The organism is Candidatus Clostridium helianthi (genome assembly GCF_045310795.1).
Taxonomy (GTDB): domain Bacteria; phylum Bacillota; class Clostridia; order Clostridiales; family Clostridiaceae; genus Clostridium; species Clostridium helianthi.
In genome coordinates, this window is the sequence record NZ_JBJIAB010000043.1 from 1 (window position 1) to 46,418 (window position 46,418).

The window sequence follows — 46,418 nt, forward strand, 5'->3', positions numbered from 1 at the left end:
GTTTTGAATTTGTTAAGAACAGCTTAACGAGCCATGCAAAGCATGTTTCATATAATTTTATGAATAATTCAGGTTATTAATTACAATTTACTATTTATATTCAATAGACCTTAATAAAACTATTTTTTAACTGATGTATTATTATATTTTGCTCCTATAAAAAATTCATATTCAGATATTTTATAGACTTCTTTATCATAAACTTTATTTTCAACATAAACTATTTCATAAATCGATCATATAAATAGTTAACCTAATAATTTCACAAGGTTGACAAACTGTTTTTATATGCTATATACTGGAAGAAAAATCAGATGGAGTTATAAAAATGTTATTACTTAGACCACATCATATAAATTGCTTATTTTTTTATCAGGGATTAGGATATAGTAAGAATTTTACAAGAGGCATGGATAAATTAGTAACTTTAATTAAGGAAAATCCTTATTCCAAGGTTATGTTTATTGTAGGATGTGATGCCATATGTAATGATTGTCCTAATAGACAAGTTAACAATTGCTGTACAACTCAGGATAAAGTCAATGAATTGGATTATAGTACTTTACAAACATACAATATCAAAGAAAATAAAGTATATACGTTTCATGAACTTATAGATACTATTTACAAAAATTTTAGTGAAGCTAAATTTAATAAAATATGTAGATCATGTAACTGGTACAAAAGAAGAATATGTACCGAAAGTATAATTAGTTGTCAAATTGAAAAATGGGGCTTGTAAAACAAATATCCTATTTATACTTTGTTCTCTTTCAGCCTATTTAACATCAGAGTAAGAAATCCACTTTATCTTCACGATAAGGTGGATTTAACTGAAAATATAATAATAATAAATATAATATTTTTTATAGCTCATATTAGAATATACGTTATATTATTTAAAACCATCACTTAAATCTTTCACGAAATCTATTACGGCTTCTTTGCCTTCTGCCATTCTCTTAACTATTGCACTACCTACAATTACTCCATCGCAATGGTCTTTAACTTCTTTTACCACTTCTTTTGACGAAATTCCAAAACCAATGCACATTGGTATATCTACATTTTTTCTAACTTCCGATAAATATTCATGAGTTCCAGAATCTAAAGTTTTTCTTTCTCCTGTAGTTCCATTCGTAGATACACAATACACAAAACCTTTTGCCCCTTTTGTTATTGCTGCTATTCTATCTTTTGAAGTTCTAGCCACTAGAGGAATTAAGTATATGCCATTATCTTCACAAATTTTATCAAGATCTCCCCTTTCCTCAAGAGGAACATCTGGAACTATAAGCCCATCTACACCGCTTTTTGCCGCTGTTTTCAGAAACATTTCTACTCCAGTAAAGTATACAACATTAAAATATACCATTAATACAATCGGAACTTCTGATTTTTCCCTTATTAATTCTACACACCTAAATACATCTTTTACTTTTGTTCCATTTTGAAGCGCTTTAGTATATGCATTTTGTATTACTGGGCCATCAGCAAGAGGATCTCTAAAAGGCACTCCAATTTCAACTATAGTTGCTCCTTCTTTTTCTAAAGACACTATCAAATCAGCTGTTTCTTCAACCGTGAAATCTGCCCCACATGTTACAAAAGGTATTAAAGCTTTTCTATTTTCTTCTTTTAATTTAATAAATGATAAATCTATTCTATTCATTATTTTTCACCTAGATATGCAAGCACAGCATCCATATCTTTATCTCCTCTCCCTGAAATATTAACAATTATGATTTTATCGCTGCTAAGTGTTTGTGCTAATTTTTTAGCATATGCTACAGCATGAGACGATTCAAGTGCTGGTACTATTCCTTCTATTCTTGTTAAATACATAAATCCATCTCTTACAGCTTCTTCATCTGTTATGCTTTCATATTCAGCTCTATTAGTTTCAGCTAAATATGCATGTTCAGGTCCAACTCCTGGATAATCAAGACCAGCTGATATTGAATATGCTTCAAGTACTCCACCATCATTATCCTGAAGTACATAACTCAACATTCCATGTAATATTCCTTTTTCCTTTTTTGTAATGGTTGCTGCATGTTCTCCAGTTTCAATACCTTTACCTGCAGCTTCAACTCCAATAAGATTAACTTCCTTGTCGTTAATAAATGGGTAAAATATTCCTATTGCATTGCTTCCACCACCAACTGGAGCTAAGATATAATCCGGCAGCCTTCCTTCAAGCTCTAATATTTGCTTTCTAGCTTCATCACCTATTACTCTTTGGAAATTCCTAACCATCGTTGGATATGGGTGAGGACCAGCAGCTGTTCCTAAAACGTAGTATGTATCTTCTACATTTGAGGCCCAATATCTAATTGCTTCAGTTACTGCATCATTTAATGTTCTTACTCCATTTAATACTGGAACAACTTCAGCACCCAAAAGTTCCATCTTCTTAACATTCATAGCTTGTCTCTTTATATCCTCTTCTCCCATAAATATCTTACATTCCAAGCCAAATTTTGCTGCCACTGTAGCTGTTGCAACGCCATGTTGTCCAGCACCTGTTTCTGCTATGACCTTCTTCTTACCCATTCTTTTAGCTAAGAGTACTTGTCCTAACGCATTATTAATTTTATGAGCACCAGTATGATTTAAATCTTCTCTCTTTAAATAAATTTTTGCCCCACCTAAATCTTTTGTCATATTTTCAGCATAATAAAGTGGACTTGGTCTTCCTGTATAATAATTTAAATAATACATGTACTCATCCATAAATTCTTTATCATCTATCACCTTATTGTAAGCATCTTCAAGTTCGATAAGTGCATTCATTACAGTTTCAGGAACATATTGCCCCCCAAATTCGTTAAATCTACCTTTCATTACTTTTTCCCCTTTCTTGATTCAATTAATATTAATTGCTCTCACTTTTTCAATTAAACTTCTCATCTTTTCAAAAGATTTTGTTCTAGTTCCATCTTCATTTGTTATTTCTACCCCTGATGAGACATCAATTCCATAAGGACTTACTTTCTCTATTCTTTCAACTACATTTTCTGGGGTTATACCACCTGCCAAAAAGAAACTACAGGTATTATTAGTTGTATTGTAATTATTTTCCTTATTAGAATCTACTTTTAATAATTCACATATATCTTCTAATGGGAAAGTTTCTCCACTACCTGGTTTATCTCCATCTATAAGGATATTATCAATTAAATCTATATACTTATGATCTACATATTTTTTTATATTTTCAGCATCGCTTATTGATAATGCTTTCCATATACTTACTGATTTCTCCACACTTGCCTTTAACGATGATATAAAGTTTTCATCTTCTTTTCCATGAAGCTGAATAATATTTAAAGGTAGTGCATTAGTAACATCTAAAATTTCATCTATAGAATTATCTTTAAATACTCCAACGATTTTTATTTCTTTATCTAAATTATTAGATAACTGTTTAGCTTCTCTTAATGTTACCTGTCTTTTACTTTTTGTAAAAACAAATCCCATATATTCTGGCTTTAATATATTTAAATATTTAATCTCACTCTTATTAGTTATCCCACAAATTTTAACTTGAATCATATCAAATCCTCACATAATCTAATATTATTTTAGATTTATAAATTACTTACTATTTCTAAATTCTTTATATTTAGCTTTAAATTCAGAATCATTTATTTTTCTCATAAATAATTCTCCAATTAAAACTCCATCTACTCCATATTCATTAATTACATTCAAATCTTCTATACTCATGATTCCACTTTCAGCTATTATTATCTTATCTTTTGGAATACACCGAATTAATTCTTTAGTTATATCTAACGAAACATTGAAATTTTTCAAATCTCTATTATTAACTCCAATAATTTCACAATCATGCTTAAGTGCTAAATCTAGTTCTGCCTTATTATGAATTTCTACTAATGGTTCTAAATTAAATCTCTTTGCTTCTTTGTAAAACTCCCCCAACCTTTCACCTAAAACACTAGCAATAAGCAAGATTCCATTCGCACCCAAAACTTTCGACTCATAAATCTGGTAGAAGTCAATTATAAAATCTTTACGTAATATTGGAGTATGCGAAATTTTTCTAATTTCTTTTAAATAATCATCACATCCTAAAAAGAAATCTTCTTCAGTTAGAATCGAAAATACATCTATTCCAATATACGTATAATAGTTTAATATTTCTTTTATATTAAAGTCCTCTACAATAACACCTTTAGATGGTGATGCCTTTTTAAATTCTCCTATTACTGATAACCCATCTTTTCTTAATTCCTGTATAAAAGGATTTCTAAAACTTGCTTCTACTTCATTTTCAACTCTACATAATGCTTGTTTTTCTAATTCTTTCATAGGAATTTCTTTTTTTCTCTTCTCTACCCTTATTTTTTTCATTTCAATAATATCATCTAAAATCAAAAGCATTGCCCCCTTTATTATTATTTAAACTATCACTTGCAAACTAGAAAGTTCCTCATACTTTTTATAAGCTGCTCTCGAATCAATGAGCTCTGATGCTTTTTTAATACCATCTTCTATGGAATCAACTAAGTTCGCTACGTATAACGCGGCCCCCGAGTTCAAAACTACAATGTCTCTTTTAGGACCTCTTTCCCCCTTAAGAATTTTCATTATTATTTCTGCGTTTTCTTTTGCTTCCCCACCCTTAATATCATCTAAAGTAGCTTTCTTAAAACCTAGCTTTTCTGGATCTAGTTTATAATTTTTAATTTTTCCATCCTTAACCTCACATATACTTGTTGATGTAGTAATCGTAATTTCATCTAACCCATCATCACCATGAACAATCATTGCTCTTTTTAATCCCAGATTTAGCAATACTTCCCCAATATCCTCTAGTAAAGCTCCATCATATACTCCCATTAGTTGCCCAGTAATTGGCGCTGGATTTGCTAATGGTCCCAGTAAATTAAAAATTGTTCTTATTCCAAGTTCTTTTCTTTCTTTTGATACATTCTTCATGGCACCATTGTATTTTGGTGCAAATAGAAATGCCATTCCATTTTCTTCAATGATTTTTTTACTTTGAATTTCATCAAAATCAATATTTATTCCAAGTTCGACTAGTACATCTGCACAACCACTTTTACTTGAAACTGCGCGATTCCCATGTTTTGCAACCTTAGCGCCACCACTTGCTGCAACTATTGCTACTGCTGTAGAAATATTAAAAGTTTTTGAACCATCTCCACCTGTACCGCAGGTATCAATCAAATGTTCTGTGTTTTCTATTTCAACTTTTACCCCATTATCTCTAATTGCTTTAACTGCACCTAATATTTGCCTTGGAGTTTCCCCATTTACTCTAAGTCCAACTAAGAAACCTCCAATTTGTGCCGAAGTTGCTTCCCCTTTCATAATCTGATTAATTACACCTCTTACTTCATCTTCTGTTAATTCTTCCCTTAAAGCCAACTTCTTGATTGCATCATTTATAATCATTTTAATGCCCCCTTAAAATTTATAAAATTGCTTATTTCAGCGCTTTCACATTTAATATTACATTCTTTAATATTTAATTTTAATCGCCTAATGTGTCCCCACAAATATTAATCACAAAATTTCCAATAATATGCTTACCTTTTGCTGTGTATATTGATTCTGGGTGGAATTGAAGTCCAAAAACGTTGTATTCCTTATGCTTAAGTGCCATTATATAATTGCCTTCAACAGTTAAAGCTAGTACTTCAAGACAGCTAGGAAGTGAACTATTCTCAACTATAAGCGAATGATATCTCATAACTTCTAATTTTCTTGGTATTCCTTCAAATATATCCTTTCCTTTTACTTGAACTTTTGATGTTTTGCCATTAAAAATTTCACTTGCTCTAATTACTTTTCCTCCATAAGCTTCTGCAATGCTTTGATGTCCAAGACATATACCCAAGATGGGAATCTTATTTCCTAATTCTTTTACAACCTCTATTGATATACCTGCATTCTCTGGAATGCCTGGTCCTGGGGATATTACTATACCTTTTGGGTTTAGTTCTCTCAACTTCTCTACAGTTATTTCATCATTTCTAAAAACCACTGTTTCTGCAAATTCACTTAAGTATTGATATAAATTAAATGTAAATGAATCATAATTATCTATTAAAGCAATCATCTTAAAGCCTCCTTTAAAGCCATTAGTTTACTTTGAACTTCTTCAAATTCTTTTTCTGGAACTGAATCATATACTATTCCAGCTCCTGCTTGAAGATAAGCCGTTTTATCCTTTAATATTAACGTCCTTATAGAAATTGCTGTATCCATATTTCCTCCATAAGAAAAATATCCAACGGCTCCTGAATAAATTCCTCTTTTGAAATCTTCAAGATCTTCTATAATCTCCATAGCTCTGATTTTAGGGGCACCAGATACTGTTCCTGCTGGAAGACATGCTGCTAATGCATCAAATCCGTCCAAGTCATCTTTTATATCCCCAACAACCTTAGTAGTAATATGCATAACATGCGAAAACCTCTCAATTTTCATAAAATCGCTCACATTAACTGTTCCTATCTTGCTTACTTTACCTATATCATTTCTTCCTAGATCAACAAGCATAACATGTTCTGCAAGCTCCTTTTTATCTTCAATTAATTCTTTTTCAAGTGCATTATCAATTTCTGGAGTTTCACCTCTTTTTCTAGTTCCTGCTATAGGATTTGTAATAACTTTACCTTCTCTCACCGATACTAAACTTTCTGGTGATGATCCTATAACTTGATAGCTATCATAATCTATTAGATACATATACGGTGAAGGGTTCTCTTCTCTAAGCTTTCTATATATCTCAAAATAGTTTTTTTCAGTTTCACAAGTCATTCTCTGTGATAATACAACTTGGAATATATCTCCTGCCAATATATGTTCTTTTGCTTTTCTAACTTTTTCTTCAAAATCTTCTTTAGATGTATGAAATCTGAAAGAAACATCTTTCTTTCCTTTCGATGGCTCCGTTAGTATAGGCTTATAAAGTAGACTATTTATATATTTATATTGTGATTCGATTATTTCATCATACTCTCGAGCATCGTTATTTAATATGTTGTCTATAATATAAACTTTATGGGTAAAATGATCGTAGCAAATATACCTGTTATAAAAATTAAATCTTATTATAGGAAGCTTTAAATCATCTTTGTTATTAAAATTAAGTTTCTTCTCATAAAACTGTATGGAATCATATCCCATATATCCTATAGCCCCGCCTTTAAATGAAAAAATATTAGTACTATTATCAAACTTTAATCTACTCTCTTTTTTGAGTTCATCTATTTCTTCTTTTCCATCCCCACAAATTTCTTTATAAGGATTTTCTCCTAAAAATGAATACCTACCGAAATAATTTTCTTTACTTCCACTTTCGAAAATAAATTTTCTTTTGCCTTTGAATCCACCAAAAATTTTAATAGGAGTAATTTCATCTCCTCTAAATTCACTTATTAATGAAAAAATACATTCACCCTTCTTTTTTTGATTAAAAGTTTCCTTTGAAATATTAATCATGATTCTCCCCCCCAATTTTCGTTAAATTATATAAAAAAAGCCACTTCATCCCGAATATTGGGACGAAGTGACTCGTTATGCCACCCAAAATCAAATACAATCTAAACGGTATTTCTCATAGCTAATTTAATCTTTAAATAATAGTTAAATTTAATATGGAAAATAGTAAATACTTTTACTTCTAACTCTCTATTTATTAGAATTAAAAATATTTTATAAGAACAAATAACATATTAAACTTATTAAAAATAAAAAACATCCCGTCCTAAATAGGACGAAATGTATAAATTTCGCTATGCCACCTAATGTATATATGCTATCAGATACTATTATGAAATTCAGTCAAACACAAAATTCCCATAATTATATCCTGTCATTTTAACGGCTGACTTCCCGTACATTCCTACTCTTAAGATTTCAAAATGTCACCTCAAAGACCCATTCAATAATATCTTCAGTACTCGACTCTCACCAAACATCGAACTCTCTTTACACTAAGTTTTATTATCTACTATTCTTATCAAAGGTTTTAATTTATTGAAATTATAATAACATAGTCTTAAAAATAATACAAGCCCTTTTAACGTAGATATTTATCTATAATATTAACTAAAAGCATTATAGAAATATATAATTCACAATAATTATTTAGATTGAATATACTACCTAGTAATTAATTATCATCTACACTTAATGGATTATTTATATTTTAATGAAAGGAGTTTTCATATGGAAACAGCATATGATTTATTTAAAAAATTATTAGTAGTTATGGCCGATATAGATAGAATTTTAGATGAAAAATCTAAGGTAATTGACTCTAAACGTAATGAAATCTTAGATAAAAAAATAGATTCCTTGGAATTAGAAATGTTTGAATTAAAAAACAAATTAAAAAGCATTAAGCTAAAATAAAATAAGCCTACAGTAATGGTAGGCAATACATATTTAGTAGCAGTAAATATATATCTACTGCTACTAAATCATGATTAAATATAATACATATCTTCTCTATTGTATTTTTTATAATCGTTAACCAAATCCTCTAAAGTTATTGAATTGAAAAAATTAATTATTTTATTATTTATAACATTCCACAAATTTTCGCTCATAAAATTTTCTATTTCATTTTCATCATTCTCTATATCAATTAGAAGTAAATCACCTTCTAGAACATTTAATATATCTCCAACTGTAAATTCTCTAGAACTTTTAGCCAAAAAATAACCTCCTTGGGCTCCCTTTTTAGCATTTATAATACCTCCTTTTCTTAAAGAAGAAAATATTTGTTCCAAATATCTCTCAGATATTCCTTGTCTTTCAGAAATACTTTTTACAGTAACCATCTCTGAAACCGAGAATATACAAATATCAATTAATGCTCTTAATCCATATCTACCTTTTGTTGAAATCTTCATAAAATCACCGTATCTTGCCTTTCTTCTATATTTAATTATATTAAGACATATTTAGAAAATCAACTATTAAAAGTTTTGCTTTACATACGATTTTCTTCAAATCTTTCTTTACCAATATATTAAATAATATCTTTTTTCCCATAATTGTAAATACATTTTCTTCTTCCTATTATAATTTAACACATTTTATTATTTTGTAAAACTCTTTTATATAGTAGATTGACTTTTAATGCTAGATAATTATATTATAAAGAATAGTGTCTAACATAAAAAGAAATACTTAAATTGATACTTTATTTGTAAATTATGAAAGGTATGAAAATAATGAATTTTAAACAATTAGGTCTTAGTGACGATTTAATCAAAATACTAAATAAATCAGGGATTGCTGATCCCACACCAATACAGAAGCAAAGTATCCCCCAAATAATAGACGGTAAAGACGTCATTGCAGAAGCAGCTACTGGAACTGGGAAAACCCTTGCATTTTTACTTCCTCTTTTAGAAAATATAAATCCAAAATCTAATGAAATTCAAGCTCTCATATTGACTCCAACTCGAGAGCTTGCAATACAAATAACTAATGAAGCTAACAAACTCAAAGAATTTAATGATATAAGTATATTGCCTGTTTACGGAGGTAAAGATATTGCTTCTCAGTTAAAAAAACTAAATAATAATATTCACTTAATTATTGCAACTCCAGGCAGACTATTAGATCATCTAGAAAGGAAAACAATCGACTTAAGTAAGTTAAAAACTTTTATTTTAGATGAAGCAGATCAAATGTTACTAATGGGATTTAAAAACGAAGTTGAATCAATTATAAGCAAGATGCCTAGAAAGAAACAAATTCTTTGCTTTTCAGCTACAATTGACTCTTCTGTAAAAAAACTAGCTTATAGATATATGAAAAATCCTATTGAAGTATTCATAAAACAAAATGATATAGCTCTAGATGCTATAGAACAAGACATTGTTGAAACTACTGATAGAAAAAAACGAGATGCTTTATGCAAAGTTCTAGATGAAGATAATCCATTTATGGCTATTATATTTTGTAGAACAAAAAGAAGAGTTGATGAACTTGAAGCAGTCCTGCATACTCGTAAATATAATTGCGAAAAATTACATAGTGATATTCCTCAAAATAAAAGAGAAAGAATAATGAAATCTTTTAGAAATGCAGAAATTCAATACTTAATTGCTACCGATGTTGCCGCAAGAGGACTAGATATAAACGGAATAACACATATCTACAATTATGATATTCCTGAAAGCGTTGAAAGTTATATACATCGTATTGGTAGAACTGGAAGAGCTGGCGAAAGCGGCTATACATGTATGTTTATAGATCCAAAGAACATAAAAGACGTCAACGAAATTGAGGATGTAATTGGATTTAAAATAAGAAGACGAAATGTAGAAATATAAAATTTAGACCACTAGCAGTTTTGAAAATACTAAATCAAAATTTTGTATGAATAAAAGTCCTCTACTAAAATTAATTTTAAACTTAGTAGAGGACATTTTTTAATACCATTCTTAATATATAATTGAATTCATATTTATCTAAATAAGCTTTTTCATCAATCTATGCTAATTATATATCTGGTGAATCCTAAAAATAAGTAAATACACCAATCTGTTATTTATATAAATCTCCTGCTAAATACAATAATTTATCATAATCTTGAATAAAATATTCCTTATTATCTCTTTTCAAAATTCCTTCTAAGCAAAGCTTATTCAATGTTCTACTTAAATGTCTATAACTTGTTCCTAGCAATTCTGCTATTTCAATATAATTTTCTCTAAATACAATTTTTCTAGTATTAGAATTTTCAATTTCAGAAAATGCTATTATATAACTAGCAAGCCTATTCTCAAGGGGATATAATAAGTTTATTGACGTATTAGTACTTCCATTTGTTAATTTCTCACTCAAATAGCTACATAAATTCACCAAAAACTTACAATCATTTATTAGAATCCTTCTCACAATATCAAACCTAATTCCTATGCAGTAAGTGTCCTTAATCGCTTGAACACTGCAATCAGTTGGATTATTTCTTACAAATTCAGCATCTCCAATTATTGTAATCGGGCTATAAAATGATATTAATAATGATTTACCATTTTCTAGATGTTTAGATACTTTGGCTTTTCCTTCAACCAAAAAATACATATTTTCTAAAATCTCTTCTTCCCTACAGATATATTCATTTTTATTGAACATATATAGTTCCATATATCTTTCCATATCTTCTGAAAATAGGTTTTCTAATTTATTTTTATTTATATATTCTGAAAGCCTGATATTATCTTCTATCTTTATCAATGAAGTCAACTCCTAATAAATATTGAATAAAAAATTAATTTTAAACATGACATTTGTCCTATATAAATCTCATTATAGTAATTTACAATATAAAGAGCAACTTTCCTTTCGAAATAACTCTTAAAACTATTTATAAACAAAATAATAAATTTATTTAAGGAGATAGCACTTATGTATAATATTTTATCATTACTAATAGGCGTACTTATAACTATTATGATTGCTTTCAACGCTAAATTATCTGACGGACTTGGCAACTATTCTTCCTTAATTGTAATTCACTTTGTGGGATTGATAATTGTTATAGGAATAGTTATCTTTAAAAAGACTAAAATTACTTTTAAGAATAACTTACCATTATATCTTTATATTGCTGGGGCTATTAGTGTTTTCACCGTTATGTTTAATAACTTAAGCTATGCAGCTCTTGGAGTTTCTCTTCCTGTTGCATTAGGACTTCTAGGCCAACTATTAACTTCATTAGCTTTTGATCACTATGGATTCTTAGATGTACCAAAGTCTAACTTTAATAAGAAAAAATTTATAGGACTCTTAGTTATAATAGCTGGAATTTTTATCATGTCATTTTTTTAAAAGAAAGGAGCAATTATTAATATGTTTTTTGTTTTAATTTCGATAGCAGCCGGTGCTATTGTAGTAATTTCAAGAATTCTAAATACTAGACTTTCTGAGAAGGTAGGGTTGGTACAATCAAGCTTTTTTAATTATATTACTGGTTTAGTTGCATCAATATTATTATTTCTTATTATAAAAGATAAATTTTTACTTGAAGAATTTCACACTCTTCCACTTTATGCTTATCTAGGTGGTCTATTAGGAGTAATTGTTGTCATCTTATCTAGTGTTATAACACCAAAGATGTCCTCATTTTATGCTACTTTATTAATATTTATTGGACAACTTTTTACTGGAATCATTTTGGATTGTGTGATACAAAACACTATTCCATTAGCCAAAATCATCGGGGGACTTTTAGTTGTCTTAGGTTTAGCGTACAATTTGCATATAGATGCATCTACACAAAGACTGACACAATTAGACGAAAATGTTATATAGGCTAATCTAGAAGTATGTGATTATAAAAAGAGGTAACATACAAAAACAAAGCGTTACCTCCAAATCCACATATTATATTTTACAGTGTTATATCTTATAAATACATATTTAATCCATTTAATTTGAGCCATTCATGTTTTTCTTTATAATCCGGCATTATTTTATGAACTCTATTCCAGAAATCCTTTGAATGATTCCTGTGGTCCATATGGCACATTTCATGTACGACAATATAATCTAAAACATCAGGTCTTGCCATACTACATCTCCAATTAAATAGAATAACATTTTTCCATGTGCAGCTTGCCCACCTTCTTTTTTGTTCCTTCACTCTTATATCTGTAACCTTATCTCTAAAATTCTTTGAATAATAATCTATTCTTCGTGTAACTATTTCTAAAGTTTCTTTCCTATACCACTTTTCAAATTCTGCCCTTAATTTTTCCATTTCCATTGTATTTGTGTGTATAATAAAACTTTTCTCCTCATTACTGATATCTATATCTCCTAATAGCTCTTCACCATTTCTATATACATTATTCGAATTTCCACTAAGTTGAATAGATATGTTTTTTATTTTTTCATCAAAAATTAATTTAAAAGAATACTCTTTTCCTAAATATATAAATGTGCTTCCTGGTGTAAAATCTCTCTTAGTCTTTTTTGAATTTCTTTGAATCATTTCTTTCTGCTTTTCAAAAATCCAATCTGACCTTTTTCTCACAACTAACATAATATAATCTTTGCTAGTTTTTAAAGGAGCACTAACAACAACTTTTCCACTTTCTTCAATTTTAATACATATAGTTTTTCTTTTCCTCCGAATCAACTTAAATTCTATAATCTTCTTTTCAATCTCCAATTTATACTTCATTTTATCTCCAAATTATTAAATTTGCATTATAATTATTAAAATGAGTAATTACCTAAATGCAAATTTACTATAGTAACTTATTTATTTATGCATCAAATTCAATATGCATTTCCTCATCAGCTCTATCCCATGTGACCAAATAGCCTTGACCATGCGAACAAAATACTGATGTTGACGTATATTCAATATCAGCGTTTTTATTGTATGCTTTAGTTTCTATTACTTCTTCACTATTATGGCATAAATCATATCCATCATATATCAAATTTATGCTGCCTTTCCCTCTTGTAAAAGCTATAACTTCCATACTGTAATCCATAAATGTTGAGACTGGTCCCCTCCCATTTACTATCACTTTGCTTTCTAGCATTTCTATAGGTTCAAAAGTTCCACTTAGTTTTTGAATATCTGCCAAAATTCTTCCTACATGTTCATTAGAGGCTTCTATTACAAATTTATAATATGGTTCCAATAGTATATTGTAAGCTTTCTCTAATCCTTGCCTTAATGCCCTAAATGTTGCCTCCCTAAAATCCCCTCCACAAGTATGCTTATTATGGGCTCTTCCAGTTAATAGTGTTAACTTTATATCTGTTATAGACGATCCTGTTAATATACCATGATGCTCTCTCTCAAAAATATGTGTTCTAATTAAATTCTGATTTCCTTGAGTCAAATCATCGTCATGACATTTATTTTCAAAAACAATTCCACTATTCCTTGGCAATGGTTCAAGTTTAAGATGCACTTCTGCGTAGTGTCTTAATGGCTCAAAGTGTCCACGACCTATAGATTCTTCTGCTATAGTCTCCTTATAAATAATTTGACACTTATCAAAATCAACTACTAAACCAAACCTTTCTTTAACTAACTCCTTCAATACCTCTAGCTGAATTTTCCCCATTACATGTACATGGATTTCTTGAAGAATTTCATTCCATGTAACATTTAGTGATGGGTCTTCTGACTCTAGCACTTTGAAATACCTTAAAACTTCACGAGCATTGCAATTTTTATCAAAAATCACTTTAGACATTAAGGTTGGAGTCATTTCGTATTGTGTTTTTTCTTTTAGATCCCCAATACCATCTCCTGCTACTGCCTTTGAAATACCTGTCACAGCAAATAAATCTCCAGCTTCTACAACATCTACTGCTTTAAATTTTTTCCCATTATATATTCTTATACTGCTTATTTTTTCAGTAATTTCGTTAGAATTATTTTGTACATGATCGAATTCTTTTACGAATTCACCACCATAGCTTACTTCCTCTCTAATCTTTAACTTTCCTTTTAAAGCTTTAATAAAAGTTACGCGATTTCCATTTTCATCATGACGAATTTTATATACACGCCCAGAAAATTTTTCATTACTTTTATACTCTGTATATGTTAATTTGTCAATAATATTTAGAAATTCTATTATTCCATCATCTTGAAGTGCAGATCCCCCAAAACATGGAAATGCTTTGTTTTCTTTTATGAGTGATATAAACGTTTTTATCCAAAGATCATAATCATAGTTTCCTTCAATATATTTTTCTAAAAGTTCATCATTATGCTCACTTATAAATTCTATTAAATACTCATTTAAATTGAACTCATCAAATTTGTTTATATCATCTATTTCTTCTTTGCTGTCATAAATAAAATTATTATCTATATAACACGCATCACTAGATAAATCTCTTTTTATTTCTCTTACAACTCTATCTTTGTCTGCTCCAGTTCTGTCTAATTTATTAATGAAAAATATAGTCGGAATCTTATATTTTCTTAATAAATTCCACACTGTTTTTGTATGACCCTGTACTCCCTCAACTCCGCTTATAATGATTATCGCATAATCCATAATTTCTATAGACCTTTCCATCTCTGCGCTAAAATCAATATGTCCTGGAGTGTCAATTAAGTAGTACGTAGAACCATTCAGTTCAAAAGTCCCTTGATCAGAAAATACAGTTATTCCTCTTTCTTTTTCAATATTATGACTATCTAAAAATGAGTCTTTATGATCTACTCTTCCTCTATTTGCTATACTTTTTGTATGATAAAGCACTTGTTCTGAAAATGTAGTCTTCCCTGCATCAACATGTGCTAAAATCCCTATTGTCTTTTTCATCAAATCATCCTTATAGTTTATTTATAAAATAATTATTTATCTTTAATCTTCTACTAGTATTTACTTAAAGTATATCACATAAATTATTTGGAAGTAATATAAAACAAATGCACAATATTCAACTAAGTAATCTCAAAGAAAAAACATAATTTAAATTATATCTATAATTATGATAATTATTATATAAAATAAATTTCTTCTTCCCATAAAATTATTTGCTGAAAATTGCGCATTAGTATTAATACGAATAATTTGGTTCTAAAAATTATTAACTATTCTTTATTTTAAGTTATCTATAATTGTATTTCTTATATTCTCTGCTAAATTATACTCTTCTTCTTTTGATAAGTTTTTAGTATCAATAGCTTTCCCAAATACCACTTTTATTTTTGTAGGTTTAAATTTTCTAGTATCTTCAAATGCTCTAGAAGCCCTATCTATACCTACTGGCACTATTATAGCTTGAGATTTAGTTGCTAATTTCAAACTTCCTTTTTTGAATTGCCCTACTTTTCCCTCTTTATTTCTAGTTCCCTCAGGAAATATAACCATTGAACTTCCATTCTTAATATTTTCGATTGCTTCATTAATTGATGCTATAGCAGCTCTTGTATTACTTCTGTCTAAAGGTACACATTTGCTCTTTTTTAACCAATAACCTAGTATCGGAGTTTTTAACAATTCCTTCTTGGCGATAAATCCCATCTTCTTATTTACAGTATAAAGCAATATTATTATATCTAATATACTTGAATGATTACCTACAAACACGCATTGCTCTTCAGGTATATTTTCCGTGCCCGTCACATCTAATTCTATTCCTATTATTTTTAAAGTGAATTTACTCCAAAGATATGCAGTTTTTCTTACATATTCCTCAGCAGATTCATCACCTTGAGTTCTCAAAATAAATGTATGCTTAACTCCTTTTATCCTTACCCACAGCATATAAAAAACATAATATATTTTTTTAAAAAACATTTCTTGATTTCTCCTTTTTCTTTTGTCTCCAATTATTATATAATTTCTACCATATTATACTCTTTTTTTATTACATTGGCTATTTATATATGTAAGAATTATATAATTTCATCTTTCAGATTCACACCCAACTCAAATTTATGTTAATTTTCTTACTATCAAGTATAACTTCAAAACCATATAAATATTTAGATTGATTTAATCTAATATTAAAAGTAAAAAAACATAAAACTAATATTCAAAATTGGTTTTATGTTCTCCTGGATTAGTCTTCATTAAAATTTAAAGTTGTTTTATACCTATCAAAACCAATTATAGTTTTATCGAAAACTTCATTTGCATTATTTAAGTATTCTTCTGGTTCGTTCATCGCCGTTCCAAAATGGGTTAATAAAAGTTTTTTAACATTGCCTTTGAGTGCTAAATCAGCCGCTTCTCTAAAAGTCATATGTTTATTTTTAATAGCTTTAGGTAAATCTTTATCATCTCCATAAGTACCCTCACAAATGAAATAATCACTATCACTAATAAATTCTATTATATTTTTAATTGGTCTTGTATCTGTAATTATACTGACTTTTATTCCTTTCCTCTCTTCTCCCATTACCATATCATTAGTATATAAAACACCATCTAACACAATATTTTCTTCATTTCTTTGCAACCTATTCCACAGAGTTTTAGGAACTTTATTTTTTTCAGCTTTCTCCACATCAAATTTTGGCTGCCGCTTAAAATAAAAACAATAACCTATACATGGTGAAGAATGATCTAACTCTAGAACTGATATATCTACATCTAAATTTATACTACCATCAAATAATTTAAAGGTTTCTTTAGGATTTTCTATTATATTAATTTCATAAGGCAACCAATTTGCTATTACTCTTAATTTTTCTACTGTTTCTCTTATTCCTTCTGGTCCTATAATTGTTATGGGTTCAGTTCTTCCACTATTACCTATCGTTCCAAGAAGTCCTGGAAGTCCTACAATATGATCGCCGTGGGTATGAGTAATGCAAATAATATCTATAGACTTAAATCCTGTATTTGATATTCTCATTGATACTTGAGTACCTTCACCGCAGTCAACCAGGATTTTCCTACCTTTATAATTTATCAGTGTGGCTGATAAAAATCTATTGGGCATAGGCATTCCACCTCCGCAACCTAATAAAAGTATATCAATCATCTAATTTCACCTCCTTTATATAAAATACATTAAATTAGCTTGTCTAAAAGCAAGTAAATCCAAAATTATCTAGTATCTATTATGTATATCTCTAGTAAATACCAAGTCCGCTTCATTAGATAACTCTTCATTAAATTCATAACCATCGTGATTGAATTCTTTTAATTCTTCTAAATCTTCTATCTTATTTCTTACAATAAAAGAGGTCATCAGCCCTCTTGCTCTTTTCGCCATTATAGTTATTATTTTATATTCTCCATTTCTATATTCCTTAAATATTGGTGTTATAACCCTTATGTCGCCTATTGTTTTAATATTTTCTATTGCTTTGAAATATTCATAAGAAGCTAAATTAACAATGGTCTTATTTTCACGTATTTCTACATCTTTCAAAATGTTATCTATTAATTTATTTCCCCAATAATCATATAAATTTTTAAACTCGCCAATACTCAGCTTCGTTGCCATTTCTAACCTATATAAGTTTATTCCATCAAAAGGCTTTAAAACTCCATAAAGTCCGGATAATATCCTTAAGTTATCATTTGCATAAAAATAATCTTCCATCGTATAGCTTCCTACATCAAGTCCCTTAAAAACCTCACCTTTAAATGCAACTAGACATTGTCTTGCAGATTCTAAAGACTCTGACCAATTTTGAAATCTTTGAGTATTTAATTTAGCTAGCTTAGGACTTATTTTCATAAGCTTTTCCAAAGATAGATTATCATATTTTTTCAACTCCTCAACTAATTCTCTAGCCTCATTTAAGAAATATGGCTTAGTCATTGGTAATGTTTCATTAAATTTAGAAAAATCTAAAGTTTTAGCTGGGGAAATTATTATCATCATTAAGTTTCTCCGCCTTTCATTTATAATATACTTCTTCTAGTTAATATAAATTTATTATTAAATACTTACTTTGTGCTGTTCAGGTTACTTATCAAATAAACCTCCACCGTTACCAACTTTTACACCTTTAGAATGTTTTCCTATAACTTTTTTTGCCCTTTGATTATTCTTAATATTATTATTTTTTTGTTTCTTTTCCTCAATTATTTTTTTCATAATTTCTATGCTTTTATCGTTCATGTAAAATTCCTCCGTTTATAACATATTTATTTCTGCATTTAATCTTAATAGAATAATTTTCAGCTTATTAAATCTTTAAACATAGATTTATTATTGTAACATATATAATTTAGTTTAATAGTTACCAAATTATTTTACAATATAGAAAATGTATTAAAGTTTATGATTACTACCTAAAAAGATTTGTTTATATAGATACCCCAACTAAGACCTGAATTTATTCATATAACTCTCCGAAATGAATAATATACTTTTCTTCCAGTTGGAATATATCTCATAGTCTAAGTATAGTTTATGATTGTGTTATCTATAATTTATGAAAGTTTTCCAACATTTGTATCTAGAAATAACCGGATAGATAAAATTAATCATTATTAACTAGTTAATTTAATAGTTAATAATGATTAATAAATAATATTATTAAATTTAGAAGTTCTTTGCAGTTTCCTTTGCTTTATCTATAGCTTCTTCTAGTATTTTATCAACATTTTCTCCTTGTACATCTAATTTCTCCGCTGAAATAGTTGTAATATCTTTTATTCCAAAAAAGCCTAGTATACTTCTTAAATAGATACCATCAAGCTCATATGGTGTTTCAGCATATGAGCCACCTCTTGCCGCAATATATACAGCCTTTTTATTTTCTAAAAGTCCTACAGCTCCTTCTTGTGTGTATTTAAACGAAATTCCTACTACACTTATATAATCAACATATGCCTTTAATATCGCTGGGACACTTAAATTCCACATTGGTGCTGCTATAACATATTTATCAGCTTCTGCAAATTGATATGCATATTTAAGTACTGGATGACTTTTACTCTCATCGTTTTTAGGTCCGAATACTGTATCTAGATCCTTACTTCTTAAGAAATCTATATCTGTTTTATACAAATCTAATGTAATAATTTCATCATCGGGATTATTTTTTTTATATTCATCTATGAAGTTATCTGAAATTTTAAAAGTTCTTGATTGACCTTCCGGTTTTGCATTTGCTTTAACATATAATACTTTGTTCATGTATCTATCTCCCTTACTATATTATTCATATATAAGTTTGCACAGCTTTTTCATTTCTATTACTAAAAGTGATAGTTTTCTTTTACCTTAATTTCTCCCTATAAGCTGCTACACAATATTTCAGAAAAAGTGCTTTTATATTATATGTTACTTAGTTTAATGACAGACATATATGAAAATATTATTTTTCGAATTTTAATTGATTAAACTCTTAATATCTTTTAAAGTATTCTATATACAATTATTACTCGTATATACTTATTCTAATAAATTGAAATTCATCATAAACTAAGAAAATTATTATCGTTTGCAAAATTTTGTTGTTATAAATCGTATTAAGTATTGGAGGGGGTAAAAATCAAATGGATGAGTTGGATAATAACAAAAGTTACATTCATTACTTAATAGAAACGTATTCCGATATGCTGATTCGAATTTCGTATTCATATATGAAAAATTTAAGTGATGCCGAAGACATAACCCAAGAGGTTTTTATAAAACTACTTGAAAAACGACCTGATTTTAAGAACGAAACACATGAGAAATCCTGGTTAATTAGAGTTGCTATAAATTTAAGTAAAGATAAATTAAAGTCTTCTTATTTTAAAAATACCACATCATTAGAAGATGATTTTGTTGATACAACTCAGGAAGATAATGATGTAATCCAAGCAGTACTTAGCCTACCAGTAAAATATAGAAGTATCGTTTTTTTATATTATTATGAGAATTATAGTATTTCTGAAATTTCTAATATTTTAAACATAAAGGAATCTACTGTAGGTTCACAACTTAGCAGAGGACGAAAATTACTAAAATCTATACTAAAGGAGGATTTTGAATATGAATAAAATTAAGAGCTCTTTTTCCAAAATAAAAGCAAGTGAAGAATTTAAAGACAAGCTAAAAATGGAATTACTAAATGATGCTTCACAATTAAGAATAAAAACAAATAAAAATTATTCTCCACTTGGATTAAAAGCAGCTGCTGTCTTATTAATACTTTTAGGTACCGCTAGTTTTAAACTAATTATAAATAATACATATAAACACCAAAATATAGATTCTGGAAATACGACATATGCCTCAAAAGATGAATTAGATAAATTCACTAATGATAATTCAATTTCTTCTCCTGTTTCTAACAAAAATAATAACCATGCTATTGATAATAATAAATCAAATGTAAAAGCTGAAAACTCTACTGGTATAAAAAATAGTTCAAGTTTTCATGATAATTCACCAAGTACTAACAATAACTATGACAACAATAATAATAGTAATAATAAAGTTAAATATTCTAAAGAGACGACTTTAGGAAATACTAGCACTAATGAAAATGTAGCATCAGTTTCCCAGAATTCTGATAATGATAATAATAATAATAATAATAATAATAATCTAACACCTTCAAATGATATAAATTCATCACAATATGCAACAACTTCAAACACTACTACTAATAATTCTAACAAGAATGAAGCTTTGACCCTTAATTCAACCTTGAGAAGTTTTAGTTCGAATACTGTATACATTCCAAAATTTCAGATACCTGATCTTCAGGATAGAACTAAATCAGTGAAAATGGTTCCGTTAATTGTTTACAACGGAAATGTATATCTCCGCGCGCCTATATTAATAGATTCAAAAGATATTTTAGGCAGAAAAATCGGTACTACAACAGGTGAATTAAATAACTTTAATCCTATGAACACATATTCTAAAAATATCATTTCTAATATAGGTACTAATGATGTATATGCGGTAAACGGATATGATGAAGATTTTAGAATAATGACTAATGTAACTTTAAGTGATGGGACAAATCACCCTGAAATTTATGAGTGCCTTAATGGAATTACAATAACTACCGGAAATGATTTTTTTGGAAAATTTAATCTCCCGGGAAATATCGTAAACGCCAGAGTTCAAACTCAAACATCTAGTGATTCGAATAATGAAAAAGAAAACTTCTATACAACTAGTGATCCTAATTTTCTTAATTCTTTTGTTCAAGAACTAGATGATTCAACTCCATATCTACCAGAAAATATAGAGAATTCTTTAGATGACTATACAAATAATGATAAATGTAAAAAGATATTCTTAGATTTAAAAGATGGTAGTAAAAATGTTCCTTTTACAATATTAAGGAATGGTTATATATACTATGGAGAATATCCTACAATCTACTTTAAAATTAGCACTAACTTTATAAATGAAATTTGGGGTACCCCCTCTATAATTAGCGCTAATTGACCTTTTAATTAAAAAATAGTAGGGTCTGTCTGTTATATTCCCTACTATTTTTATAAAAGTCTTCTTACCATAATATATTTATCAATATTCTATTTAAATAGCTCTATTCTAGTGGCTTTGAATTCATAAATTCTTTAACAATTTCATCACAATTTTCAATATTCACAAAAAATATCACACTATAATATATGTTATTTTCTTTCCAAACATAATTAACCTGAGGCACGATACCTTCTTGTGAACGTTTAAATACTTGATTATTTTCAATTCTTAATTCTTGAATTTTCTTCTCTACATTTCCTTCTTTATTAATTTTAATATACTTATTTTTCATCATTTCATCATAAACTGATGAATTCGCAGTCTGAGTAAATGTTATCGAACCATTTTTGTTTGAATAAAGATTATTTATTTCATAGCATGCTTTTTCTTTGTTATTATTCAAATCTCCAACTAATCTAGCAGTGGAGTTAGTTATACTTATATTATTGTTAATTCTAATTGGAAATTTAGGATCAAATTCCAGAGCATTTTTTGCTTCTTCTATATCATCTCTGTCATAAATGTTCATTTCTACATCTCCACCATTAAGATTCTTTATACAATAATTTAAATCTTTTGTATCTTCAGGATATTTTAACGATTTCACTATATTTTTTATATCATCACTTGAAAGCTCTAATGAGTTATTACTACTCCTTTCGCTTTTAGACTCCGATTTATATTCCACACTATACCATAATCCATCATCTTTCCATGAAAAATAATTATTAACAGCTTTTATTTCACTTAATTGGTTTTCCATAGCTTTTTTTACCGGAAATGTGGTTGTTAAAATAACACTTAGTCCATTTATATCTCCTACTTTCATTGGTTGCTTAGAGATTTCCACCTGAGAATTTTCTAATGCCTTAGATTTCCCATTTTCTATCACTTTTAATGATTCTGAAGGATCTTGTTCCGATATTTGTAATGAACGTATTCCATCTTTATTTCCATAAAATATTTCTAAAACATTATCTTTATCAGAAATTTTTTTTAATTGAAGTTCTTGCACTTTATACCCTTCCGGAAAAAAATCCGGAACTTTAAATTTGAAGTCTATTACCTGCTCTAATCTTTTTATGTCATTATAAAATTTTATAGGTGCATCAATGATAAATTTATGTTGTTCCCTAATCATATTAATGTTATTTGAACTCACTTCATAGATACTATTTCCTATTGTAGCTTTAGCAGCTATAAAATTTGTAAAAAATACTGATATTATTGCAATGCAACTTAGGATAAATCTTGTCAATTTATTATTATATCTATTTCCCAACACCTTCCCCATTGTATTCCTCCTTTTATTCATTATTGTTTTCCTTTTAGCTATGCATATTTTAAATCATTCCAATAATCTAAGAGTATGGAACCAAACACTTCTTAATCCTAAATAATTTATAGAAATTAAGTTGTCCTTTAGTTTTGTATGATATAATTATTGTAATAATTTTACAATAATTATATCATAACTTTTGATTCATTAAATTTGTTTTTTTAAAACATTTTTCCTTATTTTGTAAGCATTTAAGCTAAATTTTTACCATTTCTTTACCCTTATTGATTCTAAGCGTATAACTAAATATTAAGGATAATAACTATTCTCAAGTAGGATACACTTATAAAAGAATATAATTACTCTAATGTAATAAAGAACCATTTGTCTATTTATTTCTCCCATATTATAATTAGGTATAAAAATATCTATTATTAGAGCTTAAATACCTAAATACTAAATTATTTTTGTGGAGGATGGTAAAATAATATGATAGATTTACTTTATAAATTATTGCCCATGGTATTTTTACTAACACTGAGTCAAGCTATCTATTTAAAATTCGATGAAAAATACAAATTTGCGGATATAATAAATTCAAAAATTAAAGTTCAACAAAAATGGAAGCAATTTTTTTGTATACTCTTTTTAATGATTTCTTTATTATTTATTGCCGCTATTGGTATTTATGTGATTGAAATTCCTACAATTGTTTACTCCATGTTATGTGGTGTTTTAACTGGTACAAGCATTGGTGTTTCGAACAAAATAAAAATCAAAAATAATTTATAATATGTATTTTCTAGAAAATTTAGTTCATCGAAACTTATCTTAGGCTATCAGGCTATATAAACTAAATAATTCTATAATGAATAAATTAGCTTATTGAAAACTTATATATAAATTAGGGAGCTGCCGCTAACAGATTTTAATCTGATATACCGACAACTCCCTTTGTATTTTTATTTTTAATTTGCTGCTGAACTTAAATCTATTTTATCAATTTCAAACCAAAAGTTAACTCCACCTTCAGTGTTTTCCACTCCATAAGCATTACTATGAAGATCTGCTATCGCCTTTACTATAGATAAGCCCAAGCCATAGCCTCCATAAGCTCTTGTCCTAGCTTTATCTACTTTATAAAAGCTATTCCATATCTTATCCAAATATTCATCTGGTATATGTTTTCCTGTATTAAATACATTTACTCTTATCTTATCTTTAACACTAATCTTATTTATCCTAATGATCTTATTATTGTCTACATGATTAATTGCATTATTAATGTAGTTTGTAAGTATTTGCTCAATACGAGTCATATCTCCATATACAATCACGCTTTCTCCGGATTCAAATTTGATTTCTATACTTTTTTCTTCGAAAGTTGATTTATATCTATTAAGTACATATTTTATTAATGATACTAAATCAAATTCTGTTTTTTCTATATGAAAATAACCAGATTCAATTTGTGATAAGTTTAATAAATCTCTTACTAATTTATTCATTTTATCAGTTTCATTCATAATAACATCACAGTAAAATTTCCTATCTTCATCACTTTCTGTAACATTGCTTACAAGTCCTTCCGCATAGCCTTGTATTACTGATAGCGGAGTTCTTAACTCATGAGAAACACTTGAGATAAATTCTTTTCTCATTTCGTCTATTTTTCTTTCCTTCTCTATATCTTCTTCTAATTTCTTATTCTTTATATTTAATTCCGTAATTGCCCGACTTAGCTCTCCAGATAGATAATTAACACTTTGTCCAAGCTGTCCGATTTCATCTTTTCCATTTATATTGCATTTTTTACCAAAATTGAATTTAGCCATATTCTGCGCTATGCTATTTAATTCTAGTATTGGTTTTGTAAATCTTTTTGAAAACCAAAATGCCCATAAGCTACCTAAAAGTATAATTACTCCTCCAATTATTAATATAAATCTATTTGCAATATCAACACTTTCACTTATTGAGACTAATGGAACTCTTATAGCAAGGATGTCACCATTATTTGTTTTGGTTACAAGAGTTAGAAAGTTTATTTTAAGCTGAACATCCCATCTATTTTCAAATGTATACTTACCTTCACTATATGTATTGTTAATCTTATCATTTTGAGCATCCGAATCTGGTGGTGGTTCTATATTAGGTCTAAATTTATTACCCATATTATCAATTATATTTTTTTCATTTGGCAGTCGCCTTGAAGATTTATATATGAGTTTACCCTCTTTATCTCTAATATCAATACTGCCTCCTATTATATTTGCGATTCTATCCAATTCATCTTGAATATCATTTGGGTCTCCAGTATACATATCAACTAAATGCTTTGCATTATTTTCAAGCATATTTTCTTTATTCTTAATATAGTATTGCTGAAGATATAAGTTATTTAATATCCATAAAGCAGAGATAAAAAAAACTAACAATAAAGTTATAGATAAAAAAAGTTTTGATCTTAATGACTTATTCATACCTATTCCTCAAACCTATAACCGTAACCACGTACTGTTTGTATATAATCACTTTTTCTATCTAACTTTATTCTTAATCTATTTATATGTGTATCCACTGTCCTTAAGTCTCCATAATAATCATATCCCCATACCTTATCTAATATTTGCTCTCTACTTAATGCTTTTCCATAATTTTCAGAAAGATAAATCAATAGTTCATATTCCTTAGGACTTAAATCAACAACTTCTCCATCTATAACCACTTGATGGGCACTATGATCTATTGTCAATCCATTAAAATCTTTGAGCTCCTTACCTCTATCTTCTGAATTTGCCCTTCTCAAAACAGCATTAACTCTCGCTATTAGTATATTAGGACTAAAAGGTTTTGATATATATTCATCAGCTCCAATATCTAATCCAAAAACTTCATCAAATTCCTCTCCCCTTGCAGTTAGCATAATAATCGGAACTTTAGATTTCTTTCTTATCTCTCTGCATACAGTAAATCCATCATATTCTGGCAGCATTACATCAAGAATTATTAAATCTATATTTTCCTCACTAGAAAACAAATTCATAGCTTTCTTTCCATCATCAGCCTCAATTGTTACATACCCTTGTTTTTTCAGAAAATCTGTCACGAGTTTTCTTATTAATGGTTCATCATCAACAACTAGTATCCTTTTCCCCTTCATTATATCCCTCCACAAAAATATCAATTATTCTTATTGTAGCTAATTTTTGTTACAAACATGTCACAGATCATTCTGTTCTCTTAAAATAAACAAATATTAAGATATGTATTATAAATTTTCTTGTCTTACTTGATATAACTAACTACCTCTAATATTCACTAACTTTATCATCAATTAGGGATAACATATCATAAATTTCTGGATATTCAAATAGTTCTCCAGATAAAAGCATATTATTAAATTCTTCAATAGATACAAATTTAACGTTACTAACTTCTTCCTTTTGAAGGATTAATTTCGATAACTCAACATCCTTATATACAAAATATATATCCCAAATAGAATTTTCACGAAATATTCTACGAATAAAATTTAATTCATCTTTTTCAATAGATAATCCTATCTCTTCATTAACTTCTCTCAAAGCTCCTTCCTTTGAGCCCTCTCCACTAACCATACATCCTGTAGTTAGTCCCCACATATTAGGAAGTACATCCTTGTTACTTGATCTTTGTTGAATTAATATTTCGCTTCTGCTATTAATTATCCACACTTCAGTTGCTAAATAATATTCACCATCTTCTAACTTTTCGGACCGTTCTTTTCTTACTTCAGTTTTATATCCTTTATTATTGTATATATCTCTTAATTCCATATTGCATCTCCTATTTAATTAATATAAAGTTAATAATCAATTATATATAGCTTTATTTCTTTTTGAAATATTATAATAAATATACTATACATAAATTATAATATTATATTTCATTTAATGCGAATTTCTTCCATATAAATTATAAATTTTTAAAATAAATATCGCATAATTCAAATGAATTTGCGATATTCTAGCACCTTATGTTTATATACAATAAATCTAAAATAATTAAATTTGATTTATCAATAGCTAAATCCTATTTCATAGAATTTTTCAGCTTTATTATTTCATCAACTCCAACTTTATATCCTCCTGCTTCCCTTAAGGATTCACCTATCTTCTCACTGTTAAGCTTAAAGTTATCATCTGATAGTATCTCAGCTACACATTTATTTAGTGCTTCCGGCGTAATTCTATCTTTTTCTATCACAATTCCTGCGCCAAGTTCAGCCACCCTATTAGCCACAAAAGGTTGATCAACCGATTGAGGTATTAAAATTAATGGTATGTTAAAGTATAAACCTTCATTTGTACTATTCATGCCACCATGAGTGATAAATACATCTGCATATTTTAATACCTCTAATTGTGGTACATAGTTACGAACTATAAAGTTTGATGGGATATTTTTAAATATGCTTATATCAATTTTTCTACCTACAGACATAATAACTTTTACATTCATATTGCAAAAAGCTTTAAAGCAACACTCATAGAATTCAATAGAATTATTGAATATAGTTCCTAGCGATATATAAATTACCTTCTTATCCTCATTATTTGATAAATCAAAGTCAATACTTTCTTTTCTATCTATTACTGATGACCCAATAAATTTATAACTTTCATCAAAACTTTCGCTATATGGTTGAAAATACTTAGATGTATATACAATATTAAGCATTCCTTTCTTTCCAGATCTCTCTACCATACTAGGAAACTTTATATTATACTTCTCTTGTAATTCATTGACAAAGTCCACATAATTATGACTGCTTAGAATTTCTTTAATCTTTGGCTTAGCTCCTTCCATCTTTAACTTAAATTTTTGTGAGATTGGCAGATCTAACAAACTTTTTATTATTTTTTCATTTATTGCAAAAATGCTACTAGAAGAAATTGTTGGTATATTTAATACTCTTCCAACTTCTTCACCTAATATAAACGAAGAATCGTAAATAATATAATCAAATTTTTCATCTAATTTGAAGATCTCTTCGATTATTTCTTTAAAAGTATTAAGGGCATTCAATAGTTTTTCATTAGTTTCTAAATTTAAACTACTGGTAATTAAACTAGATAAATCAAATAAGTTTTTATGCCCAATAAACTTGGCACCTGTTTTTTCTATTTTATCTCTAAACTCTTCTCCTGCTATATATGTAACATCTTCTCCTCTATTTATGAGTTCCCTAACTATTCCTATAGTTGGATTAACATGTCCGTGACCTAACATATTTACAAATAAAGCTTTTGACATTCTTTTCACTCCTTTGCCCTTATTATATCTATATTTGTGATCTACAAATATTTGTTTTTTGCAAGACTTTAAATATTAATTTTATATTATCTAATGTTTATTTAAAAAATCCACGTATTACTAAAAAGTAATCCATGGATTTTTATTTTTAAGAAAGATTTAAAACCGCTTATTTGGTTGGATTTGATATGCTGCCATGCTTATATTTTGGCAATACTCCGCATCAAAGTCTGGTACATCCCAATCTATTTCAGATTTATGAAATACTCCTTCATTGTGACTACCTTTTTCTATATATACTTCTCCATCCTGTATTATTGTAACTGGCATCAAGCTTCCAAACTTTACAGCTACTGGACCTTGTATAGTTTCATCGCTCATTTGCATAAATTTTCTATCCTTAGGAATAAAAATTCCGTCACATTGCCAATCACTAGGAATAGTTTCTCCTGAGTGGAGAACATACCACGAATTATCATAGTTTCCTCCATCTGTTTCCCTTCTTGGTCCATATACAACAATTGTTTCAGATGTTGAATTCGTTATTATAGCATTCTGATCCTTATGTTCTAGCTTTTTTTTAGTCGCAATAGTCATAGTTGAACTACTCATATTTCTCCTCCTTTGATTACTTTTTATCTTACGTTACTAATATACCCAACATTAATTAACTATACTCATACTATAAATTTGTTTTTCCTAACTATTGATATATTAATTTATTTATAAAATGTTTTTATACAAACAGGGAAAATTATATAAAGTTTGCATCACCTAGACAATGTATTATATTTTAATGAATCAAATCTAGATTAACACTTCTATCTCTTAAATCTGACAAGTACGTTATAAAATCATCCTTTAAATCATCACGCTTTAAAGTAAATTCTATATTAGCTTGAAGGTATCCTAGCTTATCACCAACATCATACCTTTTTCCTTCAAAGCAATAAGCATATACTGCTTCTTGTCTTGTTAATTCTTTTAGCGCATCTGTCAATTGAATTTCTCCTGATTTTCCTGGTTTAGTACTTTCAAGTATGTCAAATATATCTGGAGTTATTATATATCTACCCAAAATAGCTATGTTAGATGGTGCCTCTTCAATTTTAGGCTTTTCCACCATATCACTAACCTTATAAAGTCCATCTTCAATTTCTATACCTTTTATTATTCCATATTTCGGTATATTGCATTCAGCAATTTCTTGAACGCCTAATACTGAAGTCTTATATTTATCGTAGCAATTTATTAATTGTTTTAGACATGGGATTTCATTATCAACAATATCATCACCAAGCATTACTGCAAAAGGTTCATTTCCCACAAAATTTTTGGCATGACTTATTGCATCTCCAAGTCCTTTAGGTTCTTTTTGGCGTGTATAGTAAATATCCACCATATTGGATATACTTTGTACCATCTTAAGCAACTCGTCTTTTTTACTATTCTCAAGCTCATCTTCAAGCTCTACAGATTTATCAAAATGATCTTCTATAGCCCGTTTATTTCTCCCTGTTATTATAAGTATTTCTTCAATCCCAGATTCAACTGCTTCTTCTACGATATATTGGATAGTAGGTTTATCTACTATAGGTAACATTTCTTTTGGCTGGGCTTTAGTTGCTGGCAAAAACCTAGTTCCAAGGCCAGCTGCAGGTATTACAGCTTTTCTTACGTTCATAACAATTCACTCTCCTTATTATCAATCTTTAAAGAAAATTTTTTAACAGTGTTATCTATAATAACTTTTACTAAATATAAAACTAATATTACATTAAATAATGAAGTTACTTTCAATAAAACCTCAAAAACTGATGTGTTTGTTTTGAAGAAAACCGTAGAGATGTTTATATAGCTAGTAATACTAAATCCAATAGCCATTATAAAAAATCTCCTGTCTTTTGAATATATAAATGCTAAAATTGATAATGCTACCGCTGGAAATAAATATCTTTCGTGCATTCCAACCGAAAACGTAAATACTCCTGCAATTTGAAGTAAGGATATTGCCGAAATATACTTTCTGTCATTCCCTTTTATATATAAAATCCATCCAATTAAAGTTGTTAGAATTATAAACATAATTCCAATTGTATGATAGCTAAATATAAAAAATGTAGTATTATCATTTTTATAATTTGCTCCTACTAAACCAAAAAAATTAAACGCATTTACAGAAGCATATGGATATTCTGATATTGTCTTTAAGTAAAGATTAAAAATCCAAATTGGACTTTGTTCGTTTACTGAAAAAGGAATTATAATTACAATTATAGTTGCTATCGCTGAAGCTGCAGCATATATAAAATTTCTAATTTTTCTTTGTCTAACTAATTCAAAGAAAAGTACTGGAAGAAATATGATTCCCTGTGGTTTCATAAGTACAGATAATGCAAACATTACTGATGAAAATGCATATTTTTTTTCATATAACAGATATATCGAAATAACAATAAGTAATGTAAATAAAGAATCAACTTGTCCCCAAAATGTAGAATCTATAAAAATTGCTGGATTAAAAATATAAAATGTAGCTAAAAAAATACTAGTTACTGTATTCAAAAACCTTTTCCCAATTCTATATATAAAATAAGCTGTCGCAACATCTGCTATTATAGATGGAATTTTAAGTAATAATATATAATACGAATTAAATACTTGTATATTTGCAATTTTTCCTATGCACCCTAATATGTATATATATACAGGTGGATAATCGGCTTGTCTAGCATTAGCATAAAATTGTGAAAAACCGTTTGCCGCAGTTTCTGCCCAACTTTTAAATAAATTAATATCATTATGTCCATTTACAAGTGTAGAAGCTGCGATTCTAAGAAAAATTCCTGTAAATATTAATATAATTATTATGAATTTTTCATCTTTATAATTAAACTTTATATTTTTTTGTTTAATTAAACAGTAAGCGCTACATGATCCAATTAAAAATACTACTGAATATATAGTTATACTTAAAAGATATCTATCATCCACTCCCCCTCTTTGAATATTGCCATTTGCCTCCCCTTGCTTAGCATTTTTATTGTTTCCTCTTTGTTTACTATTAGATCCAAATTTAGTATCACGACCTCCATTTATCCCTACACTTCCATCTTGCTGTGATTTATCATTCATTCCTTTCTCAATAGAATCAGCATTTTGTGGAACTATTCCATTTGGATCATATTGGCTATTATCACTTTTGATCTCATTATTTTCTAAATTAGATCCGCTATTGTTCAATGAAGGTATATTATCTGGTAAATTTTCGCCATCTCTTATATTTAATATTTTTTTTAATCCACCACTTTGTTCCATAGTATTAATACTTTTATAGTTTCTTACCGCATAAATACTAGAAAACATTGATACTAATAATATAAAAATCAAACCTATTCTAAATATATATTTCTTAAAGTTTACTTCATTCATCACTATTGTTTCCTTTCACAATATATAAATATATGTTGCGATTAAGTTTCTACATTCTAGCCTTAATCGATTATTTTGCTTGCGAGAATTTTAAATATATATATATTACAAAAATAATTCTTCATCATAATTCTAAAAATATTTCAAGAATTTTAGCTGTAATTGTGAATTATGAAATGTGCATTGTGAATTGCAACATATATATTGATCATTTTCTTTAAAATTTTAGGAATTTATTCTACTAAAAAAGGGCTTGTTCTTGCAAATATTAAACTATAAGAATTAGTTCTAAAACTACTAAATAGTTAAACTCTTTAGTCTTTATGTAGCTAAATCTTAATAACTTGCACTAATACATGCCCTTTTATTCTAAAAAACTTATTTTAAAATATTTGCTTCATCCTTTAAATCATATAATTGTTCCGAATTATTTCCTCCTGGTCCTCCCATATTCTGCCTTACTGAATTTATATTCTGATTATCATCTCTTGACTTATTTTTTATATCGTTACTGTCTTTAATATTTGGTTCATTACCTGATACCACATCCTTATATTGATTTTCCGGAACTAATGTTCCATTTTCAGCAACCCATTTTAGAATTTCACTACTTTCGCCTCTGCTCATGCCACCAGTGAGTACATATCTTACTTCTCCATTCTTAACCATCTCTTTAAATTCATCTAAAGAAAGAATCTTATCAGATCCTGAAAATCCACCAAGTGCCATTACTGGTTCACCAGTTTGGATTATTATACTATCAGCGCTTTGTGATGATGGTACAACAAGTGAATATTTTTCAGTTGTTATATTACTTTTTAAGAAATCAAGTAACTTCGAATTTTTACCATTGTCACTTCTTTCCTTGCCAAAACTTGCTCCACCTCTTTCGCCGTTTGAAAGAAGTTCCAATCCAGCAGTAGGAATAGTACTATTTACACTATGAGTAATTGCTGCACTTGATCCAATAAATGGTACAGTTAAAATACTAACCATAGAAATTCCTAGCAATATCTTTTTCAAATGTATGTCCTTATTATCACTTAAATTAGTATTATTTTTTCTTCTAATAAAGCTCAATAAATTTAATATTGCTAATATTGATGAAGTTAAAAAACATAATAACAAGGCTATTAAAATTATTTTTCTTATACTATCTGATAGATTATTTGAAAAATAAGATAACATCATCATATTAACAAAACCTTCTATAATTAATGATATCGGTAATAACCATGACGTCCATTTTTTTTCATTATAAAGTTTCCACATTGTTACTATTCCGATTCCAGCTAATGCTGCAGCCGGAGGTGCCATCATTGTTAAATAATATGGATGGAATAAACCTGTTGTGTAACTGAAATATATGAATTCAGGTACCAACCATAAAATCCATAATGCTAGTGATATTTTTCTTTTATTATCTAACTTTAATCTTAGTTTTTCTTTTATAGCACCAGCTACAAAACCTAACAACGCAAGTGGTAAAAACCATACTATTTGATCAGATAAACTATTTTTAGAAAATAATCTTGCTATTCCTGCTTTTGTCTGTCCTCCAAAGGTACCTTGAAGTCCACCTTGTCCTCCTAGGCCTCCTGGCATTCCTTCATTAGGTGCTTTCTGCATACTTCCGTCACCTTGTCCATCTCTATTTTCTGCTCCACTTACCATTCTATTAGTGCTTCCATTGTAATTTTCTTTATTCACTTGTTGATTCTGATCATTAATTACTTCAGTATTATTTTGAATTTGTCTATCATCTTTTTTATTATTGCTAGCATTAAATCCTTTATTTGATTTACTGCCAATTCCAAGTCTTTCTAATCCATTGTGACCAACTATAAGTTCCATAACACTATTATCTGTACTACTACCAATATAAGGTCTATTTTGTGCTGGAACTAAATCTACAATTAAAGCCCAAGATAATGATACTGACATAAGAACAAATGTGCCTATAACAATATGAACTATTCTCTTTTTTAATGTTATAGATGAAGAAAGAAGATATGTTATATAAATTGCTGGCCCAATCATATATGCTTCCAGCATTTTTATATTAAAACCAATTCCGACAAGTATTAAACTTAGATAAAGATATTTAGCTTTTCCTTTTTCAGCGGCTAGTGTAAGAGCTAAACATGCAAAGAGCAGTGTTAGAACAAGCAAGTTATCTATTGTATTGTTTCTACTTGCTGCTACAAAAACTGGAGTTACTGAGAGACATAATCCTGAAATAAGTCCAGCGGCACTTCCAAAAGATCTTTTCACTATAAAATATATAAGATAAACTGAAATTACTCCAGCTAATGCTTGTGGTAACAATATACTCCATCCGTTAAATCCAAGTATCTTAGCAAATAAGGCCTGTATCCAGAATCCCATTGGCGGTTTATCAATTGTAACAAAACTCCCTGGATCGAAGGATACAAAAAAGAAATTTTTAAGATTCAAAGTCATGCTCTTTACTCCAGCGGCATAATAACTATTCCCATATCCTTCAATTCCTATATTAGCAAAATTCAATACCGCAGATAATATTAAAATTAAAGATATACTTATATTCTCTTTAGTTAATTTTAGTTTCTTCAAATTTGTTCCCCCTCTATAAAGTCTTTTTCTCTAGATTAATAATATTATATTTTTTACTTGATCTATTATAATTTGTTGTACTAGAAATTACATAAATTGGCCTACCTTTACTTTCATCAAATATTCTTCCAATATACTGACCCATTATCCCAATACAACCTAAAACTACTCCAAACATCATCATGTTAATTCCTATCATCATAGTAAAATTCAACACGCTGCTTTTATTAATTATAGCTTTCGTAATATCAACAAACATTAAAATAATTCCAACCAGCAAAGCTATGATCCCAAAATGTCCTGCAATAATAAGTGGTTTATACGATAGTGCTGTTATACCATCACATGCCAGCTTAAACATCTTTTTTAGAGGATATTTAGTTTTTCCTGCAAATCTTTCCTGTCTTATAAATTCAACATAGGTTTGCTTATAACCAACCCAACTCACGAGTCCTCGTACATATCTATTCCTTTCAGGCAGAGCTATTAATGTATTACACACCTTCCTATCTATAAGTCTGAAATCCCCTGCATCTACTGGAACGTCAACTGTTGTCATACTTCTTAATAATCTATAATAAACTCTTGCCGTAAATTTTTTAAAAAAGGTTTCCCCTTCTCTCTTTACCCTCTTTCCATAGACAACTTCATAACCTTCTTTCCATTTTTCAATCATTTTAAGCATTACTTCTGGTGGATCTTGGAGATCAGCATCTATTACAATAATTGCATCTCCTAATGCTAAATCCATACCTGCAGTTATAGCCGCTTGGTGACCAAAATTTCTTGAAAAATTAATGAGTTTTATATTCTCATCTCTGCTACATATTTCTTCTGCTATTTCTCTTGTTCTATCTTTACTTCCATCATTCACAAATACAATTTCGTAACTTTCATTTGTAGAATCCATAACTTCTTTAAGTCTTTTATAACTTTGATTTATAACAAGTTCCTCATTATATAAAGGTACTATAACAGAATAAACTGTTTTATCATTCATATTTATCACCTCAAATATCTTTTATAAATTAAATGTTGAGTTATAAACTCTTTTAAATCTATATTTACATTCTAGAAAATAATTGTCACAGTTTTGTTACATTCCAATCACAAATTATATACATTTTAAATAAATATTATTATTAGAGATTTACCTATGAACTTATACCAATATATTTATGCGAGGAAGATTTCTCATTAAATGAAAAATAATTCACAAAAAAAGATAGCACCTCATCTTGAAAATGCTATCTTTTTTTCTTTAAATACTATAATTTTAAAGAGATCTACTTATATATAATTACTTATATCTTAAATTTGTTCACCACTTCATTTAACTTTTCTGCTAGCAGAGCCTGCTGCTCTATCTCAATTGTTGTTTCGCTTACACTATCTTTTATTGTTTCAGCGTTTTCAGATGATTTCTGTGCAATTTCAGCTGTATTTTGTACTGCATTAGTTATTTCATGAATTGTTGCTGTAAGTTCCTCTGACATATTTGCTACAAATTCTGCATCATCATAATATTGATTCCCCATATTCTTCATATCCTCAAATTTAGAATTTACATCTTCTTTTATAAAATCTAATACTTCTACGTTATTATCAGAAAAATTTCTAAACGCAGCTTGTACTTTTACTATTGTATCTTTTATAATAGTAACAGCCTGAGATGCCTCTTCCGCTAACTTCCTAACTTCTTCTGCTACTACCGCAAAACCTTTTCCATTATCTCCTTTACTAAAATACTAATATCATTTTTCATTAAAAATATTGAATTAGCTAGATCTCCAATTTCATCTTTTCGTTTTAAAATCAGTTCAGGAACTGATACTGTAAAATCTCTCTTAGCTAAAACTCTAATGCACTCTACTGATAATTTCAATGGGTTAGCAATTGTTTTAGATATAATAACTGATAAAGTAGCTGCTATCACTACTGACAAAAAACCTAGTATTATAAAAATCTTTCTAGAATAACTAAAACTATTGTTATTTTGAATATTTATTTCTTGTGCTTTATCAGTACTATATATCGCCAAAGCCTTTAAGTTTTTTTGAAATTCATCTACTTTCCCAGTTATTGATTTATACCTTTCTAAAGCCTCTTCTTGCTTCCCATCCATAGCTAATTTTATAATTTCATCTCTTGCTGCTCTATATTCTTTAAGATCGTTCTCAACTAATGGTATAATTTCTAATTCATATTGGTCAAGCTCAGTTTCTTTATACGCCTGCCAGTTGTTATCGTATGCCTTTACTCTATCTTTAATATCATTTAATTTCTTATTTTGTTCTTCAGTATCTTTTATATTCAAAATAATATTATATGTATCTGCTTCTATTGCTCTTGATTGGTTTCTATTATCATTTAACCACTGTACCGGAAGCAATCTATCTTTATACATGGATGTTACATTGCTATTTGATTGCAAATTATAATAATATCCAACTCCCCCCATAAAGATAATCAATAAAATCATTATCCACGAAAATAAGAAAATCTTCTGTTTAACTTTTAAATTATTAATCATATTTTATCCCCCTTTAAGCATTGAAAACTTAATTTAATCGTTTAATCTTTTAATTATTTAATATTTACTCCTACCCAAATATAATAATAGACCAATTAAAACTGTAAAGTTTGAACCGGCCTTTTGTAATGTTAACTGCAAACTACTATAATATTTACTAAAAACAGTTAATCACACTCTTTTATTTATTACACCAAATTACATTATGTGACTTTCATTCATCTCATAGCAATTGTTATTTTCTTAATATTAAAGTAATTTTATCATTTAAATAAAAAATAACAATAAATATTATAATTTTCCCATAATTTTTTCATAATAAAAAAGCCCTCAAAAGAGAGCTTTTTATTATGAAAATCAAAAACATTGATTTATACAATTATATTATTTTATTCTTATGTTATTAAATTTATACATCTAAGTACTATAGTTCAACCTTTGTCCCATAATATGTGCATTCAAATAATTTTTCCATTGTAGCATCATCTATTTCTCTAGGATTTGATCCTGTACATGCATCTAACACTGCATTATGAGCAATAAATGAAAGATTTGCCTTAAAATCATCCTCTGTAACCCCATATTCTTTCATTGAATGAGGAATATTTAAATCACTATTCATTTTATTAATCATTCCAATTAATGAATCAGTTAATTCTGAATCTGTACTTCCTTCTAATTTTAATGCTCTAGCAATATCAGCATATCTATCTTCGCATTTTGTTCTATTATATTGAATTACATATGGTAAGAATATAGCATTCGCACATCCATGAGGAATATGGAATACAGCACCAACCTTGTGAGCCATTGAATGAACTATTCCAAGTAATGCATTAGAAAATGCCATTCCTGCTAAACATTGAGCTTCATGCATTAAGTTTCTAGCTTCCTTGTCTCCTTCAAAAGACTTGAGTAAATTTTCTTGTACCATCTGCAATGCTTTAATTGCTAAAGGATCAGAAAAGTTTGATCTAAGCGATGCAGTATATGCTTCTATAGCATGAGTTAGTGCATCCATTCCAGTATGAGCTGTTAATGTTTTTGGCATGGTTTGAGCTAATACTGGATCAACTATTGCTATATCTGGAGTTATGTTAAAGTCAGCTAAAGGATATTTAATCTTTTCTGTGTAATTTGTTATAACTGAGAATGCTGTAACTTCTGTAGCTGTACCACTTGTTGATGGAATAGCTACAAATTTAGCTTTTTGTCTAAGCTCTGGTAAACCAAATGGAACAACCGCTTGTTCAAAAGTAAATTCTGGGTATTCATAGAATATCCACATAGCTTTTGCAGCATCTATTGGCGATCCTCCACCCATAGCAACTATCCAATCAGGTTCGAAGTTTCTCATTGCTTCGGCACCCTTCATTACTGTTTCTACTGATGGATCTGGTTCTACTCCTTCAAATAGCTCTACTTCCATTCCTGCTTCTGTTAAATAATCTTCAACTTGTTTAAGAAAACCAAATCTTTTCATTGATCCTCCACCAACAACTACAAAAGCTTTTTTGCCTTTTAAAGTTTTAAGTACTTCAAGCGCCCCTTCTCCATGATATAAGTCCCTAGGTAAAGTAAAACGTGCCATAAATTTATACCTCCTAAAATTCATCTGTCATATTTATTTGCTTTTAACCACATTAATTATGTAAAGCAATATTTATGCCAAATGTTATTATTTTATCAATTTATTATATAGGTTTATGTAATATTCTGGTATAATTTATCGCATAATTTTTATTTCATACTAATACAAATAAGGATATATTTCCCTGTAAATACAAGGTTCTAATTCATCAATCTACGTGAATTTTTCAAAATATATTAGTAGACTTATTTCTCCATTTATTGAAATTTTATAATCTAATTATTAACAATGTAGTTTTTCTAACACAAATTTACTGTATCAAAAAAATACAATTTATAAATAAAATGTTCAATTTTATTACACTGTATATTTTTAGGACATATATTCCATTCATTTTTTTATGTTTATATATTGTTCATTTTTGATTCATGATAGTTTATCTATTTAATTGCTTGTAGACACTAAAAATAATCCTTTACTTAAATGTTACATTTATATTTACTATCTCACATTTACTCCCAATCCTTATAGGCGGTCCCCACGTTCTTGTGCCACATGAAACTATTATTTGAAATTTATCCATTTTTAGATATCCATAATCAATTTTAAATACTCTTTTCGTTATTAAATTAAAAGGAAAAAACTGTCCTTTATGTGTGTGACCAGATAATTGTAAATCAATTCCTTCACTCACAGGTTCATTTAGGTTATTGGGCTGATGATCAAGCACTATTATAGGTAATTCTCCACTAATTTCATTTACAGTTTCTGATAGTTTTTTTCTTCTTATCCCGCTTATTCTTTCATAAGAGATATCTTCACGCCCTATAACATAAAAACTATCATCAATTTTTACATAACTATCTCGTAATATATTAACTCCTACTTTTTTGAAATTATTTATTCTATTTGATGAATCACCTTTATGATCATAGTCATGATTCCCCAAACATGCATAAATCCCATATTTACTTTTTATTTTTTTAAAATTACTTTGCATCTTAGAAAAATCATAATTTATCATATCTCTATTAGAATCAATTATATCTCCTGCAATTATATAAATTTTAATTACAGGTTGCTATTTAAATTTCTCATATATGGACATACTAAAATATCAAATATTTAAGCAGGAGGCCCATATGAGAAAAAGATTAACTGTTAATACAAAGCATGCATCATATGAAACTATAAAAGCGTTATATACAAGTGAGAAAAATTCCAAAATTAAAACTAGATTATTAACTATCTTGCATTTATTTGAAGGTAAATCTAGTGTTGAAATTTCTCTTCTTTTAAAACAATCTGATGCTACAATTAGAACGACTATTCATAGATATAATAAATTTGGATTAGAGGGCTTGAAAGATTTAGAACACCCTCCAAAGAAAACAATTTTAACATCCGATGAACTCGCTATTGTTGATAATATTTTAAAAGAATCACCCTATAATTCCGGGCTCAATTATAATAATTGGACTGGTGAACTTCTTGTCAATTGGGTAAGTTTAAACTTCAATAAAAAAATTTCACTTGGTACAGCTTATAATATATTTTCTAGACTTAACTACTCAAAAACTAGAGCTAAAAGATTAAGTAATAAAATTGATAAAGAAACTTTAACTAATTTTAGAGAAGAACTATCGAATTTGATAATATCAAAAGACGAAAATACTGTAATTCTCTATGAAGATGAAGCTATTGTAACATCAGAGCCGTCTGCGACTGCCGTTTGGACTAAAGTCGGAGTTCAGCCTATAGTTAAAACTTTACCAGGTGGCACAAGAAAAAGAGCTGTTGTATTTGGTGCTACTAACCCTGAGACCGGTGATCTTATCTATCAAATTTCTGATAAAGGAAATTCAGATAATTTTAAGTCTTTTTTAAAATACGGTCTCTGAAAATTATCAAAATAAAAAGGTTATATTGATTGCGGACAATGCTAGATATCATCATTTTAAAGGTATAGATGATTTCTTAAAAGGTATAGAAAATATTTCTTTTTTATACCTTCCACCATATTGTTCTGAGTTAAATGCAATTGAGCACCTTTGGAAAAATTTACGCCAAGCTGTAATTCATAATACTGTATTTGAAGTTTTTTCTCAGTTAATTCAACAAGTTAAGTCACATTTAGATGTATTAAATTTGGACAAGGGTAAATTAAAAAAGCTTTGTTATTTTATACAGTAGGTTTACCCCGTAAGATATTAGCAGTTAGTTATTAAAATTTATATAAAACAATATCTGGTTGTATAGAATTAATTTTATCTATTAGTTTATCTATTCTTTTATCCATTAAATTACCAAGATGAATATCTGATAAAAACGCTATTTGCAATTTACTTATCTTTCCTGCCTTTCTAGGTAAATCTATATTATATGGTGTAATTGTTGCGTTTTTAGCATTTATCGTTCCGTATAGAATTATAATCATTACAGTAAAAAGAATTATCAAAGCAATATAAAATAAAACATTTGCATTAAGTTTAATATTAATAGGTATAAACTGTAAAATATTACCTGAAACAAAAAAGCACTCAATTATACCAATAAATATTGCAAAGTATACTATAAAAACAAGCCAATACGATGCTATCAAGTAAATTCCATCCTGGAGAAACTTAGGTATATGGCGATTCCATATAACTCCAACTAAGCTTATTATAAATATAATAAAAAAGAAGCTAAAGTATATTTCACTATTAAAAAAAGGGATCATACTACATAAATTTTTCCAAAACCATATGCTAATGTAATAATTTATTCCAGAATATAAAATCAATATAATACTTATCATTATGTATATCATTCTTTTTTACTCCTTATGAATCATCGTAAAATATATTTACGATAATTTTATAAACTTCATTGGTAAAATAAATCTTATCTATTTATTTAGAGTAATTATTTTATGTTTAACATTTAATATATTTTGAGACCTTTTACAGAATTACATTTTTTAATTAATTCATATAACTTCCGTAATTTAATCTAAGTGAGTTGTATCATTTAAACTAACTAACATTGGCATTAAATCATCATTGAAAGTTATTTTATTAATACAAGTATTGCCAAGTGCTACTTTATGATACATTGTCATATCCCAGTCAAATATTCCTATAAGTCCAGCTTTTATTATTCCTCCATGAGCAACAATTACTATCTTCTCACCTTTATGTTTAGATACTATTTCTTGAATACACTTCTTAGCTCTACTTACCGCATTGCGGATACTAGAATCTCCACCGCAAATACAACTTTCTTTTTTATCAGTTCTCCAAGCTTTAAAAACATCAGGATACTTTTCACTAATTTGCTTAACAGTCAATCCTTCCCATTCTCCAAAATTAATTTCTCTTATCTCAGGTTCTATTATAACTTCTTTATTCGTAATTGATGCTAATATATTTGCTGTTTTAAAAGCTCTACTTAACGGACTAGCATATATCCAATCAAATTCTCCATTAAGTCTATTTTTTAATATTTGCGCTTGTTTTACTCCTTCCTCTGATAACTCTATATCTGTACACCCTTGAAATTTCCCTAAAGCATTCCATTCTGTTTCGCCATGTCTAATAAGTAATAATGTAGTTTTCATAAATTACCTCTTTCCTAAATTTATATTAAATAGATATCTTATCGAATAAATCTCTACTATAATTTTGTATATCTAATAAACTACTAATATTATATTTTTCCTTAATACTATCAAAATACTCTTGAATCAAACTTTTTTCAATCACAGTATTAAATTTACCATATTTGATACTCTTTCCATTAATAGAATTAGTTCTTGTTAATATCCAAGGAGCTTCGCTTTTAGTCATCTCCTTTAATATTTTTCCACTATAACAGCCATAAAATTTTATTATACTTTCTACAATATTCCGTTCAAAATTCTCTAACCTTAATTTGTCATTAGCAAGTATATCTTTATTAACTTTTTCATATCCAAATTGTTCATACCTTTCATATAGGCTTCGATAAAACGGACCATCCTTCCAAGCTTCGCAATCTTCTTCAAACATGAAATTACCAGTAAAGACATAATGAAATGCTTGTACGTAATATAGAAGTTTTTGGATTGATAAAGCTGTGAAATCTTCACATCTTATCAACAAGTATTTTATTACTGCATCGATTTTTTCTTCTGTCTGATCTTGAGCTAAAATATATCTAATAGCTTGTCTACTTTTATTGTAATCTACTGGATTTATTCTTTCCTTATTATTTTGCAATATAATAGAATAATAGCTAGCATTCTCATATACTTTTCTTAATAAATCACTATTGGAGACTCCAATCATATCCCCATCTAAATATCGTTCTATAGTCTTACTATTCCATCCTAACATTAGTGAAAGTGCTTCTGAATTAATTGAATACTTTATTTTAACTTTTTGTATTTCATCTGTACTAATGATATTATAATTCCTTCTATATTCTTTATATAAATTCATCAAATTATAATCACATATGTCTGACACAAAAATCTCATTACCACAAACGTTGCAAACAGCTTCTTTAGCCTTGTAGCTTACCTCTTCTTCTTTTAGTATAGATGTTCTTCTTACTTTATATACTTGATATTCCCTTTCACTAAAACAATATTCACAAAATGCTGATTTTTTCATGAGTTTATCCCTCCTTTTAGAGATGAAGATAATTCTTTTTATCTAAAAAGATATGTAATAGGCTTGTTTCTTTTATGTAGAGATACTAATACTCTACTACTATTTACTTCATTGCATATTACATTAAACTTTAAATAAATATCTACTATTTCTCTCTTATCCTCAACATTATACAATTCTTTTTGTAAACAAAATACGTAAAGATCATTTTGCTCAACTCCATTTTTTACGTTTTGAAGGCCATAACAAAAATCTTTGTAGTCTATATCGCATAGTATACTTATTCTCTTCTTTTCATTTATATTGTATTCTTCTATAAATTGAATATTTTCCGCCTTATTTTCTTCTAAAGATATAGTATATCTGTCTTCACGAACACACTCTTTAATGATTTCAACTAAATTCCTAATTTGTTCCTTACTATAATCCTTTAGCAGCAATCTTCTTCACCACCTTACTACTTCTAATAATCTAACAAAAGGTTATCATTTTAGATGATTGGTGTCAATAATAGCCAAGATTTCCTTCTAATTAACCATTAATGCTGTCACAAGGTAAATATTTTTTAGACTAATCATAAAACATTTATTATGTAACAGCATTAACATGTAATGTATAATTTTATTTATCCTTCTTGTGGTGCATATTCTGTTTGAATCGATTCTGCTTTTTCTTCAGATACTAAATCATCAGTATATACAACTATAATTTCTTGTATAGATTCATCACTTGTTTTATATACTTTACTTCTTATTTTACTTGAATATTTCCCATTTACTCCGTCATTATATATGCTCTTTATTGCATCTACTATTTTAGAGTTATTTCCTTTTATTTTATTGACATCGTATCCTTCCATTGAACTCCATATTGCTATCTGAGTAGCGAAATATGCTTCATTCTCATTATCTAGATTTAATTCAGCCACAGATCTATTTGGATATCCGGCAGCAATAACATTACGAATTGATTCACTTAGATTACTATTTGACGAAAAATTTTGTCCAGACGGATATTTTTCGTTTATCTCTAAGCAATATGCAATATTATTGCTTCCAGCAACTCTTATTCTTCTCGCTGTAAGATCATAGCCATCGTACTCAACTGTATATAATGGCTCCTTATCAGTAGTTATTTTCACAGTATTAGCATCAGCTCCAATGAAAGCAAAACTCATAATTACGTTAAAAATAATAAAATAACTTAATACCTTTATGTATTTTTTTAATTTCATTTGTATTCCTCCTATACATTTATCTTCATACATAGTTTCTCTTTTAATACTCTTATATATTCATAAATTAACTATAAAAATATAAATAGTTAAATATATCTACTTTCTTTAATTTTATACTCCTTTTCTTTAAAATAAAAAAATGCTATTAGTATTTATTAATACTAACAGCATTCTTATAATTAATTTACTTATTTATAAACTTTTGTCTTATTCTGCTTCGTTCATTATACCTAATTTATCAAATATCATAAAGCTTATGCTTAACACCATAGCAACTACTGTTGCTAGTCCCATTCCTTTAAGTTCAATAGTTCCTAAAGTTAATTTTATTCCACTCAATCCTACTATGAATATTACTGAAGTTAATATTAAATTTCTTGATTTAGAAAAATCAACTTTTTCTTCAATAAAAGTTCTTAATCCTGAAGTTGCAATAGTTCCAAATAATAAGAAACTTATTCCTCCAATAACAGGTGTTGGAATTGTGCTAATAAGTGCTGACATTTTCCCAGAAAACCCTAGCAAAATTGATACTAAACCGGCCCCACATATTACATATACACTATACACTTTAGTTAGAGCTAAAACTCCTATATTTTCACCATAAGTTGTTGTTGGTACAGAACCAAACATTCCCGAAATGATAGTTGATAGCCCGTCTCCAAGTAAAGATCTATGAAGTCCAGGATCTTTTGATAAGTCTCTTCCAACAATGCTGCTAGTAACTTTTAAATGACCAACATGTTCTGCAATTACTACGAATGTTGCAGGTAGTATAGTTAAAATTGCATTTAAACTGAAATGTGCAACCTTTATATTAGGTAAAACAAAATAATTTGCATTATTTATAGTACTAAAATCTACCAATCCCATAAAGAATGCTGTAATGTATCCAACTACCACTCCTATTAATATAGGTATAACTTTCAAGAATCCTTTTAATAAGATATTACATAAAATCACTGTAGCTAAAGTAACCATAGAAACAATTACCCATGTTATGTTTAAAGTTGGAGAATTACTTAATCCAACCGGAAAACCTGCTTGATCTGCTGCATTACTAGCTAATTCTAAACCTATAATTGTTATTATTGATCCCATGGCAGCTGGTGGAAATAATTTATTTATCCATCCCATACCTGTGTAGCCAACAATAATCGCTATTATTGAAAATGATATACCTACAAATACAAAACCGCCTTGTATAGTCTGAAAATCATATCCTTGACTATATAAAAGTAATACTGGTGATATAAAGGCAAAACTTGATCCTAAATAAGCTGGAATACTTTTTTTAGTAATAAAGGCATAAAGTAATGTACCAATACCATTAAAAAATAGCACTGTTGTCGGATCAATTTTAAAAATAAGTGGTACCAAGACTGAAGCTCCAAACATTGCAAACAAATGTTGGATACTTAATGGAATTGCTCTCTTTAAAGAAACTTTCTCTTTTACATCTATAAAATTTTTTTCACTTTTTAATGATTTATTATTCATCATATGTTCCCCCTTCTTAGCTTCTCTGAACTAAATTAAAAGTATGCTTTTACAAAAATATCATATATTCATGAGTTTTGTCAACAATTCTATACAATTTTTTTAAATATTATTGCTGAAATTTTAATATTAGTTTTTTTATAGTTGTCATAATATTGCCACAATATATATTTATAATATTACTTGAAACAAGATAAAACATTATTTTACTCCTATAAAAAATACTATGACCCATATAAGAATAGTTCATTTCACCCTAGTGAACTATTCTTTTTGTTGCGTGAAATATTTTTTACGCTACACTAATTATACTTTACACTACTTTACAATAAAATTAACTGACTCCGTCATGCGAAGCAATAAAATCTATTACATCTTTAGCAGTTGATATA

General features: G+C 28.3%; 45 protein-coding genes and 1 pseudogene. 10 read left to right on the plus strand and 36 right to left on the minus strand.

The features are described 5' to 3' along the window. Positions 1-328: 328 nt before the first annotated feature. Positions 329-742 (plus strand): DUF1284 domain-containing protein, encoded by a 414-nt coding sequence (locus ACJDTP_RS23020; protein ID WP_078115257.1) that lies wholly within the window; start codon positions 329-331, stop codon positions 740-742. 153 nt (positions 743-895) lie between these two features. Here the strand turns inward: ACJDTP_RS23020 and trpA are convergent, their stop codons facing one another. From trpA to trpE, 7 genes are all read right to left on the minus strand, one after another. Next, positions 896-1,672 carry a tryptophan synthase subunit alpha gene (trpA, locus tag ACJDTP_RS23025; protein ID WP_077841796.1) on the minus strand — a complete coding sequence of 259 codons (777 nt, stop codon included), beginning with the start codon at positions 1,670-1,672 and terminating at the stop codon, positions 896-898. After that, positions 1,672-2,847: a tryptophan synthase subunit beta gene (gene trpB, locus ACJDTP_RS23030; protein ID WP_077839467.1), complete on the minus strand. Its 1,176-nt coding sequence runs from the start codon at positions 2,845-2,847 to the stop codon at positions 1,672-1,674. The genes trpA and trpB overlap by 1 nt, the downstream gene beginning before the upstream one ends. Before the next feature lie 21 nt (positions 2,848-2,868). Further along, positions 2,869-3,558: a phosphoribosylanthranilate isomerase gene (locus ACJDTP_RS23035; protein ID WP_077841797.1), complete on the minus strand. Its 690-nt coding sequence runs from the start codon at positions 3,556-3,558 to the stop codon at positions 2,869-2,871. Between the two features lie 42 nt (positions 3,559-3,600). After that, the gene (gene trpC, locus ACJDTP_RS23040) at positions 3,601-4,404 is read right to left on the minus strand and encodes an indole-3-glycerol phosphate synthase TrpC (RefSeq protein ID WP_406762575.1); all 804 of its coding nucleotides are present in this window, start codon (positions 4,402-4,404) and stop codon (positions 3,601-3,603) included. A 24-nt stretch (positions 4,405-4,428) separates the two neighbouring features. Beyond that, positions 4,429-5,445 carry an anthranilate phosphoribosyltransferase gene (trpD, locus tag ACJDTP_RS23045; protein WP_197714542.1) on the minus strand — a complete coding sequence of 339 codons (1,017 nt, stop codon included), beginning with the start codon at positions 5,443-5,445 and terminating at the stop codon, positions 4,429-4,431. Positions 5,446-5,527: 82 nt separating this feature from the next. After that, positions 5,528-6,115, minus strand: a complete 588-nt coding sequence (locus ACJDTP_RS23050; protein ID WP_406762576.1) for an anthranilate synthase component II — start codon at positions 6,113-6,115, stop codon at positions 5,528-5,530. Next, positions 6,112-7,503 (minus strand): anthranilate synthase component I, encoded by a 1,392-nt coding sequence (gene trpE / locus ACJDTP_RS23055; protein WP_406762577.1) that lies wholly within the window; start codon positions 7,501-7,503, stop codon positions 6,112-6,114. The genes ACJDTP_RS23050 and trpE overlap by 4 nt, the downstream gene beginning before the upstream one ends. A gap of 729 nt (positions 7,504-8,232) precedes the next feature. Here trpE and ACJDTP_RS23060 point away from each other — a divergent pair. Further along, complete coding sequence (locus ACJDTP_RS23060; protein WP_077839461.1) at positions 8,233-8,418, plus strand: hypothetical protein; 186 nt, start codon at positions 8,233-8,235, stop codon at positions 8,416-8,418. Between the two features lie 74 nt (positions 8,419-8,492). Here the strand turns inward: ACJDTP_RS23060 and ACJDTP_RS23065 are convergent, their stop codons facing one another. Continuing rightward, positions 8,493-8,921, minus strand: coding sequence for an RrF2 family transcriptional regulator (locus tag ACJDTP_RS23065; RefSeq protein WP_077841802.1), 429 nt, complete (start codon positions 8,919-8,921; stop codon positions 8,493-8,495). A gap of 324 nt (positions 8,922-9,245) precedes the next feature. Here ACJDTP_RS23065 and ACJDTP_RS23070 point away from each other — a divergent pair, with 324 nt between their 5' ends. Further along, positions 9,246-10,355, plus strand: coding sequence for a DEAD/DEAH box helicase (locus ACJDTP_RS23070; protein ID WP_406762578.1), 1,110 nt, complete (start codon positions 9,246-9,248; stop codon positions 10,353-10,355). Positions 10,356-10,569: 214 nt separating this feature from the next. Here the strand turns inward: ACJDTP_RS23070 and ACJDTP_RS23075 are convergent, their stop codons facing one another. Next, complete coding sequence (locus tag ACJDTP_RS23075) at positions 10,570-11,262, minus strand: cyclic nucleotide-binding domain-containing protein (RefSeq protein ID WP_406762579.1); 693 nt, start codon at positions 11,260-11,262, stop codon at positions 10,570-10,572. A 171-nt stretch (positions 11,263-11,433) separates the two neighbouring features. Between ACJDTP_RS23075 and ACJDTP_RS23080 the strand changes: the two genes are divergently transcribed. Beyond that, positions 11,434-11,856, plus strand: a complete 423-nt coding sequence (locus tag ACJDTP_RS23080) for a DMT family transporter (RefSeq protein WP_406762580.1) — start codon at positions 11,434-11,436, stop codon at positions 11,854-11,856. Positions 11,857-11,877: 21 nt separating this feature from the next. Beyond that, the gene (locus ACJDTP_RS23085) at positions 11,878-12,339 is read left to right on the plus strand and encodes a DMT family transporter (protein WP_406762581.1); all 462 of its coding nucleotides are present in this window, start codon (positions 11,878-11,880) and stop codon (positions 12,337-12,339) included. Between the two features lie 94 nt (positions 12,340-12,433). Here ACJDTP_RS23085 and ACJDTP_RS23090 read toward each other — a convergent pair whose 3' ends face one another. From ACJDTP_RS23090 to ACJDTP_RS23120, 7 genes are all read right to left on the minus strand, one after another. After that, positions 12,434-13,213: a M48 family metallopeptidase gene (locus ACJDTP_RS23090; protein WP_406762582.1), complete on the minus strand. Its 780-nt coding sequence runs from the start codon at positions 13,211-13,213 to the stop codon at positions 12,434-12,436. A gap of 85 nt (positions 13,214-13,298) precedes the next feature. Beyond that, the gene (locus ACJDTP_RS23095) at positions 13,299-15,335 is read right to left on the minus strand and encodes a GTP-binding protein (protein ID WP_406762583.1); all 2,037 of its coding nucleotides are present in this window, start codon (positions 15,333-15,335) and stop codon (positions 13,299-13,301) included. A gap of 279 nt (positions 15,336-15,614) precedes the next feature. Then, complete coding sequence (locus ACJDTP_RS23100) at positions 15,615-16,316, minus strand: lysophospholipid acyltransferase family protein (RefSeq protein ID WP_171771064.1); 702 nt, start codon at positions 16,314-16,316, stop codon at positions 15,615-15,617. A 265-nt stretch (positions 16,317-16,581) separates the two neighbouring features. After that, the gene (locus ACJDTP_RS23105) at positions 16,582-17,508 is read right to left on the minus strand and encodes a ribonuclease Z (RefSeq protein WP_077842623.1); all 927 of its coding nucleotides are present in this window, start codon (positions 17,506-17,508) and stop codon (positions 16,582-16,584) included. Positions 17,509-17,577: 69 nt separating this feature from the next. Then, the gene (yaaA, locus tag ACJDTP_RS23110) at positions 17,578-18,360 is read right to left on the minus strand and encodes a peroxide stress protein YaaA (RefSeq protein ID WP_271810393.1); all 783 of its coding nucleotides are present in this window, start codon (positions 18,358-18,360) and stop codon (positions 17,578-17,580) included. Positions 18,361-18,444: 84 nt separating this feature from the next. After that, on the minus strand, positions 18,445-18,600 hold the full coding sequence (locus ACJDTP_RS23115; RefSeq protein ID WP_168983008.1) for a hypothetical protein: 156 nt from the start codon (positions 18,598-18,600) through the stop codon (positions 18,445-18,447). A gap of 426 nt (positions 18,601-19,026) precedes the next feature. Next, positions 19,027-19,623 carry an FMN-dependent NADH-azoreductase gene (locus ACJDTP_RS23120; RefSeq protein ID WP_078115246.1) on the minus strand — a complete coding sequence of 199 codons (597 nt, stop codon included), beginning with the start codon at positions 19,621-19,623 and terminating at the stop codon, positions 19,027-19,029. Between the two features lie 362 nt (positions 19,624-19,985). Between ACJDTP_RS23120 and ACJDTP_RS23125 the strand changes: the two genes are divergently transcribed. Both ACJDTP_RS23125 and ACJDTP_RS23130 read left to right on the plus strand, forming a co-directional pair. Continuing rightward, positions 19,986-20,474, plus strand: coding sequence for an RNA polymerase sigma factor (locus tag ACJDTP_RS23125; RefSeq protein WP_077839452.1), 489 nt, complete (start codon positions 19,986-19,988; stop codon positions 20,472-20,474). Beyond that, positions 20,467-21,882: a hypothetical protein gene (locus tag ACJDTP_RS23130; protein WP_406762584.1), complete on the plus strand. Its 1,416-nt coding sequence runs from the start codon at positions 20,467-20,469 to the stop codon at positions 21,880-21,882. Before ACJDTP_RS23125 ends, ACJDTP_RS23130 begins: the two co-directional genes overlap by 8 nt. 103 nt (positions 21,883-21,985) lie before the next feature. Here ACJDTP_RS23130 and ACJDTP_RS23135 read toward each other — a convergent pair whose 3' ends face one another. After that, positions 21,986-23,218 carry a hypothetical protein gene (locus ACJDTP_RS23135; RefSeq protein WP_406762585.1) on the minus strand — a complete coding sequence of 411 codons (1,233 nt, stop codon included), beginning with the start codon at positions 23,216-23,218 and terminating at the stop codon, positions 21,986-21,988. A gap of 474 nt (positions 23,219-23,692) precedes the next feature. On the opposite strand from ACJDTP_RS23135, the gene ACJDTP_RS23140 reads away from it, so the two are divergent. Beyond that, positions 23,693-23,995 carry a hypothetical protein gene (locus ACJDTP_RS23140; RefSeq protein ID WP_406762586.1) on the plus strand — a complete coding sequence of 101 codons (303 nt, stop codon included), beginning with the start codon at positions 23,693-23,695 and terminating at the stop codon, positions 23,993-23,995. 176 nt (positions 23,996-24,171) lie between these two features. On the opposite strand, the gene ACJDTP_RS23145 is transcribed toward ACJDTP_RS23140, so the two are convergent. The 13 genes and pseudogenes from ACJDTP_RS23145 to ACJDTP_RS23205 form a co-directional block, all read right to left on the minus strand. After that, positions 24,172-25,686 (minus strand): sensor histidine kinase, encoded by a 1,515-nt coding sequence (locus ACJDTP_RS23145; RefSeq protein ID WP_406762587.1) that lies wholly within the window; start codon positions 25,684-25,686, stop codon positions 24,172-24,174. 2 nt (positions 25,687-25,688) lie between these two features. After that, positions 25,689-26,366 carry a response regulator gene (locus ACJDTP_RS23150; protein ID WP_077839447.1) on the minus strand — a complete coding sequence of 226 codons (678 nt, stop codon included), beginning with the start codon at positions 26,364-26,366 and terminating at the stop codon, positions 25,689-25,691. A gap of 148 nt (positions 26,367-26,514) precedes the next feature. Next, positions 26,515-27,021 (minus strand): NUDIX hydrolase, encoded by a 507-nt coding sequence (locus ACJDTP_RS23155; protein ID WP_406762588.1) that lies wholly within the window; start codon positions 27,019-27,021, stop codon positions 26,515-26,517. A 256-nt stretch (positions 27,022-27,277) separates the two neighbouring features. After that, entirely contained in the window at positions 27,278-28,501 is a 1,224-nt protein-coding gene (locus ACJDTP_RS23160) for a macrolide family glycosyltransferase (RefSeq protein ID WP_406762589.1), read from the minus strand. A gap of 159 nt (positions 28,502-28,660) precedes the next feature. Beyond that, positions 28,661-29,113 (minus strand): hypothetical protein, encoded by a 453-nt coding sequence (locus ACJDTP_RS23165; RefSeq protein WP_077839444.1) that lies wholly within the window; start codon positions 29,111-29,113, stop codon positions 28,661-28,663. Positions 29,114-29,294: 181 nt separating this feature from the next. After that, entirely contained in the window at positions 29,295-30,185 is an 891-nt protein-coding gene (gene galU, locus ACJDTP_RS23170) for a UTP--glucose-1-phosphate uridylyltransferase GalU (protein ID WP_078115238.1), read from the minus strand. Then, complete coding sequence (locus tag ACJDTP_RS23175) at positions 30,182-31,933, minus strand: glycosyltransferase family 39 protein (RefSeq protein WP_406762590.1); 1,752 nt, start codon at positions 31,931-31,933, stop codon at positions 30,182-30,184. The genes galU and ACJDTP_RS23175 overlap by 4 nt, the downstream gene beginning before the upstream one ends. Before the next feature lie 378 nt (positions 31,934-32,311). Next, the gene (locus ACJDTP_RS23180) at positions 32,312-34,528 is read right to left on the minus strand and encodes a glycosyltransferase family 39 protein (protein ID WP_406762591.1); all 2,217 of its coding nucleotides are present in this window, start codon (positions 34,526-34,528) and stop codon (positions 32,312-32,314) included. Between the two features lie 13 nt (positions 34,529-34,541). Continuing rightward, positions 34,542-35,528: a glycosyltransferase family 2 protein gene (locus ACJDTP_RS23185; RefSeq protein WP_171780348.1), complete on the minus strand. Its 987-nt coding sequence runs from the start codon at positions 35,526-35,528 to the stop codon at positions 34,542-34,544. A 304-nt stretch (positions 35,529-35,832) separates the two neighbouring features. Further along, positions 35,833-36,204: pseudogene (locus ACJDTP_RS23190) on the minus strand (methyl-accepting chemotaxis protein); the annotation flags it as partial. Positions 36,205-36,236: 32 nt separating this feature from the next. After that, positions 36,237-37,061, minus strand: a complete 825-nt coding sequence (locus ACJDTP_RS23195) for an MCP four helix bundle domain-containing protein (RefSeq protein WP_406762592.1) — start codon at positions 37,059-37,061, stop codon at positions 36,237-36,239. Between the two features lie 424 nt (positions 37,062-37,485). Next, complete coding sequence (locus ACJDTP_RS23200; RefSeq protein ID WP_023974698.1) at positions 37,486-38,652, minus strand: iron-containing alcohol dehydrogenase; 1,167 nt, start codon at positions 38,650-38,652, stop codon at positions 37,486-37,488. Between the two features lie 475 nt (positions 38,653-39,127). Then, positions 39,128-39,724 carry a metallophosphoesterase gene (locus ACJDTP_RS23205; RefSeq protein ID WP_406762596.1) on the minus strand — a complete coding sequence of 199 codons (597 nt, stop codon included), beginning with the start codon at positions 39,722-39,724 and terminating at the stop codon, positions 39,128-39,130. A gap of 70 nt (positions 39,725-39,794) precedes the next feature. Here ACJDTP_RS23205 and ACJDTP_RS23210 point away from each other — a divergent pair, with 70 nt between their 5' ends. Together ACJDTP_RS23210 and ACJDTP_RS23215 are read left to right on the plus strand one after the other, a co-directional pair. Further along, entirely contained in the window at positions 39,795-40,553 is a 759-nt protein-coding gene (locus tag ACJDTP_RS23210) for an IS630 family transposase (protein WP_171779704.1), read from the plus strand. 25 nt (positions 40,554-40,578) lie between these two features. Beyond that, positions 40,579-40,845 (plus strand): transposase, encoded by a 267-nt coding sequence (locus ACJDTP_RS23215; RefSeq protein ID WP_171779705.1) that lies wholly within the window; start codon positions 40,579-40,581, stop codon positions 40,843-40,845. Positions 40,846-40,876: 31 nt separating this feature from the next. Here the strand turns inward: ACJDTP_RS23215 and ACJDTP_RS23220 are convergent, their stop codons facing one another. The 6 genes from ACJDTP_RS23220 to uraA all read right to left on the minus strand — a co-directional run bounded on the left by ACJDTP_RS23220 (position 40,877) and on the right by uraA (position 46,026). Next, complete coding sequence (locus tag ACJDTP_RS23220) at positions 40,877-41,254, minus strand: hypothetical protein (RefSeq protein ID WP_406762593.1); 378 nt, start codon at positions 41,252-41,254, stop codon at positions 40,877-40,879. 387 nt (positions 41,255-41,641) lie between these two features. Further along, positions 41,642-42,253 (minus strand): histidine phosphatase family protein, encoded by a 612-nt coding sequence (locus ACJDTP_RS23225; RefSeq protein WP_406762594.1) that lies wholly within the window; start codon positions 42,251-42,253, stop codon positions 41,642-41,644. 25 nt (positions 42,254-42,278) lie between these two features. Then, positions 42,279-43,289 (minus strand): type II toxin-antitoxin system antitoxin SocA domain-containing protein, encoded by a 1,011-nt coding sequence (locus tag ACJDTP_RS23230; RefSeq protein WP_406762595.1) that lies wholly within the window; start codon positions 43,287-43,289, stop codon positions 42,279-42,281. Between the two features lie 38 nt (positions 43,290-43,327). Then, entirely contained in the window at positions 43,328-43,729 is a 402-nt protein-coding gene (locus ACJDTP_RS23235; protein ID WP_271810360.1) for a hypothetical protein, read from the minus strand. Between the two features lie 185 nt (positions 43,730-43,914). Further along, on the minus strand, positions 43,915-44,523 hold the full coding sequence (locus ACJDTP_RS23240; protein ID WP_241394389.1) for a thioester domain-containing protein: 609 nt from the start codon (positions 44,521-44,523) through the stop codon (positions 43,915-43,917). 210 nt (positions 44,524-44,733) lie between these two features. Beyond that, complete coding sequence (gene uraA / locus ACJDTP_RS23245) at positions 44,734-46,026, minus strand: uracil permease (RefSeq protein WP_171772990.1); 1,293 nt, start codon at positions 46,024-46,026, stop codon at positions 44,734-44,736. Positions 46,027-46,418 lie beyond the last annotated feature (392 nt).

Bases quoted from the DNA above. Each gene is read 5' to 3' on its own strand.
- ACJDTP_RS23060 (WP_077839461.1), top strand. From the start codon at position 8,233: ATGGAAACAGCATATGATTTATTTAAAAAATTATTAGTAGTTATGGCC.
- ACJDTP_RS23090 (WP_406762582.1), bottom strand. From the start codon at position 13,213: ATGAAGTATAAATTGGAGATTGAAAAGAAGATTATAGAATTTAAGTTG.
- ACJDTP_RS23105 (WP_077842623.1), bottom strand. From the start codon at position 17,508: ATGATTGATATACTTTTATTAGGTTGCGGAGGTGGAATGCCTATGCCC.
- ACJDTP_RS23230 (WP_406762595.1), bottom strand. From the start codon at position 43,289: ATGAAAAAATCAGCATTTTGTGAATATTGTTTTAGTGAAAGGGAATAT.
- ACJDTP_RS23210 (WP_171779704.1), top strand. From the start codon at position 39,795: ATGAGAAAAAGATTAACTGTTAATACAAAGCATGCATCATATGAAACT.
- ACJDTP_RS23145 (WP_406762587.1), bottom strand. From the start codon at position 25,686: ATGAATAAGTCATTAAGATCAAAACTTTTTTTATCTATAACTTTATTG.
- ACJDTP_RS23175 (WP_406762590.1), bottom strand. From the start codon at position 31,933: ATGAATGAAGTAAACTTTAAGAAATATATATTTAGAATAGGTTTGATT.
- ACJDTP_RS23240 (WP_241394389.1), bottom strand. From the start codon at position 44,523: ATGAAATTAAAAAAATACATAAAGGTATTAAGTTATTTTATTATTTTT.
- ACJDTP_RS23135 (WP_406762585.1), bottom strand. From the start codon at position 23,218: ATGGGGAAGGTGTTGGGAAATAGATATAATAATAAATTGACAAGATTT.
- ACJDTP_RS23035 (WP_077841797.1), bottom strand. From the start codon at position 3,558: ATGATTCAAGTTAAAATTTGTGGGATAACTAATAAGAGTGAGATTAAA.
- ACJDTP_RS23195 (WP_406762592.1), bottom strand. From the start codon at position 37,061: ATGATTAATAATTTAAAAGTTAAACAGAAGATTTTCTTATTTTCGTGG.
- ACJDTP_RS23150 (WP_077839447.1), bottom strand. From the start codon at position 26,366: ATGAAGGGGAAAAGGATACTAGTTGTTGATGATGAACCATTAATAAGA.
- ACJDTP_RS23095 (WP_406762583.1), bottom strand. From the start codon at position 15,335: ATGAAAAAGACAATAGGGATTTTAGCACATGTTGATGCAGGGAAGACT.
- ACJDTP_RS23130 (WP_406762584.1), top strand. From the start codon at position 20,467: ATGAATAAAATTAAGAGCTCTTTTTCCAAAATAAAAGCAAGTGAAGAA.
- ACJDTP_RS23050 (WP_406762576.1), bottom strand. From the start codon at position 6,115: ATGATTGCTTTAATAGATAATTATGATTCATTTACATTTAATTTATAT.
- ACJDTP_RS23185 (WP_171780348.1), bottom strand. From the start codon at position 35,528: ATGAATGATAAAACAGTTTATTCTGTTATAGTACCTTTATATAATGAG.
- galU (WP_078115238.1), bottom strand. From the start codon at position 30,185: ATGAACGTAAGAAAAGCTGTAATACCTGCAGCTGGCCTTGGAACTAGG.
- ACJDTP_RS23125 (WP_077839452.1), top strand. From the start codon at position 19,986: ATGGATGAGTTGGATAATAACAAAAGTTACATTCATTACTTAATAGAA.
- ACJDTP_RS23020 (WP_078115257.1), top strand. From the start codon at position 329: ATGTTATTACTTAGACCACATCATATAAATTGCTTATTTTTTTATCAG.
- trpA (WP_077841796.1), bottom strand. From the start codon at position 1,672: ATGAATAGAATAGATTTATCATTTATTAAATTAAAAGAAGAAAATAGA.
- ACJDTP_RS23160 (WP_406762589.1), bottom strand. From the start codon at position 28,501: ATGTCAAAAGCTTTATTTGTAAATATGTTAGGTCACGGACATGTTAAT.
- ACJDTP_RS23140 (WP_406762586.1), top strand. From the start codon at position 23,693: ATGATAGATTTACTTTATAAATTATTGCCCATGGTATTTTTACTAACA.
- ACJDTP_RS23165 (WP_077839444.1), bottom strand. From the start codon at position 29,113: ATGAGTAGTTCAACTATGACTATTGCGACTAAAAAAAAGCTAGAACAT.
- ACJDTP_RS23225 (WP_406762594.1), bottom strand. From the start codon at position 42,253: ATGAAAACTACATTATTACTTATTAGACATGGCGAAACAGAATGGAAT.
- yaaA (WP_271810393.1), bottom strand. From the start codon at position 18,360: ATGATGATAATAATTTCCCCAGCTAAAACTTTAGATTTTTCTAAATTT.
- trpB (WP_077839467.1), bottom strand. From the start codon at position 2,847: ATGAAAGGTAGATTTAACGAATTTGGGGGGCAATATGTTCCTGAAACT.
- ACJDTP_RS23155 (WP_406762588.1), bottom strand. From the start codon at position 27,021: ATGGAATTAAGAGATATATACAATAATAAAGGATATAAAACTGAAGTA.
- ACJDTP_RS23100 (WP_171771064.1), bottom strand. From the start codon at position 16,316: ATGTTTTTTAAAAAAATATATTATGTTTTTTATATGCTGTGGGTAAGG.
- ACJDTP_RS23070 (WP_406762578.1), top strand. From the start codon at position 9,246: ATGAATTTTAAACAATTAGGTCTTAGTGACGATTTAATCAAAATACTA.
- ACJDTP_RS23065 (WP_077841802.1), bottom strand. From the start codon at position 8,921: ATGAAGATTTCAACAAAAGGTAGATATGGATTAAGAGCATTAATTGAT.
- ACJDTP_RS23200 (WP_023974698.1), bottom strand. From the start codon at position 38,652: ATGGCACGTTTTACTTTACCTAGGGACTTATATCATGGAGAAGGGGCG.
- ACJDTP_RS23120 (WP_078115246.1), bottom strand. From the start codon at position 19,623: ATGAACAAAGTATTATATGTTAAAGCAAATGCAAAACCGGAAGGTCAA.
- uraA (WP_171772990.1), bottom strand. From the start codon at position 46,026: ATGAATAATAAATCATTAAAAAGTGAAAAAAATTTTATAGATGTAAAA.
- ACJDTP_RS23080 (WP_406762580.1), top strand. From the start codon at position 11,434: ATGTATAATATTTTATCATTACTAATAGGCGTACTTATAACTATTATG.
- ACJDTP_RS23085 (WP_406762581.1), top strand. From the start codon at position 11,878: ATGTTTTTTGTTTTAATTTCGATAGCAGCCGGTGCTATTGTAGTAATT.
- trpE (WP_406762577.1), bottom strand. From the start codon at position 7,503: ATGATTAATATTTCAAAGGAAACTTTTAATCAAAAAAAGAAGGGTGAA.
- ACJDTP_RS23115 (WP_168983008.1), bottom strand. From the start codon at position 18,600: ATGAACGATAAAAGCATAGAAATTATGAAAAAAATAATTGAGGAAAAG.